The organism is Intrasporangium chromatireducens Q5-1, from assembly GCF_000576575.1.
Taxonomy (GTDB): domain Bacteria; phylum Actinomycetota; class Actinomycetes; order Actinomycetales; family Dermatophilaceae; genus Intrasporangium_A; species Intrasporangium_A chromatireducens.
The window spans coordinates 1-50,135 of the sequence record NZ_AWQS01000008.1 but is presented as its reverse complement, the minus strand read 5'-3'; the positions used below and the strand labels follow the sequence as shown (position 1 = coordinate 50,135).

42 protein-coding genes are annotated in these 50,135 nt (G+C 71.4%); 35 read left to right on the top strand and 7 right to left on the bottom strand.

Going from position 1 to position 50,135, the window contains the following annotated elements:
- Positions 1 to 175 precede the first annotated feature (175 nt).
- Entirely contained in the window at positions 176 to 1,867 is a 1,692-nt protein-coding gene (locus N864_RS02235) for a CTP synthase (protein ID WP_420805198.1), read from the top strand.
- Positions 1,864 to 2,535 carry an NUDIX domain-containing protein gene (locus N864_RS02230; RefSeq protein WP_034712931.1) on the top strand — a complete coding sequence of 224 codons (672 nt, stop codon included), beginning with the start codon at positions 1,864 to 1,866 and terminating at the stop codon, positions 2,533 to 2,535. Before N864_RS02235 ends, N864_RS02230 begins: the two co-directional genes overlap by 4 nt.
- A gap of 112 nt (positions 2,536 to 2,647) precedes the next feature.
- On the opposite strand, the gene N864_RS23375 is transcribed toward N864_RS02230, so the two are convergent.
- Entirely contained in the window at positions 2,648 to 3,724 is a 1,077-nt protein-coding gene (locus N864_RS23375) for an acyltransferase family protein (RefSeq protein WP_081793294.1), read from the bottom strand.
- Between the two features lie 140 nt (positions 3,725 to 3,864).
- On the opposite strand from N864_RS23375, the gene aspS reads away from it, so the two are divergent.
- On the top strand, positions 3,865 to 5,664 hold the full coding sequence (gene aspS / locus N864_RS02220; protein WP_034712928.1) for an aspartate--tRNA ligase: 1,800 nt from the start codon (positions 3,865 to 3,867) through the stop codon (positions 5,662 to 5,664).
- A gap of 115 nt (positions 5,665 to 5,779) precedes the next feature.
- Here aspS and N864_RS23370 read toward each other — a convergent pair whose 3' ends face one another.
- Together N864_RS23370 and N864_RS02210 are read right to left on the bottom strand one after the other, a co-directional pair.
- A complete protein-coding gene (locus N864_RS23370; protein ID WP_051518075.1) occupies positions 5,780 to 6,547 on the bottom strand; it encodes a GNAT family N-acetyltransferase in 768 nt (255 codons plus the stop codon).
- A complete protein-coding gene (locus tag N864_RS02210; protein WP_240474171.1) occupies positions 6,544 to 8,751 on the bottom strand; it encodes an MMPL family transporter in 2,208 nt (735 codons plus the stop codon). Before N864_RS02210 ends, N864_RS23370 begins: the two co-directional genes overlap by 4 nt.
- A 17-nt stretch (positions 8,752 to 8,768) precedes the next feature.
- Here N864_RS02210 and N864_RS02205 point away from each other — a divergent pair, with 17 nt between their 5' ends.
- The 16 genes from N864_RS02205 (at position 8,769) to aroQ (ending at position 26,670) form a co-directional block, all read left to right on the top strand.
- Positions 8,769 to 10,163: a replication-associated recombination protein A gene (locus N864_RS02205; protein WP_034712926.1), complete on the top strand. Its 1,395-nt coding sequence runs from the start codon at positions 8,769 to 8,771 to the stop codon at positions 10,161 to 10,163.
- A gap of 234 nt (positions 10,164 to 10,397) precedes the next feature.
- A complete protein-coding gene (locus N864_RS02200) occupies positions 10,398 to 11,429 on the top strand; it encodes an ABC transporter permease (protein ID WP_081793292.1) in 1,032 nt (343 codons plus the stop codon).
- 71 nt (positions 11,430 to 11,500) lie between these two features.
- Positions 11,501 to 13,267: an ABC transporter substrate-binding protein gene (locus tag N864_RS02195; protein ID WP_034712924.1), complete on the top strand. Its 1,767-nt coding sequence runs from the start codon at positions 11,501 to 11,503 to the stop codon at positions 13,265 to 13,267.
- Positions 13,268 to 13,365: 98 nt separating this feature from the next.
- Entirely contained in the window at positions 13,366 to 14,352 is a 987-nt protein-coding gene (locus tag N864_RS02190) for an ABC transporter permease (RefSeq protein ID WP_034712922.1), read from the top strand.
- Positions 14,349 to 15,422: an ABC transporter ATP-binding protein gene (locus N864_RS02185; protein ID WP_155892784.1), complete on the top strand. Its 1,074-nt coding sequence runs from the start codon at positions 14,349 to 14,351 to the stop codon at positions 15,420 to 15,422. Before N864_RS02190 ends, N864_RS02185 begins: the two co-directional genes overlap by 4 nt.
- Positions 15,419 to 16,465, top strand: a complete 1,047-nt coding sequence (locus N864_RS02180; protein WP_034712920.1) for an ABC transporter ATP-binding protein — start codon at positions 15,419 to 15,421, stop codon at positions 16,463 to 16,465. The genes N864_RS02185 and N864_RS02180 overlap by 4 nt, the downstream gene beginning before the upstream one ends.
- Before the next feature lie 171 nt (positions 16,466 to 16,636).
- Positions 16,637 to 19,342 carry an alanine--tRNA ligase gene (gene alaS / locus N864_RS02175; protein WP_034712917.1) on the top strand — a complete coding sequence of 902 codons (2,706 nt, stop codon included), beginning with the start codon at positions 16,637 to 16,639 and terminating at the stop codon, positions 19,340 to 19,342.
- 5 nt (positions 19,343 to 19,347) lie between these two features.
- The gene (ruvX, locus tag N864_RS02170; protein ID WP_034712914.1) at positions 19,348 to 19,842 is read left to right on the top strand and encodes a Holliday junction resolvase RuvX; all 495 of its coding nucleotides are present in this window, start codon (positions 19,348 to 19,350) and stop codon (positions 19,840 to 19,842) included.
- Entirely contained in the window at positions 19,839 to 21,053 is a 1,215-nt protein-coding gene (gene mltG, locus N864_RS02165) for an endolytic transglycosylase MltG (protein ID WP_034712911.1), read from the top strand. The genes ruvX and mltG overlap by 4 nt, the downstream gene beginning before the upstream one ends.
- Before the next feature lie 13 nt (positions 21,054 to 21,066).
- Complete coding sequence (locus N864_RS02160; RefSeq protein ID WP_034712909.1) at positions 21,067 to 21,861, top strand: shikimate dehydrogenase; 795 nt, start codon at positions 21,067 to 21,069, stop codon at positions 21,859 to 21,861.
- On the top strand, positions 21,858 to 22,559 hold the full coding sequence (locus N864_RS02155; RefSeq protein WP_034712908.1) for a prepilin peptidase: 702 nt from the start codon (positions 21,858 to 21,860) through the stop codon (positions 22,557 to 22,559). Before N864_RS02160 ends, N864_RS02155 begins: the two co-directional genes overlap by 4 nt.
- Before the next feature lie 149 nt (positions 22,560 to 22,708).
- Positions 22,709 to 23,284: an NADPH-dependent FMN reductase gene (locus N864_RS02150; protein ID WP_034712906.1), complete on the top strand. Its 576-nt coding sequence runs from the start codon at positions 22,709 to 22,711 to the stop codon at positions 23,282 to 23,284.
- Between the two features lie 79 nt (positions 23,285 to 23,363).
- Positions 23,364 to 24,584, top strand: coding sequence for a chorismate synthase (aroC, locus tag N864_RS02145; RefSeq protein WP_034712905.1), 1,221 nt, complete (start codon positions 23,364 to 23,366; stop codon positions 24,582 to 24,584).
- Positions 24,578 to 25,105 carry a shikimate kinase gene (locus N864_RS02140; RefSeq protein ID WP_034712902.1) on the top strand — a complete coding sequence of 176 codons (528 nt, stop codon included), beginning with the start codon at positions 24,578 to 24,580 and terminating at the stop codon, positions 25,103 to 25,105. The genes aroC and N864_RS02140 overlap by 7 nt, the downstream gene beginning before the upstream one ends.
- Positions 25,102 to 26,178, top strand: coding sequence for a 3-dehydroquinate synthase (gene aroB / locus N864_RS02135; protein WP_034712900.1), 1,077 nt, complete (start codon positions 25,102 to 25,104; stop codon positions 26,176 to 26,178). Before N864_RS02140 ends, aroB begins: the two co-directional genes overlap by 4 nt.
- A 54-nt stretch (positions 26,179 to 26,232) precedes the next feature.
- The gene (aroQ, locus tag N864_RS02130) at positions 26,233 to 26,670 is read left to right on the top strand and encodes a type II 3-dehydroquinate dehydratase (protein WP_034712898.1); all 438 of its coding nucleotides are present in this window, start codon (positions 26,233 to 26,235) and stop codon (positions 26,668 to 26,670) included.
- Between the two features lie 143 nt (positions 26,671 to 26,813).
- On the opposite strand, the gene N864_RS02125 is transcribed toward aroQ, so the two are convergent.
- Positions 26,814 to 28,907: a HelD family protein gene (locus N864_RS02125; RefSeq protein ID WP_051518077.1), complete on the bottom strand. Its 2,094-nt coding sequence runs from the start codon at positions 28,905 to 28,907 to the stop codon at positions 26,814 to 26,816.
- Positions 28,908 to 29,097: 190 nt separating this feature from the next.
- On the opposite strand from N864_RS02125, the gene efp reads away from it, so the two are divergent.
- From efp to N864_RS02105, 4 genes are all read left to right on the top strand, one after another.
- Positions 29,098 to 29,658: an elongation factor P gene (efp, locus tag N864_RS02120; protein ID WP_034712895.1), complete on the top strand. Its 561-nt coding sequence runs from the start codon at positions 29,098 to 29,100 to the stop codon at positions 29,656 to 29,658.
- Position 29,659: 1 nt separating this feature from the next.
- Positions 29,660 to 30,073 (top strand): transcription antitermination factor NusB, encoded by a 414-nt coding sequence (gene nusB, locus N864_RS02115; RefSeq protein ID WP_034712892.1) that lies wholly within the window; start codon positions 29,660 to 29,662, stop codon positions 30,071 to 30,073.
- Positions 30,074 to 30,189: 116 nt separating this feature from the next.
- The gene (mgtA, locus tag N864_RS02110; protein WP_034712889.1) at positions 30,190 to 32,799 is read left to right on the top strand and encodes a magnesium-translocating P-type ATPase; all 2,610 of its coding nucleotides are present in this window, start codon (positions 30,190 to 30,192) and stop codon (positions 32,797 to 32,799) included.
- 24 nt (positions 32,800 to 32,823) lie between these two features.
- A complete protein-coding gene (locus tag N864_RS02105; protein ID WP_034712886.1) occupies positions 32,824 to 33,282 on the top strand; it encodes an NAD(P)H-dependent oxidoreductase in 459 nt (152 codons plus the stop codon).
- 38 nt (positions 33,283 to 33,320) lie between these two features.
- Here the strand turns inward: N864_RS02105 and N864_RS02100 are convergent, their stop codons facing one another.
- The 3 genes from N864_RS02100 to N864_RS02090 form a co-directional block, all read right to left on the bottom strand.
- Entirely contained in the window at positions 33,321 to 34,163 is an 843-nt protein-coding gene (locus N864_RS02100; protein WP_034712884.1) for a MetQ/NlpA family ABC transporter substrate-binding protein, read from the bottom strand.
- 94 nt (positions 34,164 to 34,257) lie between these two features.
- A complete protein-coding gene (locus tag N864_RS02095) occupies positions 34,258 to 34,941 on the bottom strand; it encodes a methionine ABC transporter permease (protein WP_205620841.1) in 684 nt (227 codons plus the stop codon).
- Positions 34,938 to 35,930 (bottom strand): methionine ABC transporter ATP-binding protein, encoded by a 993-nt coding sequence (locus tag N864_RS02090; protein ID WP_034712883.1) that lies wholly within the window; start codon positions 35,928 to 35,930, stop codon positions 34,938 to 34,940. The genes N864_RS02095 and N864_RS02090 overlap by 4 nt, the downstream gene beginning before the upstream one ends.
- A 416-nt stretch (positions 35,931 to 36,346) precedes the next feature.
- Between N864_RS02090 and pyrR the strand changes: the two genes are divergently transcribed.
- From pyrR to N864_RS02030, 12 genes are all read left to right on the top strand, one after another.
- Positions 36,347 to 36,937, top strand: a complete 591-nt coding sequence (gene pyrR, locus N864_RS02085) for a bifunctional pyr operon transcriptional regulator/uracil phosphoribosyltransferase PyrR (protein WP_081793290.1) — start codon at positions 36,347 to 36,349, stop codon at positions 36,935 to 36,937.
- The gene (locus N864_RS02080; RefSeq protein WP_034712879.1) at positions 36,934 to 37,908 is read left to right on the top strand and encodes an aspartate carbamoyltransferase catalytic subunit; all 975 of its coding nucleotides are present in this window, start codon (positions 36,934 to 36,936) and stop codon (positions 37,906 to 37,908) included. The genes pyrR and N864_RS02080 overlap by 4 nt, the downstream gene beginning before the upstream one ends.
- A gap of 50 nt (positions 37,909 to 37,958) precedes the next feature.
- On the top strand, positions 37,959 to 39,275 hold the full coding sequence (locus N864_RS02075) for a dihydroorotase (protein ID WP_051518074.1): 1,317 nt from the start codon (positions 37,959 to 37,961) through the stop codon (positions 39,273 to 39,275).
- Entirely contained in the window at positions 39,272 to 40,453 is a 1,182-nt protein-coding gene (carA, locus tag N864_RS02070) for a glutamine-hydrolyzing carbamoyl-phosphate synthase small subunit (RefSeq protein WP_034712877.1), read from the top strand. The genes N864_RS02075 and carA overlap by 4 nt, the downstream gene beginning before the upstream one ends.
- Positions 40,453 to 43,767, top strand: coding sequence for a carbamoyl-phosphate synthase large subunit (gene carB, locus N864_RS02065; protein ID WP_034712875.1), 3,315 nt, complete (start codon positions 40,453 to 40,455; stop codon positions 43,765 to 43,767). Before carA ends, carB begins: the two co-directional genes overlap by 1 nt.
- A 37-nt stretch (positions 43,768 to 43,804) precedes the next feature.
- On the top strand, positions 43,805 to 44,647 hold the full coding sequence (gene pyrF, locus N864_RS02060; RefSeq protein WP_034712872.1) for an orotidine-5'-phosphate decarboxylase: 843 nt from the start codon (positions 43,805 to 43,807) through the stop codon (positions 44,645 to 44,647).
- Positions 44,648 to 44,771: 124 nt separating this feature from the next.
- Positions 44,772 to 45,089 carry an integration host factor, actinobacterial type gene (gene mihF, locus N864_RS02055; protein WP_034712870.1) on the top strand — a complete coding sequence of 106 codons (318 nt, stop codon included), beginning with the start codon at positions 44,772 to 44,774 and terminating at the stop codon, positions 45,087 to 45,089.
- Positions 45,090 to 45,166: 77 nt separating this feature from the next.
- A complete protein-coding gene (gmk, locus tag N864_RS02050; RefSeq protein WP_034712868.1) occupies positions 45,167 to 45,751 on the top strand; it encodes a guanylate kinase in 585 nt (194 codons plus the stop codon).
- Positions 45,752 to 45,829: 78 nt separating this feature from the next.
- Positions 45,830 to 46,093 (top strand): DNA-directed RNA polymerase subunit omega, encoded by a 264-nt coding sequence (gene rpoZ / locus N864_RS02045; protein WP_034712866.1) that lies wholly within the window; start codon positions 45,830 to 45,832, stop codon positions 46,091 to 46,093.
- Positions 46,094 to 46,101: 8 nt separating this feature from the next.
- Positions 46,102 to 47,385, top strand: a complete 1,284-nt coding sequence (locus N864_RS02040; protein ID WP_034712864.1) for a bifunctional phosphopantothenoylcysteine decarboxylase/phosphopantothenate synthase — start codon at positions 46,102 to 46,104, stop codon at positions 47,383 to 47,385.
- 46 nt (positions 47,386 to 47,431) lie between these two features.
- Positions 47,432 to 48,655, top strand: a complete 1,224-nt coding sequence (gene metK, locus N864_RS02035; protein ID WP_034712862.1) for a methionine adenosyltransferase — start codon at positions 47,432 to 47,434, stop codon at positions 48,653 to 48,655.
- An 88-nt stretch (positions 48,656 to 48,743) separates the two neighbouring features.
- Positions 48,744 to 50,135, top strand: a 1,392-nt coding sequence (locus N864_RS02030; protein WP_476702739.1) for a primosomal protein N' family DNA-binding protein, incomplete at its 3' end; no start/stop codon positions are given.

Below are 50,135 nucleotides of genomic sequence, written 5' to 3'. Positions count from 1 at the left end.
CTGCTGCGCGACCCCGCCCGGCGGGCCGCCCTGTCGGCCGCCGGCCGGGAACGCGCCCGGTCGTGGGAGGCCCCGGAGGGCGAGGCGCGCCAGTGGGTGGCCCGCTACCAGTCCCTCGTCGGGTCATGACGTAGACTCGAAGCCCGTGGTGGAAACGACGACAAAGCACATCTTTGTGACCGGGGGCGTTGCCTCCTCGCTCGGCAAGGGACTCACGGCTTCCAGCCTCGGACGGCTGCTCCGCTCACGCGGACTCAAGGTCACGATGCAGAAGCTCGACCCCTACATCAACGTCGACCCGGGCACGATGAACCCGTTCCAGCACGGGGAGGTGTTCGTCACCAACGACGGGGCCGAGACCGATCTCGACATCGGCCACTACGAGCGGTTCCTCGACGTGAACCTCGTCGGCTCGGCCAACGTGACGACCGGCCAGATCTACAACACCGTCATCGCCCGGGAGCGGCGCGGCGAGTACCTCGGCGACACCGTCCAGGTCATCCCGCACATCACCAACGAGATCGTCGCCAGGATGCGCGCGCTCGCGACCGGTGGCCCGGACGCGCCGGACCTGATCATCACCGAGATCGGCGGCACCGTCGGCGACATCGAGTCGCTGCCGTTCCTCGAGGCGGCCCGCCAGGTGCGCCACCTCATCGGCCGCGACAACTCGTTCTTCCTCCACGTCTCGCTCGTGCCCTACCTCGCCCCGAGCGGCGAGCTGAAGACCAAGCCGACCCAGCACTCGGTGGCCGCGCTGCGCCAGGTCGGGATCCAGCCGGACGGGCTCGTGCTGCGCGCCGACCGCGACATCCCCGACGGCATCAAGCGCAAGATCTCGCTCATGTGCGACGTCGACGTCGAGGCGGTCGCCGCCTGCGTCGACGCCCCGAGCATCTACGACATCCCGCGCGTCCTCCACTCCGAGGGGATCGACGCCCACGTCATCCGTCGCCTCGGTCTCGCCTTCCGCGACGTCGACTGGACCGAGTGGGACCGGCTCCTGCAGCGGGTCCACGACCCCGAGCACGAGGTCGAGGTCGCCCTCGTCGGCAAGTACGTCGACCTGCCCGACGCCTACCTGTCGGTCACCGAGGCGTTGCGCGCCGGCGGCTTCCACCACGACGCGCGGGTGCAGATCCGCTGGGTCGCCAGCGACGAGTGCCAGACCCCGGCCGGAGCCCAGCGGGCGCTGTCCGGCGTCGACGCGGTCCTCGTGCCCGGGGGCTTCGGCGTGCGCGGCATCGAGGGCAAGCTCGGCGCCCTTACCTGGGCGCGGGAGCGCCAGGTGCCGACGCTCGGGATCTGCCTCGGCCTGCAGTGCATGGTGATCGAGTACGCCCGCAGCGTCCTCGGCGAGCAGGACGCGTCGTCGACGGAGTTCGACCCGGACACCGCCACCCCCGTCATCGCGACGATGGAGGAGCAGAAGGCGTACGTCGAGGGAGCCGGCGACCTCGGTGGCACGATGCGTCTCGGGCTCTACCCGGCCCGGCTCAAGGCGGGCAGCGTCATCGAGGAGACCTACGGCGCGCCGCTCGTCGAGGAGCGGCACCGGCACCGCTACGAGGTCAACAACGCCTACCGGGACCGGCTCGAGCAGGCCGGGCTCGTCTTCTCCGGGACCTCGCCCGACGGGATGCTCGTCGAGTTCGCCGAGCTGCCCCGCGAGGTGCACCCCTACTACGTCTCGACCCAGGCCCACCCCGAGTTCCTGTCCCGACCGAACCGGGCCCACCCGCTCTTCGCCGGGCTCATCGGCGCGGCGCTCGAGCAGCAGCGCGCCCAGCGGCTCGTCGAGGTCGAGCGGGCCGGTCGCGGCGAGGCGGCCCCGGTCGGCGTCGGCGCGGCAGCCGAGGCCGAGTGACCCTCTCGGCGCCGCTCGGGCGCGGGAGCGACCTGCACGACGACTACGGCCGCAAGCCGGTCCTCGACTCGAAGGTCCTCTTCGAGGGCATGATCTTCGACGTGCGCCGTGACACCGTCGACCTCGGCGAAGGGGGCGGGGTCGTCGAGCGTGACTACATCGAGCACCCGGGGGCCGTCGTCATCGTCGCGCTCCGGCCGGTCGACGGCGTCGACCACGTCATGATGATCCGGCAGTACCGGCACGCCGCCGGGGCGCACCTGTGGGAGCTGCCCGCCGGCATCCTCGACGTCGACGACGAGCCGCCCTGGCAGGCCGCCGCGCGCGAGCTCGCCGAGGAGGTCGACCTGCGCGCCGGTCGGTGGGACGTGCTCGCCGACAGCTTTGCCTCACCGGGGGCCTTCCCCGAGGCCGTGCGCGTCTTCCTCGCCCGCGACCTCAGCGATGTGCCCGACGGCACGGGCCACGAGCGCACCGGCGAGGAGGCCGACCTGCGCCCTCTCTGGGTGCCGCTCGACGAGGCGGTCGGCGCCGTCCTCGCCGGCGAGGTGCACAACTCCGCGGCCGTGATCGGCGTGCTCGCGGCGGCGACCTCCCGCTCGCTCGGGTGGGAGACGCTGCGCCCGCACGACGCGCCCTGGCCCGCGCACCCCTCCCAGCGCGCCTGACGGACCCACCACGAGGTATGCCGCTCAGCCCGGTCGGGCGAGCGGCATACCTCTCGTGGGCGGCTGGCCGCCCGCCGAGGATCATTGGTCCGGAGGCCTCCCCGCGCCGTGCTCAGGACGACGGTTCGGCTGCGCCCTGCGTGACCAAGGGTCGTTCGTCGGCAGCAGCCGGTGCCGGCTCGCGCCGGCGGTCGAGGTGCAGCCTGCCCCGGAGCCGACCGATCGGTCGCTCGACGGCGACCCACGAGATCCAGGCCAGCGCGATCGCCACCGCGACGAGCACGAGGTTGCGGGGGATCGCGTGCGGGCCGAGCAGGTGCGAGTTGATGAGCGTCTGGTGCCAGAGGTAGAGCGCGTAGCTGATCGTGCCGAAGAAGACCATGAACCGGGACCCGACGACCCGTGAGTGCCCAAGAGCCGCAGACGCCACGAGCCAGACGCTGATGAACGCGTAGAGGGCACCGAGCGGCTCGAAGAGGCTGACATCGGTCGCCAGGCCGTGGCTCGGGAAGGCGGAGACAGCGACGAGCACGGCGAACGGCACGGCGGGCGAGGCCGCCGGCAGCCGCCAGCCGCGCCGGTGGATCCCGGCGAGCGCGAGGGCGAGGCTCACGCCCAGCAGGAGGGCGAAGGCGTTGGACTCGGTGGAGATGTAGGACCCCCGCGACCACACGCTGTAGCAGGTGGCGATCGCGGCGAGGGTCACGACGACCGTGACGACGTGCCGCCGCCACCACCGCAGCAACGCGATGAAGAGGAGCGGCCACACGACGTAGAACTGCTCCTCCACCGAGAGGGACCACAGGTGGTTCAGCACCCCGAGGTCGGTGCCGTGCACCCGGACCCAGTTGCCGACGTAGAGCAGCGAGGCGACGGCCGCTGTGGGGTAGGTGCGGAGGCGGTCGTCGTGCGTGACGAGCAGGAGCACGGGCACGAGCGCGAGCAGCAGCACCAGGGCGGGCAGCAGGCGCAACGCGCGGCGGCCCCAGAAGCGCCACAGGCTGACCGACCCGAAGGTGTCCCACTCGCGGATCAGCAACGTGGTGATGAGATAGCCGGACAGGACGAAGAAGAGGGTGACGCCGGACAGGCCGCCCCAACGGACGGGCAGCCCGACGTGCGCGGCGATGACGAGCAGGATGGCCAGGCCGCGGACCCCGTCGAGGTCTTGGTTCCGGGAGTGCTGCACCATCTCCACGCTACCCAGCGGGGGCCGGCCGCATGCAGCCGGACCAGAGGGTGAGCAGCACACCGTAGGATGAGGGGCTGTGCCCGCTCGCCGGGCTCAGCGGCATACGCCACCATCGTCACCACCTCGGAAGGATCCCCGTGCTCCGCACTCACGAGGCCGGCACCCTGCGTGCCGACCACGCTGGAACGACCGTCACGCTGACCGGCTGGGTGGCGCGGCGGCGAGATCACGGTGGGGTGGCCTTCCTTGACCTCCGTGACGCGTCGGGCATCGTCCAGGTCGTGGCCCGCGACGAGGTGCTGGCCGAGGGCGGCGCTCACGACGTGCGCAACGAGTACTGCATCCGGGTCACCGGTGAGGTGCGCGTCCGTCCGGAGGGCAACGCCAACCCGGACCTGCCGACCGGTGACGTCGAGGTCGTCGCGAGTGAGCTCGAGGTGCTCGGCGCGAGTGCGCCCCTGCCGTTCCAGATCGACGAGCGGGTCAGCGTCGGCGAGGAGGCGCGGCTCAAGCACCGCTACCTCGACCTTCGTCGCCCGGGTGCCCACTCCGCCGGCGCGGCGATCCGCTTGCGCAGCAAGGTGAACGCCGCGGCCCGTGTGGTCCTGGGCGAGCGCGACTTCGTCGAGATCGAGACCCCGACCCTGACCCGCTCGACCCCCGAGGGCGCGCGCGACTTCCTCGTGCCCGCCCGGCTCGCGCCCGGCAGCTGGTACGCGCTGCCGCAGAGCCCGCAGCTGTTCAAGCAGCTGCTCATGGTCGCCGGGATGGAGCGCTACTACCAGATCGCCCGCTGCTACCGCGACGAGGACTTCCGCGCCGACCGTCAGCCGGAGTTCACCCAGCTCGACATCGAGATGTCGTTCGTCGAGCAGGACGACGTGATCGAGCTCGGCGAGGCGATCGTCACCGAGATCTGGAAGCTCATCGGGGTGGACCTGCAGACCCCGTTCCCGCGCATGACGTACGCGGACGCGATGGCCCGCTACGGCACGGACAAGCCCGACCTGCGGTTCGGCAACGAGATCACGGAGTGCACCGAGTTCTTCGCCGACACGACCTTCCGGGTCTTCCAGGCCTCCTACGTCGGCGCCGTCGTCATGCCCGGTGGCGCCTCGCAGCCGCGCAAGCAGCTCGACGCGTGGCAGGACTGGGCCAAGCAGCGCGGGGCCAAGGGGCTGGCCTACGTCCTCGTCCAGGAGGACGGCACGCTCGGCGGGCCCGTGGCCAAGAACCTCACCGACGCCGAGCGGGACGGCCTGGCCCACCACGTCGGCGCCCAGCCCGGCGACTGCATCTTCTTCGCCGCCGGCGGGGTCAAGGAGTCGCGCTCGCTGCTCGGGGCGGCCCGCCTCGAGATCGGCCACCGGTGCGGCCTCATCGACGAGACGGCATGGAGCTTCCTCTGGGTGCTCGACGCGCCACTGTTCGAGCCGTCCGCCGAGGCGACCGCCTCCGGCGACGTCGCCCTCGGCCACAGCGCGTGGACCGCGGTCCACCACGCCTTCACCTCGCCGAAGAAGGAGTTCGAGGACATCTTCGACACCGACCCGGGCTCGGCCCTCGCCTATGCCTACGACATGGTGTGCAACGGCAACGAGATCGGTGGCGGCTCCATCCGTATCCACCGCCGCGACGTGCAGGAGCGGGTCTTCAAGGTCATGGGCATCACCCCCGAGGAGGCCGACGAGAAGTTCGGCTTCCTGCTCGAGGCCTTCCAGTACGGCGCACCGCCGCACGGCGGCATCGCGTTCGGCTGGGACCGGATCGTCTCGCTCCTTGCCGGGACCGACTCGATCCGCGACGTCATCGCCTTCCCCAAGTCCGGCGGCGGCTACGACCCGCTGACCGGCGCGCCGGCCCCGATCACGCCGGGCCAGCGCAAGGAGGCCGGCGTCGACGCCAAGCCCGCCGTGGGGGAGCCGGCCACCGTCTGACAGTCGGCCCCGGGTCGGCGCCACGAGAAGTGGCGTCGACTCCAGTTGTCGTGGTCGGCACGGGCGAAGCGCCACGAGAAGTGGCGTCGACTCCCGTTGTCGTGGCTCGGGCGGCCTAGCTCAGCAGGGGCCGGCTCGACCAGCGGTGGTCATCGCCGTAGCCGAGGCCGTGGTAGAGCCGCCGGGCCACGTCGTTGTCGGAGTACAGCCCGAGGGTGCACACCCCGGACTCGCGCACGGCGTCGCGCGTGAGCCGCGCCGTGACGGCGAGCCCGAGCCCAGTGCCGCGGGCCACCTCGTCGACCGTGATGCCGGCGAGCACCGGGACACCGACGAGGTTCGGCTCGCGGACGCCGCACGCGACGAGCCGACCCGTGCGGTCGCGGACACCGACCCAGACCTGGCCGGCGTGCTCGAAGGGTCGGGCGTCGGTGCGCGCGTTCGCGACCGAGAGGAGGCCACGGATGTCGGGCAGGTCCTCCTCCGACAGCGGCACGAGGCGGTCCTCCTGGCTGACCGGCGCGGGCTCCGTTGTGGTGCAGAGCCATTCCCACTCTCCGCCGTCCTCGGCAAGGGACAGCTGAGACCGGAGCGCCGCGAACGACTCGCGGACGACCGTCACACCCTGCACCCCATGCCGCGGCAGGTCACCGCTCTCGGCCAGGCCGGCGGCGAGCGTCCCGACGTCCTCGGGCGGACCGAGCACGACGACGCCGAGTCGACGGATGTTCGAGTGGCGCAGCACGGCCACCGCCTCGCCGGCCGACCAGGCGGCCACCGCGAGCGGAGCCGGGATCTCGTAGCGGAGGAAGGCATCTGCGCCGGTGAGCTCGTCCAGCTCCTCGTGGGTCGCGACCCGTCGCAGCGACCGGACCGGACTCACTCCGTGATCCCGAAGCGCTCGTGCAGCTGCCGGAGCGGCCGGGGGGACCACCAGTTCCACTGGCCGAGCAGGGTCATCGTGGCGGGCACGAGGAGCATGCGGACGAGGGTCGCGTCGATGAGGACCGCAGCGACGAGCGCGACGCCGATCTCCTTGATGATGAGGATGTCTCCGGCGATGAACCCGGCGAAGACGATGATGATGAGCAGGGCGGCGGACGTGATGATCCGGCCCGTGCGCTGCAGCCCGAGGGAGACGGACCGGTCGTTGTCGTGGCCGTGGTTGTGGAACTCCGTGATCCGCGACAGCAGGAAGACCTCGTAGTCCATCGAGAGCCCGAAGCCGAAGGCGAGTACGAGGAAGGGCACCATCGACTCGACCGCGCCGACGGACGAGAAGGCGAGCAGGCCCTCGAGGTGTCCCTTCTCGAAGACCCACACGACGACCCCGAGGGCGGCGCCCAGCGACAGGACGTTGAGCAGCAGCGCCTTGATCGGGACGACGACGGACCCCGTCATGAGGAAGAGCAGCAGGAACGTCCCGACGACGACGAGCAGGACGGCATACGGCGCCCCACGGGCCATGGACGACAGGAAGTCCATCTGACCGGCCGCCTGGCCCGTCGTCAGCGTCGGGAACGGCGCGCCGCCCTCGCGGACGTGGCTCACCACCGCCTGCGCGTCGTCGGAGGTGGGGGAGCCGGCCACCCGGACGGAGACGAGCTGGTGGTCGGTCCCGAGGGGCCTGACGGACACGGCCGTGACGCCCGGCTCGGACCTGAGTCCCTGGGCCCACGTCGTGACCGCGGCCGTGTCGGACGAGGTCGCGACGACCGTCACCTCGGGGGAGCTGAGGGTCGGGTAGTCGCGGGCGAGGTCCTCGAAGAAGACCCGCTGCGGCGCCGACTTGGGCAGCAGGTCGGTCCCGGAGGCGGTGAGCTTCACCGAGAACGTCGGGATGGCGAGCGCCACCAGGACGACGAGGACGCCGATGATGACGAGGATCGGTCGCCGCTGCACCGTGCGTGCGAGGGCGGAGAAGGCGCCTTCGTCGGACGCGGCGACGCGCGCCTTGCGCGCCAGCCGTCGCGCCCCCAGGACGGCGAGGGCCGGCACGAGGGTGACGGCCACGACGAGCGCGACGAGGACGACCGACACGCCCGCCAAGCCGATGGCCTTCATGATCTCGGCCTCGAAGACGAGCAGACCGGCCAGGGCGATCGCGACGGTCAGCCCCGAGAAGAGCACGGTCCGGCCGGCGGTCGCCACCGTGTGCCCGGTGGCCTGGACGATGTGCTCCTGGGTCAGCTCGGCCGCGTCGCCCCGGGCGACCGCGAGCTCCTCACGGAACCGGCTGACCGTGAGCAGGCCGTAGTCGATCGACAGGCCGAAGCCGAGCAGGGTCACGATGTTGACGACGGTCGCGTCGAGGTCGACGGCGTGTGAGAAGCCGAAGAGGGACAGCAGCGCCCCGCCGATCGCCGCGACGGCGCCGACGACGGGCATGCCGGCCGCCACGAAACCGCCGAAGACGAAGAACATCACGATGAACGTCAAGGGCAGGGCAATTCCCTCACCACGCAACAGATCTCGCTCGACAGTGGACGTGATCGCGTCGATGACCGGCTGCACGCCACCCACTTCGCCGGTCGCTCCCGGGAAGGCGCTCGTGACCGTGCCGAGCGCGGTCGTGACCTGCTGCTCGGCCGCCTTCTGGTCGGCCTTGGTCAGGCCGGCCTTGAAGTCGACGACCGTGATGAAGCCGCCGGAGCTGGCCGTCCCGCCGGCCAAGAGGGGAGCCACCGAGGGGACGGCAACGCCCTTGGGGGACAGCAGCGGTGAGCGGACCTCGTGGACGCCGGCGATGTCCCGGATCTGCGCCGTCCGAGCCGCCGCCTGCCGCACGGCCGCGGCGTCCCTGAGGTCGGCACCTCGGACCTGGAGCATGAGGTTGTCGAACGACGGCTCGATCCGCTCGATGACGGTGCGGGCCTGCTGGGCCTCCCCACCGACACTGGGGTCGCCCGAGTGGAGCCGGTTGAAGAGCGACTGGCCGGTGACGCCACCGACCGCGACGGCGAAGCACGCGATCGTGATGAGGACCCAGGCGACGAGCCACCGGACGGGGTGGTGGGCCACGAGCCGGCCGAGCCGAGCGAGCGGACCGGTGCGGACCCGGTCCACCGGGGAGGACTGCTGGAGCACGGGGATAGCCTTCCACAGTGACCTCAGACGACCTCTTCGGCGCCGCGGGAGCGGCAGCGCGTGAGGAGTATGCCGCTCAGCGGGGCTCCGCTCCGCTCGCCGCCCGGATGCGTCCCCGGTCACTCGACGAGTTCCGGGGGCAGGCGGACGTCCTGCGCACGGGCAGTCCCCTCCGCCGCCTCATCGAGGGGTCCGGCGGCTCGGCGGGGCCGCTGTCGGCCATCATCTGGGGACCGCCGGGCACGGGCAAGACGACGCTCGCCCACCTCGTGGCCACGGCGGCCGACCGCCGGTTCGTCGAGCTGTCCGCGGTCACGGCGGGCGTCAAGGACGTCCGGTCCGTCATGGAGGCGGCGGTGCGCGAGCGCGACCTGTACGGGCGAGAGACGGTCCTGTTCCTCGACGAGATCCACCGCTTCACGAAGGCGCAGCAGGACGCGCTGCTGCCCGGCGTCGAGAACCGGACGGTCATCCTCGTCGCCGCGACGACCGAGAACCCGTCGTTCAGCATCATCTCCCCGCTGCTGTCCCGGTCCGTCTTGGTGACGTTGACTTCCTTGTCGGACAAGGATATTCGCGAGGTGGTCGAGTCGGCCCTCGCCGATGAGCGCGGGCTCGCGGGGGAGTACGCGCTCGGCGAGGACGCCCTCGAGCACCTGGTGCGGATCGCCGGCGGCGACGCCCGCAGGGCGCTCACGTCTCTCGAGGCGGCAGCGGGCGTGGCCCTCGACGCGCAGCCCGCCGGGCGGCATACGGACGAGCCCGTCAGCATCTCGCTCGGGCACGTGGAGCAGGCCGTGGCCCACGCGGCGGTCCGCTACGACCGCGCCGGTGACCAGCACTACGACGTCGCGAGCGCACTCATCAAGTCGATGCGCGGCAGTGACGTCAACGCGGCACTGCACTACCTCGCCCGGATGCTCGAGGCCGGTGAGGACCCGCGGTTCATCGCCCGCCGGATCGTCATCGCGGCGAGCGAGGACGTGGGCATGGCCGACCCCAGCGCCCTGCAGACCGCCGTCGCCGCCATGCACGCGGTGGCGCAGATCGGCATGCCGGAGGCGCGGATCATCCTCGCGCAGGCCGTCGTCCACATCGCGCTGGCGCCGAAGTCCAACGCCGCCTACGCCGGGATCAACGCCGCCATCGCGGACGTCCGGGCCGGCCGAGGCGGCCCGGTGCCGGCGCACCTGCGGGGGAGCGGGTATGCCGGTGCCGATCGGCTCGGCCACGGCGAGGGCTACGTCTACTCGCACGACGAACCGGATGCCGTGGCGCGCCAGGCGTACCTCCCCGACGACCTGGCCGACGCGACCTACTACCATCCGACCGATCGTGGCTTCGAGGAGCGGCTCCGTGCCCGGCTCGAGTGGTTGGAGGGGCGCCTCGGGCGCACGTCCGGCTCTCGGTGACGGCGCAGCGCCGAAACTCGGTGCCGACCGGAGATCTTCTCGTACCGTTCCGACTCTCGGTAACGATTTGTCATCCATGACCGTCTCGACGCTTGGACTCGCGCGATCGGTGTGGCAGGGTGACGTCGTCCCGAGGGGTGGGTGCTGGATGGCCGTGACCCCAACAGGGCCGGTCCACCACACCACCGGGCCGTGACGAGATCCCACAAGGATGGAGACATCGCTTTGAGCACAATGCCCGGCGCCGCCGCCGAGACAGACGAACTGGCTCGTGAGGTGGCCGAGGCGGAGTCCGGTCCGCAGCTGGAGGACAAGCGGACCGGCCGATCGCCCGGACAGATCGCCTGGCACCGGCTCAAGCAGGACAAGGTCGCGATCGTCTGCACGATGGTCGTTCTCTTCTTCGTCCTCGTCGCCATCTTCGCCCCGCTCCTGACCAGCCTGCAGGCCGTCGACCCCGTCACCGGCGCGAAGGCCGATCCGGGCACGATCCACACCGAGCTCGTCGACCTCAACGGCTTCCCGAAGCAGGGCATCACCTCCGCCCACTGGCTGGGCGTCGAGAAGGGCATCGGCCGTGACCTGTTCGCGCGCTGGGTCTACGGTGCTCGCCCGTCCCTCGTCATCGGGTTCGTCGCCGCTGCGCTCTCCACGATCATCGGCGTGACGATGGGGCTGCTCGCCGGCTACCTCGGCGGTGTCGTCGACCGGATCATCTCGTGGGTCATCGACTTCTTCCTCAGCCTGCCCTTCCTGCTGATCGTCATCGCAGCCACCCCGATCATCGAGCTGCGCTTCGGCGCGCGGGGCACGCTGACGGCCGAGCAGACGTCCAACATCCGGTTCTGGCTCATCATCGCCCTGCTCGTCCTCTTCGGCTGGATGGGGCTGGCGCGTCTGGTGCGTGGCGAGGTCGTGAGCCTCCGAGAGCGCGAGTTCGTCCAAGCCGCACGCGCCATCGGGGTGCCGACCCGGCACATCCTGTTCAAGGAGATCCTGCCCAACCTCGTCGGCCCGATCATCGTGTCGGCGTCGATCGCCGTGCCCGCCTACATCACCGCCGAGGCGACCCTGTCGTTCCTCGGTGCCGGGCTCGTCGAGCCCACCGCGTCCTGGGGCCGCACCATCGCGGACGCCCAGAACTCGTTCCAGAGCTACCCCCTCTGGCTCTGGCCACCGGTCATCGGCATCTCGGCCCTCGTGCTCGCCCTCAGCCTGTTGGGCGACTCGATCCGCGACGCCTTCGACCCCACCACCCGCCGTTGACCCGACCAGTCCTCGGCCCACAGATGTTCCCGGCGCAAAGGCCCGGGACACGCACAAAGGGAGCACAACAAATGCGCTGGACCAAAGTCCTGACCGTGGGAGCGGCCGTCTCCCTCGGGTTCGTCGCGGCCTGCGGCGCGCCCAACCCGTCGGCGGACAACAACGCCAAGCCGGGGCAGACCGGTGGCGGCAAGCTCGAGCAGGCCTCTTCGGGCCTCATGCCTGACGCCAAGGGCCCGGCGCCCGAGGTTCCCGGGGCCAAGAAGGGCGGCATCCTGACCGTCCCCTACGCCTCGACGCCCGCCAACTTCGACCCGAGCGACCAGTACTACACCGACACCATCGCGATCCTCGGCATCACGCACCGCACGCTGACGTCGTACTCCTACCGCGACGGCAAGTCGGTCCTCGTCCCCGACCTCGCCACCGACCTCGGCAAGGTCTCCGACGACGGCCTGACCTGGACCTTCACCCTCAAGGACGGCATCAAGTACGAGGACGGCTCGCCCGTCACCGCCAAGGATGTCGTCTTCGCGATCAAGCGGTCCTTCGACCCCGACCTCGCGGCGAACGGCCCGACCTACCAGCGTGACTTCTTCAAGGGTGGCAAGGACTACAAGGGCCCCTACCAGGGCGACAAGAACTGGAACGGCGTCGAGGCCACCGACGACAAGACGGTCGTCATCCACCTCGAGAAGCCCTTCGAGTCGCTGTCCTACTTCGCGTCCTACCCGCAGTTCTCGCCGATCCCCGAGGCCAAGGACAAGAAGCAGGACTACACCCTGCACCCGCTCGCCACCGGCCCGTACAAGTTCGACAAGTACACCCCGGGCTCGGAGCTCACCCTGGTCCGCAACGACCAGTGGGATCCCGCCACGGACCCGGCGCGCAACAACTACCTCGACGGCTACGACTTCAAGTTCGGCGTCGACAGCACCAAGGTCCAGCAGGCCATCCTCGCCAGTAACGGTGTCGACGCCACGTCGATGAACTGGGACCCGATCGACTCGTCGCTCATCGACCAGATCGAGGGCCCGAAGAAGGACCAGTTCGTCGAGGGTCCGTCCTCGTGCGTCTACACGGTCAACCTCGTCACGAGCAAGATCCCGATGGAGGTCCGCAAGGCCGTCGCGGTGGCGTACCCGTTCGACTCCCTCCGCAAGGCTGGTGGCGAGACGACGCACTCCTTCACGCCCGGCACGACCTTCATCCCGCCGCAGATCCCGGGCTGGGTCGACTACAAGGGCGTCAACGGCTTCGACGGCACCGGCGACGGCGACCCGGCCAAGGCCAAGGAGATGCTGGCCGCGGCCGGCTACGGGCCCGACAAGCCGTTCGAGCTCGTGTACTACTACACGAACGACGTCCCGACCGCCCAGAAGGTCAACCAGGTCCGCAAGCAGAAGCTCGAGGCCGCAGGCTTCAAGGTCAAGGACATGGGCGTCCCCGGCAAGGACCGGCGCAAGCTCTACGCCGACCCGAAGGGCCCGCAGAACATCCTCCAGGCGCCTGCTGGCTGGTGCTTCGACTGGCCGGCCGCCGACTCGATCTTCCCGCCCATGGTCACCTCGGTGTCCATGGCCCAGGGCAGCACCAACTGGGGCAACCTGCAGGACGCGAAGGTCGACGCTGAGGTCGCCCGCATCCAGAAGCTCAAGATCGAGGAGCAGGGCCCGGAGTGGGGCAAGTTCGACAAGTGGCTCTTCGAGAACTACCTGCCGGCGATCCCCTACCAGTACGACAAGGGCAACTACGTCTTCGGCACCAAGGTCAAGAACGTCCTGAACGACCCGAACCACGGTATGCCGGTCATGACGCAGATCTGGATCGAGCAGTAAGGAGCCCGCTGCTGTCCTAGGACAGCCGGACTCACCCCGGTGGGGGCACGAGCGACCCTCGTGCCCCCACCTCCACACGACCACCGGAAGGCACCTTCGTGCTGACGTACATCCTGCGGCGTCTCGGGCTGGCGTTCACCGTCCTCATGGCCACGCTCGTCTCCGCGTTCCTTCTGTTCTTCGCCGGTCCGGCCGACCCGGCCCAGGCCATGTGCCCCGAGCAGCGCTGCAGCCCGGCCCGCCTCGCGCAGATCCGCGAGAGCCTGGGACTCGACCGACCGCTGCCCGTCCAGTTCACCGAGTACTTCTCGGGCCTCTTCGTCGGGCGCGACATCCCCTACGCCGGCGACACCATCCACTGCAGCGCACCATGCCTCGGCATGTCGTTCCTGACCAAGCGCCCGGTGTCCGAGGAGATCTTCTCGCGGTTCCCGGCGACGGTGCTGCTCACGGCGGGCGTCGTGGTCATCATGGTCATCGTCGGCGTCCTCATCGGCGTGCTCGCCTCGACGGTGCGCGGCACCGCCCTCGACCGGATCCTCATCGGTGGTTCGCAGGTCTTCGGCGCCATCCCGTACTACGTCATGGCGCTGATCTTCGCGCTCTACACGACGCGCTTCCACAGCATCTTCCCGCAGGCCGGATCGATGTCCGAGGGACTGCTCAACTTCCTGCCCGGACTGATCGCCCCCTGGCTGATCCTCGGCCTCGTGTCCGCGACCGGCTACACCCGCTACACCCGCAACTCGATGCTCGACAGCCTGTCCATGGACTACGTCCGCACAGCGCGCTCGAAGGGCATCACCGAGCGCAAGGTCGTCGGCAAGCATGCGCTGCGTGCGGCGCTCAGCCCCGTGGTGACGATCCTCGGCCTCGACATCGCCGCGCTCCTGTCCGGCACGCTCGTCACCGAGCGGATCTTCGAGATCGACGGCATCGGCAAGCTGTCGCTCGACGCCCTCGGCCGTGACGACCTGCCGATCATCCTCGGCACGGTCCTCGTGACGGCCGTGATCGTCGTGACGATGAACCTCATCGTCGATATCGCCTACTCCTTCGTCGACCCCCGAGTGAGGCTCTCGTGAGCGCCGCCATCGCCGACCAGATCCCCAACACCGCGGGCGAGGCCCACAACAACGGTGACGTCGTCCTCGACGTCAAGGACCTCACCGTCTCCTTCCCGACCGAGGAGGGCCTGGTCCGGGCGGTCTCCAACCTCACCTACCAGGCGCGGCTCGGCCGGACGCTGGCCATCGTCGGTGAGTCCGGCTCCGGCAAGTCCGTCTCGAGCATGGCCGTCCTCGGGCTGCACAACATGAAGCGCACGCGCATCACCGGCAGCATCATGCTCGACGGCGAGCAGCTCGTCGGCGCCTCGCGCTCCACGTTCCAGCGGATCCGCAGCGACAAGGTCGCGATGGTGTTCCAGGACCCGCAGAGCTCGCTGCACCCGTTCTACAAGATCGGGGACCAGATCGCGGAGGCCTACCGCACGCACCACAAGGTGTCCCGGGCGGTGGCGAGCAAGCGTGCCGTCGAGATGCTCGACCTCGTCGGCATCCCGAACCCGCAGCGGCGCGCCAAGCAGTACCCCCACGAGTTCTCCGGCGGCATGCGCCAGCGCGCCATGATCGCCCTCGGCCTCGTCAACAACCCGAAGCTGCTCATCGCCGACGAGCCGACGACCGCGCTCGACGTGACCGTCCAGGCGCAGATCCTCGACCTCATCAACGACCTGCGCAAGGAGTTCGGCTCCGCCGTCGTCCTCATCACCCACGACCTCGCTGTCGTCGCGGAGACCGCCGACGACATCGTCGTGATGTATGCCGGACGCGGTGTCGAGAAGGGTGATGCCAAGGAGGTGCTGGCCCGGCCGGCGCACCCCTACACCTACGGTCTGCTCCAGTCGCTGCCCTCGCACTCCGAGGAGCTGGAGGAGCTCAAGGCGATCAAGGGCGCTCCGCCCAGCCTGCTCAACCTGCCGCCCGGCTGCTCGTTCCACCCGCGATGCGCGTTCAAGGACCTCGTGGGCGAGCGCTGCTGGACCGAGCTGCCGGAGTGGCGCCCGGCCCCCGGCATCAACAACCGCCTCATCCGGTGCCATCTGGAGGACCCGGTGGGCACCATCGCCGCGGACGAGGAGGCCAGCCGATGAGCGACAAGACCCTGCTCGAGGTCACCGACCTGGTGCGCTACTTCCCGTTCCGTGAGATCCAGGGCCTGCGCATGGTCAAGGCCAGCGTCCGGGCCGTCGACGGGATCAGCTTCTCCGTCCAGGAGGGCCAGACGCTCGGTCTGGTGGGCGAGTCCGGCTGTGGCAAGTCGACGACGTCACGGCTGGTGACCCGGCTCGACACGCCGACGTCGGGCAAGATCGTCTTCGAGGGCCGCGACATCACGACTCTCAAGGAGTCGCAGCTGCGGGACATCCGCCGCGACATCCAGATGATCTTCCAGGACCCCTACTCGTCGCTGAACCCACGCCACACCATCGGCTCGATCCTCACGACGCCGCTGAAGGTGCACGGCCTGCACAAGGGCCGGGAGAAGCAGCGGGTCAAGGAGCTGCTCGAGCTCGTCGGCCTCAACCCGGAGCACATCAACCGCTACCCGTCGGAGTTCTCCGGCGGACAGCGCCAGCGCATCGGGATCGCCCGCGCCCTCGCCGTGGAGCCGAAGCTGATCATCGCCGACGAGCCGGTCTCGGCCCTCGACGTGTCGATCCAGGCGCAGGTGATGAACCTGCTCGCGAAGCTGCGTGACGAGCTCGGTCTCGCGTTCATCTTCGTGGCGCACGACCTCGGCGTGGTCCGGCACTTCTGTGACCAGGTCGCGGTCATGTACCTCGGCAAGATCGTCGAGTACGGCGACAAGCGCAACATCTACGAGCGGCCCGAGCACCCCTACACGCAGGCGCTCCTGTCGGCGGCACCGGACATCAACGTCGCCCGCGGCGTGCCCCCGCGTGAGCGGATCCGCCTGGTGGGTGACGTGCCGAGCCCGATCGACCCGCCGAGCGGGTGTCGGTTCCGGACGCGGTGCTGGAAGGCGCAGGAGCTGTGTGCCACCGAGGAGCCGCCGCTCGTCGAGTCGACGAACGCGCACCTGCCGATCCAGGGCCGGGAGAACGGGCTGCACCTGCAGGCGTGCCACTTCCCGGAGATCAAGCCGGCCCTGGTCGCCGAGGTCCCTGCGTGAGGGGCTGAGGCCAGAAGCCCGCTCACAGCAGTCGTATGCCGCTCAGCTCAGCGAGCTGAGCGGCATACCGCTGTCGTGGGGCCGGCAACGCGTGTCGGATAGGGTTGAGCATTGCCCGCGCGCCAACCGCACGGGTCATCCCTGCCGCCCACACACAAGGACCGCCACCGCATGGAAACCGCCGAGATCAGGCGTCGCTGGCTCTCGTTCTTCGAGAGCCGCGGTCACACCGTCGTCCCGAGTGCACCGCTGCCCTTCGACGACCCGAACCTGCTCTTCGTCAATGCCGGCATGGTGCCCTTCAAGCCGTACTTCCTGGGCCAGGAGACGCCCGACTACCCCCGGGCCACCTCGGTGCAGAAGTGTGTCCGCACCCCCGACCTGGAGGAGGTCGGCAGGACGAGCCGGCACGGCACCTTCTTCCAGATGAACGGCAACTTCTCCTTCGGCGACTACTTCAAGGAAGGCGCCATCGCGTTCGCGTGGGAGCTGCTGACCAAGCCGCAGCAGGAGGGCGGCTACGGCCTCGACCCCGAGCGGCTCTGGGCGACGGTCTACGAGGACGACGACGAGGCCGCCGAGCTGTGGCTCGAGCTGACCGACATCCCGCCGGCGCGCATCGTCAAGCGCGGCAAGGCCGACAACTACTGGCACATGGGGGTGCCGGGCCCCGGCGGCCCGTGCAGCGAGATCTTCGTCGACCGCGGCGCCGAGTACGGCCGCGAGGGCGGCCCGGCCGTCGACGAGGACCGCTACATGGAGATCTGGAACCTCGTCTTCATGCAGTACGACCTGTCCGCGGTGCGCAGCAAGGTCGACTTCGACGTCGCGGGGCCGCTGCCCGCGCGCAACGTCGACACCGGGATGGGGCTCGAGCGGATGGCGAGCATCCTGCAGGGCGTCGACAACCTCTACGAGATCGACGAGGTGTTCCCGGTCCTCGACAAGGCGGCCGAGATGGCGGGCAAGGCCTATGGCGCGGCCCCGAGCCACATCGCCTCCGAGAGCCACCCCGACGACGTGCGCCTGCGCGTCGTGGCGGACCACGTCCGCACCTGCTTGATGCTCATCGGCGACGGCGTCACCCCGAGCAACGAGGGACGTGGCTACGTCCTGCGCCGCATGCTCCGTCGGGCGGTCCGTTCGATGGTGCTCCTCGGGGTCGACGAGCCGGCGATGCCGCATCTGCTGCCCGTCAGCATGGAGCAGATGAGCAAGTCCTACCCGCAGCTGCGCAGCGACTTCGACCGGATCAGCCAGGTGGCCTATGCCGAGGAGGACGCGTTCCGCCGCACCCTCTCGTCCGGCACGACGATCCTCGACACGGCGGTGGGCCGGATCAAGGCGTGGCCCCAGGCGCCGCAGCAGCTGAGCGGCGAGCAGGCCTTCACCCTCCACGACACCTACGGGTTCCCGATCGACCTGACCCTCGAGATGGCGGCCGAGCAGGGCGTCGAGGTCGACGAGGCGGGCTTCCGCCGGCTGATGGCCGAGCAGCGCGACCGCGCGAAGGCGGACGCCCGCGCCAAGAAGACCGCCCACGGCGACATGCACGTCTACCGGCAGATCGCCGACGGGCTCGGCCGCGACGTCGAGTTCACCGGCTACGACGAGGTCGTCTCGGAGGGCCGTGTCGCGGGCATCATCCGCGGCGGCGAGAACGTCGATGCGGCGAGCGTCGGCGACGAGATCGAGATCGTCCTCGACCGGACTCCGTTCTATGCCGAGGGCGGCGGCCAGCTCGCCGACGGCGGCCTCATCGAGCTCGAGAACGGCGCCATCATCGACGTGCGCGACGTCCAGAAGCCGATCAACGGGCTCATCGTGCACCGCGCCTCGGTCGTCCAGGGGGAGGTCAACCCGGGCGAGCTCGGGTTCGCCAAGGTCGACATCGACCGCCGCCGGTCGATCTCGCGCGCCCACACCGCAACTCACATGGTGCACAAAGCGATTCGCGAGGCCGTCGGCGACACCGCCACGCAGGCCGGGTCCGAGAACGCGCCCGGCCGGTTCCGCTTCGACTTCAAGGCACAGCACGCGGTGCCCGGCTCCGTCCTGTCCGACGTCGAGGCCAAGGTCAACGCGCTGCTGCTCGAGGACCTGCCGGTCCACGCCGAGATCATGACGCAGCAGGAGGCGCACGACATCGGTGCGATGGCCCTGTTCGGGGAGAAGTACGGCAACGAGGTGCGGGTCGTCTCGGTCGGCGACTGGGCGCGTGAGCTGTGCGGTGGCACGCACGCCCAGCGCTCCGGGCAGCTCGGTGTCGTCAAGCTCCTCGGTGAGTCGTCCATCGGCTCCGGCGTGCGCCGCGTCGAGGCGCTCGTCGGCGCCGACGCCTACTCCTTCCTCGCCCGCGAGGCGGCGATCGTCGGCCAGCTCGCCGAGATCGTCAAGGCCCGGCCCGAGGAGCTGCCCGAACGGATCTCCGGCATCCTCGGCAAGCTCAAGGACGCGGAGAAGGAGATCGCCGCGGTGCGCCAGGCGCAGGTCCTCGGTGCCGCAGCGGGCCTGGTCACCACCGCCCGCGACATCGGCGGTGTGAGCTTCGTCAGCCACGACGCGGGCACCGACGTCACCGCCGACGACCTGCGCGCCCTCGTGCTCGACGTGCGCCACCGGCTGGGCAACGACCGGCCGGCGCTCGTCTCGATGGCCGCCGTCAACCAGGGCCGGCCGATCACCATCGTCGCGACGAACGAGCGCGCCCGGCAGGCCGGCCTTCGGGCTGGTGCCTTCGTGCGCACCGCGGCGCAGCAGCTCGGCGGCGGCGGTGGCGGCAAGGACGACATCGCCCAGGGCGGCGGCTCCGACGCGAGCAAGGTCTCTGCCGCGCTCGGTGCGGTCGAGGACCAGCTGCGCGCGCTGGGTACGTGACGGGGATGCTTCCCGGGGTCCGGATCGGCGTCGACGTCGGCAACGCCCGCGTCGGGATCGCAGCGTCGGACCCCACCGGCAGCTTTGCGCTGCCGGTCGCCACCCTGCCGCGCGACGCGGAGGGCGGCAGCGACCTCGACGAGGTGACGGCGCTCGTGTCCGACCGGCAGGCGGTCGGCGTCGTCGTCGGCCTGCCGCTCCTGCTCTCCGGCGCGGAGGGCGCGGCGGCCCAGATCGCCCGGTCGTATGCCGCCGAGCTGGCGAAGCGGGTCCGCCCGGTCCCCGTGCGCCTCCTCGACGAACGCTTGACGACGGTCGACGCGCACCGCAGACTACGCGACAGCGGTGTGCCGGGCCGGGGGCAGCGGGCCGTCGTCGACCAGGCTGCAGCTGTGCTTATCCTGCAGGTGGCCCTCGACGCCGAGACGCAGTCCGGTGTGCCGGCCGGCGAGACCGTCTCGTCGGCGCGCAAGCCACGGAAGAAGGCCCCACGTCGATGAATGAGCATCTCGAGTCGTCGATCTTCGGCGACCACGACGAGCACGTCGATGCGCCCGTGCCCTCTGACGACCCCGACTCCGGCCGTGCGTCGGCCCCGCTGACCCGTCGCGAGCTGCGGGAGGCCGAGCAGCGCTCCCGCCGCGTGCCCGGCCGCCGGTCGCACAAGCCGCCGGCCTGGCGGCGCTTCGCCGTCATCCTGCTGGCCCTCGTCGTCGTCGGCGGCGGAGTGGCGGTCGCCTACACCTATCTGCGCCCGGTCGTCTCGGGGTTCCTCGAGTCCAACGACTACCCGGGGCCCGGCTCGGGGCAGGTCGAGGTCAAGGTCGAGCAGGGCGACACGGGGGCCGCGATCGCCAAGACGCTCGTCGAGGCGGACGTCGTCAAGTCGAGCAAGGCCTACATCGAGGCAGCCAAGGCCAACCCCAAGAGTGCGGCCATCCAGCCCGGCGCCTACCGGCTCAAGAAGCAGATGTCGGCAGCCGAGGCGGTCGCCATCCTCGTCGACCCCAAGAACCGGATCACCAGCTCGGTGACGATCCGTGAGGGCCTGTGGGCCAAGGAGATCTACGCGGAGCTGTCGAAGCAGACCGGTACGCCGGTCGCCGAGTACACGGCGGCCGCCAAGGACGGTGCGGCGCTCGGCCTGCCGGCTGCGGCCAAGGGAAATGTCGAGGGCTACCTCTTCCCGGCGAGCTACTCCTTCGACCCCGGCACGAGCGCCAAGGACCAGCTCGCGCAGCTGGTCGGCCAGTCCGTCAAGCGCCTCAACGCGCTCGGCGTCCCCGAGGACAAGATGGAGCACGTCGTCACCGTCGCCAGCCTCGTCGAGGCGGAGGCCCGACACCCGGAGGACCGGCCCAAGGTGGCTCGGGTCATCGAGAACCGGCTCGCCAAGAACATGCCGCTGCAGTTCGACTCGACCGTCAACTACGCCGTGGGGAAGCACGGCATCACCACGACGGACGCCGACCGGCAGAGCAAGAACCCGTACAACACCTACGGGCACCCGGGGCTGCCACCGGGACCGATCGGCAACCCGGGCGAGAGCGCCATCAAGGCGGCCGCCGAGCCGGCGCAGGGCCCGTGGCTCTTCTTCGTCACCGTCAACCCCGAGACCGGGGAGACGAAGTTCGCGGCGACCTACGCGGAGCACCAGAAGTACGTCGCGCAGTTCCAGGGCTGGTGCCAGGCCCACAAGGGCACCTGCTGACCCGGCGTCGACGATGAAGTGCGCCGTCTGGGGCTCGCCGATCGAGCACTCGCTCTCGCCCGTCCTGCACCGGGCCGCGTATGCGGCACTCGGTCTGTCGGACTGGACGTACGACCGTCGGAATGTCACGGTCGAGCGCTTCGAGGCGGCCCTGCGCGAGCTCGGCGAAGGATGGCGCGGGCTCTCCCTGACGATGCCGCTCAAGGAGGCCGCCCTGGCCGCCGCCCACGACGCAAGTGTGCAAGCCCGCCAGACGGGCGCGGCCAACACCCTCGTCCGGTCCGACGCGGGATGGGGCGCCGACAACACCGACGTGCACGGCCTGGCCACCGCGCTGCGCGAGTCGGGCCTCGAGCGGGCCGAGAGCCTCGTCATCGTCGGCTCCGGGGCCACGGCGCGCTCCGCCGTCGCGGCGGCGGCGCTCCTGGGGGTACGACGCGTCGCCTTCATGGTCCGTGGGCAGCCGCGGCCCCAGACCCTGCATCAGGCGACCGCGGCCGGGCTCGACGTGACGGCAACGCCGATGGGACGGTGGCCCAGCACCACAGCGGTCATCAGCACGGTGCCGCCCGCCTCGCTCGACGGGCTCACCGACCTGCCCGAGGAACGCGGCGTGGTGCTCGACGTCGTCTACGGGGAGGGGGAGACGCCCCTCCAGCGAGCGGCCCGAGCCCAAGGCTGGACCGTCGTCGAGGGGACGGAGATGCTGCTGCACCAAGCGGCCGAGCAGGTCCGGCTGATGACCGGGCTGCCGGCGCCGGTCCCCGAGATGCGCCACGCCCTCGCCGGCGCGCTTGCCCGCCGGTGAGCTGGGCGCCGGCTGCCGGCACGCCCCTGTGGGTGGTGCTCGCTGCCGCCGTGGCGGGGACGCTCGTGGGCCATCTGCTCGGGGCGCGCCTGCAGACCCGCGGCTACCGCCTCGACGCCGAGGCACAGCGGCCACGGCGGATCCCGGGCTGGGCGGTCGCGCTCGTGCTGGGCCCGGTGTGGGCCGCCCTCGCCTGGCGCTTCGGGCCGGCCGCGCACTGGGCGCTGCTGCCGGCCCTGCTCTGCTTCACGGCCGTCGCGGTGGCCCTCGTCTGGGTCGATCTCGACGTCCACCGGCTGCCCGAAGGCCTCACCCTGCCGGCCTTTCCGATCCTCTTCGTGCAACTCGGGCTCGCCGCATGGGCCGGCGCCGACTGGGGCCTGCTGCTGCGCTCGGTCGTCGGAGCCGTCGCTCTCGGCGCGATCGCCCTGGCGCTCGCCCTCCTCGCCGCGGCGCTGAGGAGCGGCTTCGGGCTCGGCGACGTCGTGCTGTGCGGCCTCGTCGGTCTCGTCACCGGAGCCGTCGGCTGGTGGCACCCGCTCGTCGCGCTCTACAGTGCCTTCCTGCTCGGTGGCGCCTACGCGCTCGTCCACGTTGTGGTGCTGCGCCGGTCGGGGCGCGAGGCCGTCCCGTTCGGGCCGTTCCTCGTCGCGGGGAGCGTGCTCACCCTGTTCGTCGACGTGCCGCCCCTGCTGTGAGCTCACCGGCCCGTCGCACCCGCCGCACCGGCGTGGCGCGGTAGCCCGAGCCGATGCGCCCGTCGAGCACAGCTGAGCGCGGTTGTGACCCGCTGCGGGAGCGAGGACAGTGAAGGGGGTCCCCTCCGCCCCGCAGAAAGGGTCCCATCATGGCCACCCAGCACGTCGGCTACTTCGTCGGAAGCCTCGCCAAGGGCTCGATCAACCGCATCCTGTCGAGGTCGCTGATCCGCCTCGCTCCGGAGCACATGGAGTTCACCGAGATCCCGATCGGCAACCTCCCGCTCTACAGCTACGACTACGACGCGGACTACCCACCGGAGGGCCGGGCCCTGAAGGACGCGATCGCGAAGGTCGACGCGGTCCTGTTCGTCACCCCCGAGTACAACCGGTCGATCCCCGGAGCCCTCAAGAACGCGATCGACTGGGCGAGCCGGCCCTGGGGTGAGAACTCCTTCGCCCGCAAGCCGTCGGCGGTCATCGGTGCCTCACCCGGCCCGATCGGCACGGCCGTCGGGCAACAGAGCCTCAAGCAGGTGCTCGCGTTCTGCAACAGCCCCCTGATGAACGCCGTGGAGGCCTACATCCAGTTCCGGCCGGAGGTCTTCGGCGCGGACGGCGAGGTGAACGACCCGGCCACCGAGGCTTTCCTGCGGGACTACATGCTGGCCTTCCACGAGTTCATCGCGCGCGTCCTGACCGTCCTGCCCAAGGACGAGCTCTGACCCGCTGACTCACGCCGGCCCGCGTCCGCGTGCCGGGCGGCATCCGGCCGACCGGCACGTGCGTGGCAGGATCACGACCATGTTGCGTTGGTTGACCGCCGGTGAGTCCCATGGCCCGGCGCTCGTTGCGGTCCTGGAGGGCCTGCCGACCGGCGTCGAGGTGTCCGCAGACGACCTGCGCCGGGCCCTCGCGCGGCGCCGGCTCGGCTACGGCCGTGGCGCGCGGATGAAGTTCGAGCAGGACGAGGTCGAGTTCCTCGGCGGCGTGCGCCACGGCGTCACCCTCGGCAGCCCGGTCGCCGTCCGGATCGGCAACACCGAGTGGCCGAAGTGGGAGACGGTGATGAGCCCCGAGCCGGTCACGGACGCGGCCTACGCGGCGGCCAGTGACGTCGGCGCGGACAAGGAGGTCGCCCGCAACAAGCCCCTCACCCGCCCACGGCCGGGTCACGCGGACCTCGTCGGCATGCAGAAGTACGGCCACGCCGACGCGCGTCCGGTCCTCGAGCGCGCCTCGGCCCGCGAGACCGCTGCCCGGGTCGCGCTGGGCGAGGTCGCTGGCCGGTTCCTCGAGCAGGCCTACGGCATCCGGCTCGTCTCGCACACCGTCGCGATCGGCCGGGCGGCGGTGGCCCACGGCACGACCCTGCCGGGACCCGACGACGTCGCGGCCCTCGACGCCGACCCCGTCCGCGCCCTCGACCCGACCGGCTCGGCGGCGATGGTCGCCGAGGTCGACGCGGCCCGGAAGGACGGCGACACCCTCGGCGGTGTCGTCGAGGTCCTCGCCTACGACCTGCCGCCGGGACTCGGCTCACACGTGCACTGGGACCGCAAGCTCGACGCCCGCCTGGCCGCCGCGCTCATGAGCATCCAGGCGATCAAGGGCGTCGAGCTCGGCGACGGCTTCGAGACCGCACGCCGGCGCGGGTCGGAGGCGCACGACGAGATGGACCTCGTCGACGGCACGATCCGCCGCCGCACCGGCCGGGCCGGCGGCACCGAGGGCGGCATGTCGACCGGTCAGGTGCTGCGGGTGCGGGCGGCGATGAAACCGATCAGCACCGTCCCGCGAGCGCTCGCCACCGTCGACGTCGCGACGGGCGAGGCAGCCACCGCCATCCACCAGCGCTCGGACGTCTGCGCGGTCCCCGCCGCAGGTGTCGTGGCTGAGGCCATGGTCGCCCTCGTCCTTGCCGAGGCCTGCCTCGAGAAGTTCGGCGGTGACTCGGTGGCGGAGACGCGGCGCAACATGAAGGCCTACCTGGCGGCGATCCCCGAGGGGATGCGCACATGGTGAGCGACCCCGCCACCCGACCCCTTGCCGTCCTCGTCGGGCCGCCGGGCTCCGGCAAGACGACGGTCGGGCGTGCCCTCGCTGCTCGGCTCGGGGTCGACCTGCACGACACCGACCTCGCCATCGAGGCGTCCACGGGTCGCACCATCGCGGACATCTTCATCGAGGAGGGGGAGCCGGTCTTCCGCGACCTCGAGCGGGCGGAGGTCGCCCGTGCCCTCGCGGAGACAACCGGTGTCCTGGCCCTCGGTGGTGGCGCGGTCATGGACGCAGAGACCCGCGCGGCCCTCGAGGGCCACACCGTCGTGTTCCTCGACGTGGCGATCGCGGACGCCAGCAAGCGAATCGGCTTCGACCAGTCGAGGCCGCTGCTCGCGGTGAACCCTCGGGCCGGCTGGGTCGCGCTCATGAAGCAGCGACGCCCGGTCTACGAGGCGGTCGCCAGCCACACGGTCGACACGGCGGGGCGCGCGCCCGAGGACATCGCCGCCGAGATCGCCGGCCTGTTGGGGGAGCGCAGGTGAGCGACGCGACGACGATCCGGGTCGGCGACGACTACGACGTCGTGATCGGTCGCGACCTGCTCTCCGAGGTCGGCGGGTTGCTCGGTGACGGGGTCGAGCGCGTGCTCGTCGTCCACTCGGCCGCGCTGAGCGGGTTCGCCGAGTCCGTCGCGGACTCCCTGCTGCGACAGGGGTATGCCGCTTCGCTGGCAGCGGTGCCCGACGCGGAGGCCGCGAAGACGGCGGGCGTCGCCAGCCGCCTCTGGGCCCAGCTGGGCCAGGCCGGCTTCACCCGTTCGGACGCGATCGTCGGGGTCGGTGGCGGCGCCGTCACCGACCTCGCCGGCTTCGTCGCAGCCACCTGGCTGCGCGGCGTCAGGGTGGTGCACGTGCCCACGACGCTGCTCGGCATGGTGGATGCGGCGGTCGGTGGCAAGACCGGCATCAACACGTCGGAGGGCAAGAACCTCGTCGGGGCCTTCCACGCCCCGGCGGGCGTGCTCTGTGACCTCGACGTCCTCGCGACCCTGCCCCATGCCGACCTCGTCGCCGGTCTCGCCGAGGTGATCAAGGCAGGGTTCATCGCCGACCCCGAGATCCTCGAGCTCGTCGAGGCCGACCCGGTCGGCGCACGCCGCGCCGACAACCGGCACCTGCGGGAGCTGGTCGAGCGGGCCGTGCGGGTCAAGGCGGACGTGGTCTCGGCCGACCTCAAGGAGGCCTCGCTGCGCGAGATCCTCAACTACGGGCACACCTTCGGCCACGCCATCGAGCAGGTCGAGCACTTCTCGTGGCGGCACGGCGAGGCGGTCAGTGTCGGCATGGTCTACGTCGCCGAGCTGGCTCGACTGTCCGGGCACGCCGACGACGGGCTGGTGGCTCGGCACCGGGACGTGCTGACCTCGGTCGGTCTGCCCACCACCTACCGGGGCGACCGATGGGAGGACCTGCTGACCGCGATGCGCCGCGACAAGAAGTCACGCGGGTCGACCCTGCGCTTCGTCGTGCTGGACGGCCTGGCTCGTCCGAACCGCCTCGTCGGGCCGAGCGACGACCTGCTCCGCGGGGCTTACACGCTCGTCGCGGGTGGCTGAGCCGTCCGCGTGGAGCAGGCACAACGGCATACGGCCTCTTCTACACTCGCGGTCATGACGGCTCCCACGGTCTTCGTCCTGTCCGGTCCCAACCTGGGCCGGCTCGGCACGCGCGAGCCGGAGGTCTACGGCTCGGACACCCTCGCCGACGTGCACGACGCCGTCCGCCGCGAGGCGGAGCACCTGGGCCTCGTCGCCGACTGCCGGCAGACCAACCACGAGGGTGAGCTCATCGACTGGCTGCACGAGGCGGTCGACGCCGGCGCGGATGTCGTGCTCAACCCCGGGGCCTTCACGCACTACTCGTATGCCGTCCGCGACGCATGCGCGATCGTGACGACGAGCGGCCGGTCCCTCGTCGAGGTGCACCTGTCCAACCCCGCAGCCCGCGAGGAGTTCCGGCATACCTCCGTCGTCGCGCCGGTCGCGACCGGGTATGTCGCCGGCTTCGGGCTGCAGAGCTACCTGCTCGCCCTCCGTGCACTCGTCTGAGCCAAGCGGTGAGGACCCGACCGAGCGCCAGCGAGGGAGGCCCGGAGCCGCGGTTCGGCTCAGGCGAGCGATGAACGCGTCTGAGCCAAGCGGTGAGGACCCGACCGAGCGCCAGCGAGGGAGGCCCGGAGCCGCGGTTCGGCTCAGGCCAGTGGCCCGGGGAGCGGCTGGGCGTGCACGACGGTCAGCTCTGAGACGGCTCGCGTGAGCACGACGTAGAGGCGTCGCAGGCCGGTCCGCTCGTCCGGCTCGGCCGCCGCGATCGCCGCGGGCTCGACGACGACGACCCGGTCGAACTCGAGTCCCTTGGCGACGCTGGCCGGCACGACCTCGACCTGGTGGTCCTCGTCGTCGCCGTGGTCCAGGTCGAGCCGGCCGAAGCCGAGCCCGGCGTGCTCCAGCTCCCTCCCGAGGGCGGGCACCATGGCGTCCGGTGCGATGACGCCGACCGAGCCGGCCGCGCCTGTCGCCTCGCGCACTGCTCGGCCCACCACGGTGAAGAGGTCTGCCGGCACCGCCGCGGTGATCCGCAACCGGCCCTGGTTGGAGCGGACGGACGTGGGTGCGCCGAGCCCGGGCGCCACGAGCGGCAGCAGCCGGGCGGCATACTCGATGACCGCGGCGGGCACACGGAAACCGCGGTCGAGCACGACGAGGTCGTGTGAGGGCTTGCCGAGGTGGTGCATCGCGTCCTGCCACGAGCTCGTCGCCCAGGGCGTCGTGCCCTGGGCGATGTCACCGAGGACGGTCACCGACCCGGTCGAGCAGCGCCGGCCGACGGCTCGCAGCTGCATGGGGGAGAGGTCCTGTGCCTCGTCGAGGACGACGTGGCCGAGGCTCGGCTCCCGCTCGAGCAGGTCGGCCAACTCGTCGAGCAGCGCCATGTCGGCCCGGCTCCAGCGAGCGGCTCCCTTGGTGCTGGCCGGCTTGTCCCAGAGGAGCATTCGTTGCTCGTCGGGGGAGAGGTCGTCGGCGGCGGCAGTGGCGAGCACCTGGGCGTCGGAGAACAGCCGGTACAGGACGGCCGCCGGGTCGAGCGCCGGCCAGAGGTCGGCAACGTAGGCGCGGACCGGCCCGGACCGCGCCACGGCGTCCTGCACGCGGTCGTCGGGGGCGTCACCCGCACGCTCCATCTCGAGGAGCACCTGATGGGCGAGCCGCATCGGGAGCAGGCTGCGGGCCGAGGAGTAGCGCACGCCGCGCGAGGCGAGCTCGTCGAGCACCTCCTGCGCCACGTAGGCCGGCACTCGCCAGCGACGCACGCCCCGGGGCACGACGAGGGCCTCTGTCGGACGCCGCACGTGTGACCACACGGCGCGCCGCAGCACGGCGGCCATCCGCGCCTCGCCCTTGAGCGCAGCGACGGCCGCCGGCTCGTCAGCCCGGACCCGGCCGTGGTCGAGCAGGGAGTCGATCGTGGCGTGCGAGACCCGGAGCTCGCCGAGCGAGGGCAGCACGGCCCCGATGTGGTCGAGGAAGGCACGGTTGGGCCCGACCACGAGCACGCCGGACCTCTCCAGCCGGTCCCGGAACGAGTAGAGCAGCCACGCGGCCCGATGCAGTCCCACCGCGGTCTTGCCGGTCCCGGGAGCGCCCTGCACGCAGATCGACTGGGCGAGGTCGCCCCGGACGATCTCGTCCTGCTCGGGCTGGATCGTCGAGACGATGTCGCGCATCGGGCCCGTCCGGGGGCGCTCGATCTCGGCCGCCAGCAGCGCGCCCGCCGACCCGTCTCGCCCGGTCCCACCGGCCGCCCGAAGGTACTCGTCCTCGAGCGCGGTGAGCCGCCCGTGCTCGACGCCGAAGCGCCGCCGGAGCACAACGTCCATGGGGTCCTGGCGCGACGCCCGGTAGAAGGCGGTCGAGAGGGGAGCGCGCCAGTCGACGACGACCGGGTCTCCTGCCTCGTCACTGACGTGGCGACGACCGATGTGGAAGCACTCCGGCGGCCCGTCCTGCGGTGCGACGTCGATGCGGCCGAAGAACAACGTGGTGCGCGGGTCGTCCTGCAGCGACGCGATGCGCCGGGCGAGGACCCGGGAGAGCACCTCGCCGCTGATCGCGTCGCTCGCCCGTGACGCGTCCAGCGCCTCAGCCGCGGCACGCATCCGGCCGAGCTGCGCCCGGGCACGGTCGAGGAAGGCCTGCTCACGGGCGAGCTCGAGCGTCGGGTCGTCACCCGCGGGGCCGGGATGCGACGCGGCCGTGGGGCCGGTCGGGGCATCGGACGCGCGCACGGCCACGGCACCTCTCGTGAACGGGGGGAAGGAGCGGACGGACGACGCTACACCCACGCGAGCAGCACCGACACCGACGATTCCGCGTTCGGTGGCGCCCACGGCTAGACTTACGCGGCAAACTTCCTTCGTCCGTGACTTCGCCATGCCTGCATGAGCGAGCTGAGCGGCATACGAGAGAGATTCCTTCGTGGCAACGACCAACGACCTGAAGAACGGCATGGTGCTCAACATCGACGGGCAGCTGTGGTCCGTCGTCGAGTTCCAGCACGTCAAGCCGGGCAAGGGCCCCGCGTTCGTGCGGACCAAGCTCAAGAACGTCGTCTCCGGCAAGACGCTCGACAAGACGTTCAACGCGGGCGTCAAGGTCGAGACGAGCAACGTCGACAAGCGCACGATGCAGTACCTCTACAAGGACGGCGCCGACTTCGTCTTCATGGACACCGACACCTACGACCAGCTCAACGTGTCGGAGGCGACGGTCGGCGACGCGGCGAACTACATGCTCGAGAACCAGAACGCGATCGTCGCCACGCACGAGGGCACGCCGCTCTACGTCGAGCTGCCGGCCTCCGTCGTCCTCGAGATCACCCACACCGAGCCGGGCCTGCAGGGCGACCGCTCCACCGGCGGCACCAAGCCGGCCACCCTCGAGACCGGCGCGCAGATCCAGGTGCCGCTCTTCCTCGAGACGGGCACGAAGGTCAAGGTCGACACCCGCGACGGGTCCTACCTGGGCCGCGTCAACTGACTTGGGCGCTCGTACCAAGGCCCGGGCCCGGGCCCTCGACATCCTCTTCGAGGCGGACCAGCGCGACGTCAACGCGCTCGGACTGCTCGAGGAGCGCCTCCGCGACCCCGAGTCGCGGGTCGGCAACAACCCCTACACGGCACAGCTGGTGCGCGGCGTCGTGGAGAAGTGGACCGACATCAACGCCGCGCTGACCGACTACAGCCAGGGCTGGACCCTCGAACGGATGCCGGCGGTCGACCGGGCCATCCTCCGGCTCGGCGCATGGGAGGTCCTGTTCAACGACGAGACCCCCGACGCGGTGGCGATCTCAGAGGCGGTCGCCCTCGCCACCGAGCTGTCGACCGACGAGTCGCCGGCCTTCGTCAACGGGTTGCTGGCGCGCCTCGCCGAGGTCAAGGAGACCATCCGCTAGCGCCATCCGGCCGTATGCCGCACAGCTGGCTCCAGCGTCGGCGCGGGCTCCCGGCCGGGTGAGGATGGGCCGAAGGTCCCACGCCGTGCCACCGGTCGGCGCGCGACGATGGGCTCGTGGCCCCCACTCAGTCCACCCAGGCGATCGGTCGTGCGCGCGGCCTGACGTCCGAGGAGGCCGCCCGGCGTCTCGCGGTGGTCGGCCCCAACGCGGTGCGCACGCACCGGGCGCAGTGGCTCCCGGTGCTGGTCGCACAGCTGCGCTCGCCGCTCCTCGTCCTGCTCGCCGGGGCCGCCGCCGTGTCGTTCTTCCTCGGCGAGCAGACCGACGCCGTCATCATCGGCGTCATCCTCGTCGTCTCGGTCGGCCTCGGGTTCACCAACGAGTACCGGGCCGCCCGGGCGGCCGAGGCGCTGCACTCCCGGATCCGGCACGAGGCGATGGTGGTGCGCGACGGCGTCCCGGTCCGGGTCGACGTCGTCGGCCTCGTGCCCGGTGACCTCGTGCAGCTGCAGCGGGGACAGGTCGTCCCGGCCGACCTGCTGCTCCTGTCGACCGCGACACTGCTGTGCGACGAGGGGATCCTCACCGGGGAGACGGCGCACGTGGAGAAGCAGGCGGCATCGGACGGGGCCGCTCAGGTGGCCGAGCTGGACGACCCCACCCGGGCGTGGATGGGCACCGTCGTCGTCGGCGGCTCGGGCCTCGGCGTCGTCACCGCGACCGGGGGCCGGACCGAGTTCGGGCGGCTGGCCCTCGCCCTCGGGAGCCGCCACGGCGAGACGGAGTTCCAGGCCGGCCTGCGCCGGTTCTCGGGGCTGCTCGTCATCGTCGCCGGTGCCCTGACGACCTGCGTCTTCGTCGCCAACATGGTTTTGCACCGGCCCCTCATCGACGCGCTGCTGTTCTCGCTCGCGATCGCCGTCGGGATCACCCCGCAGCTGCTGCCGGCCATCGTCTCGATCAGCCTGGCCGTCGGCTCCCGCACCCTGGCCCGCCAGCGGGTCCTCGTCAAGCGGCTCGTCTGCATCGAGGACCTCGGCGACACCGAGATCCTCATGACGGACAAGACGGGCACCCTCACCGAGGGACGGATGGAGCTGATGCGGTCGCTCGGGCCGGACGGCGCCCCGTCCGACGAGCCGGTCACCATTGCGTTGCCCTGCACGAGTGCACCTGCCTCGGTGCTTCCCGTCGGGGAGGTGACACCGGCGGACCTCGACGTGCTCGACGCAGCCCTCTGGGCCTCACCGCTCGCCCGACGGCCGAGGTCGCTCGTGGCCCCGCTGCGGCGCGTCGCCGTGCTGCCCTTCGACCACGACCGGCAGCGTGCCTCGGTGGTCGTCGAGCACCCCGACGGCCGCCGCGAGCTGTGGGTCAAGGGCGCTCCCGAGCAGGTCCTCGCAGCCTGCGGCTTCGTCCCGCCCGGCACGCGCGACCTGCTCGACGCCGAGTTCTCGGCCGGTGGCCGCGTCGTCGCAGCAGCACGGCGAGTGCTCGGGGCCGGCGTGGGCGACGAGCTCGACGTGAGGCAGGAGCGCGACCTCGACCTCGTCGGGTTCCTCGTCTTCAGCGACCCGCCCAAGGCATCCGCGCGCGTGGCCCTCGTCCGGCTCCGCTCCCTCGGGATCGACGTCAAGCTCATCACCGGCGACAACCCGCTCGTCGCGCAGCGGGTCTGCGCGGAGCTCGGCCTCGAGGTCCGGGCCGTGGCGACCGGCGCCGAGCTGCGCGGGCTCGACGACTCCGCCCTGCGCGACCTCGTCGCCGGCACGACGATCTTCGCCCGCGTCACCCCCGAGGACAAGCAGCGCATCGTGCGGGCGCAGCGGGCGAGCGGCTTCGACGTCGCGTTCCTCGGTGACGGCGTCAACGACGCGAGCGCGATCCACGCCGCAGACATCGGCATCTCGGTCGACACGGCGACCGACGTCGCCAAGGACGCCGCCGACATCGTCCTGCTCGAGAAGGACCTCGGGGTCCTCGCCGACGGGGTCGTCGAGGGCAGGCGCATCTTCGCCAACACGATCAAGTACGTCCTGATGGGGACGTCGAGCAACTTCGGCAACATGTTCTCGGCCGCGATCGCCTCGGCGATCCTGCCCTTCCTGCCGATGCTGCCGCCGCAGATCCTGCTCGGCAACCTGCTCTACGACACGAGCCAGCTCGCGATCCCGGGCGACACCGTCGACGCCGAACAGCTGCGCCGCCCATCGCACTGGGACCTGCGCCTCGTCCGCCGCTGGATGGTGCTGTTCGGTCCGGTGAGCTCCGCCTTCGACCTCGGCACGTTCGCGGTGCTGCTGTGGGTCTTCCATGCCGACGCCGCGCTGTTCCACGCCGGCTGGTTCGTCGAGTCGCTCGCGACCCAGGCGCTCGTGATCTTCGTGATCCGCACCCGGCGCTCGCCGTTCTACCGAAGTCGCCCGAGCGTGGGGCTCGTCGTGGCCGTGCTGGCCGCTGTGCTGGGCGGGGTCGCGCTGCCCTTCACGCCCCTGGGGCCGCCGCTCGGCTTCGTCCCGCTCCCGGGCTCGCTGCTGGCCGTCATCGTCGCCATGGTCGCGGCCTACCTGGTCCTCGTCGAGGTGGCCAAGCGCCGCTTCTTCCGGCTGGCCCGGTCCGGGCTGCCGGACAGCCGGCCGCGACGCCGTCCCCCGCACGAGCGTCGGGTGCGCCGCAGGGCCGCGCGGTTCAGCTCACCGCACCTCGACGCGCGAGGTGGGTGAGCGGCATACGGCTAGGTTGGGGGCGTGAGCGCCCGCCTCCTCGTCGTCCACCACACGCCCTCGCCGGCCGTCCAGGAGATCCTCGAGTCCGTGCTCGCCGGCACACATGCCGACGGCATCGACGGGGTCGAGGTCGAGGCACGGCCCGCGCTGTCGGCGAGCGTGAGCGACCTGCTCGCGGCCGACGGCCTGCTGCTCGGCACGCCGGCGAACATCGGCTACATGAGCGGTGCGCTCAAGCACTTCTTCGACACGGTCTACTACCCGACCCTCGAGGCCAAGCCGGGCCTGCCGTACGGCTACTGGGTGCACGGCAACAACGACACGGAAGGGGCGCGACGGGCGATCGAGTCCATCGCCGGCGCCCTCGGCTGGGTCATCGCGGCCGAGCCGCTGCTCGTGACCGGCGCGGTCGACAAAGCGGTTCGCGAGGCGGCGTTCGAGCTCGGCGGCACCCTCGCGGCAACCCTGATGGGGGACTGAGGGCCCCGGCCAGCCGACCGGGGCCCTGTCACGGTGCGTCAGAACGCGGGCAGCACCGCGCCGTCGTTCCACGTCTTCTCGATGTACTGCTTGACCTCGGGGGAGTGCAGCAGGCCGTCGAGCTTCTTCAGGGCGGCGTTGTTCTCCTCGTCCTTGCGGATCGCGACGATGTTGGCGTAGGGGTTGTCCTGGCCGGACTCGACGAGGATCGCGTCCTTCGCCGGGCTGAGGCCCGCCTCGATCGCATAGTTGCCGTTGATGACCGCAGCGTCGAAGTCGTCGAGCGACCGGACGAGCTGAGCCGGGTCGGTCTCCTTGAACGTGAGGTGCTTCGGATTGCTCGCGATGTCGAACAGCGTCGCGTTCGTCGCGTTCTTGCCGTCCTTGAGCGTGATGAGCCCGGCCTTGACGAGCAGCTCGAGCGCCCGGCCCTGGTTGGAGGGGTCGTTGTTGATCCCGACCTGCGCGCCGTCCTTGAGCTCGTTCGGCGCCGTGACCTTCTTGGAGTAGAGGCCGAAGGGCTCGATGTGCACGCCTGCGAAGTGGGCGAACTCGTAGCCCTTCTCCTGCACCTGGGCGTCGAAGTACGGCACGTGCTGGAAGTAGTTCGCGTCGAGCGTGCCCTCGGCGAGCTGGACGTTGGGCTGGACGTAGTCGTCATAGAGCTTGATGTCGAGCTTGAGGCCTGCCTTCGCGGCCAGGTTGTCCTGGACGAACTGGAGGATCTTCGCGTGCGGGGTCGGGCTCGCGCCGATGGTGATCGTCGTGACGCCCCCCTCGGTCTTCGGGCCGGTCGGGGCGGCGTTCGAGGTCGCGCCGCAGGCGCTGAGTGCGAGCGCGCCGACAGCGATGGTTGCGGCGATGGGCAGGGCACGGGACATGGGAGTTTCCTTTCGGGTCAAACAGATCGGGCGGTATGCCGCTGAGCTGGGTTGCGTGCGTAGGTGCGGTGGGCGCGCCTCCGGGGGATGCGCTTCAGCGGTGGTCGATGCGGCGGACGACGAGGTCGCCGACCACCTGCACGAGCTGGACGATGACGACGAGCAGGACGACGGCGGCGATCATCACGTCGCTCTGGAACCGGTTGTAGCCGTAGGACATCGCCGTCGCGCCGAGCCCGCCGCCGCCGACGGCGCCGGCCATCGCGGTGTACGACACGAGGGCGATGACCGTGGTGGTCAGGCCGGCCACCAGTCCGGGCGCGGCCTCGGCGAGCAGGACCTGCCGGACGATCTGGCCGTCGCTCGCCCCCATCATCTGTGCGGCCTCGACCTTGCCGCCCGGCACCTCGCGCAGCGACGTCTCGACGAGGCGGGCGTAGAAGGGGATCGCCCCGACCGTGAGTGGCACGACGGCGGCCTGCCAGCCCGCGCTCGTGCCCACGACGAAGCGCGTGAACGGGATGATGGCGATCATCAGGATGAGGAACGGCAGCGACCGACCGACGTTGACGACCGCTCCGAGCGCGCGGTTGAGGGCGGGTGCCGGCCGCAGGCCGTTGGGGCCGGTCACGTGCAGGAGAACGCCGAGGGGGAGGCCGCCGAGGAGGGTGAAGACGGAGGCCAGGAGGGTCATCAGCAGCGTCTCCTGGGTCGCCGGCCACATGCCCTCGGTGATGACCGGGTTGTCGAGCCAGGTGCCGTCGGCCAGGTGCGTCATGCCGCCACCTCCGCGGCGAGGCCCTGCCCGCTGAGCAGGTCCGTGACGCGCTCTGCCGCGTCGCTGTCGGCGACCTCGAGCTGGAGGCGCCCGACGCGGTGGCCGTCGATCGTCTCGAGGGTCGCCGCGGCGATCTCGGCGGGGATGCCGGCAGCGTCGAGGACCGCGAGGACGTCGCGCGCGCTGCGGACCTGCGCCGAGCCGCCCAGGGAGACGGCGACCAGCCGCCCGGCGCGGTCGGGGTCGCTGGGTGGCAGTGGCACGAGGGCCCGCGCCAGCGGGGTGTCGCCCGAGGTCACGACGTCGAGGAGGCCGCCGGACTGGGCGACACGGCCCCGGTCGAGCAGGGTGACCGAGTCGCACGCCTCGCGCACGACGGAGGGCTCGTGGGTGATGACGACGACCGTGATGCCGAGCCGGTCGCGCAGGCGACGGAGCAGGTCGAGGATCTGTCGGGTCGTCTCGGCGTCGAGGGCCGAGGTGGGCTCGTCGCAGAGCAGCACGGGCGGACGCGTCGCGAGGGCGCGGGCGATGCCGACCCGCTGCTGCTGCCCGCCGGAGAGCTGGGCCGGGTAGCTGTCGGCCCGGTCCGCGAGTCCGACGAGCTCGAGCAGCTCGGCGACGCGGCCCTCGCGCTCCGCCCGGCCGGCACCGGCCACCTCGAGCGGGTGCGAGACGTTGCCCGCGGCGGTGCGGGAGGAGAGCAGGTGGACGTCCTGGAAGACCATGCCGATCGAGCGTCGGGCCCGGCGCAGCGCCGCGCCACGCAGCCCGTCGATGCGCGTGCCGGCGATCTGCACCTCGCCGCTCGTCGGCGGCTCGAGACCGGTCAGGCACCGGATGAGGGTCGACTTGCCGGCACCCGACGGCCCGACGATGCCGTGGATCTCACCGGCCGGGATCTCGAGGGAGATGTCCTCGAGGGCGCGGACGCTGCCGAACTGCTTGCTGACGCCGGAGAGGCGGATGAGTGGGGGACGGGCGGGCACGGTGGCTCCTGGTGGGCACAGGTGGTCGATGGGCAGGACGAAGGGAGCGCGAGGCGCTCGGGAGCGCGGCGTGCAGCGCTGCGGGGCGGCGGGCTGCCCCGGGGTGGTGATCGGTGCCGAGGAGGAGTCAGCAGGCGAACGCCGAGCCGCACGCACGGCGACACATTCGGCCGGTGCGGCCAGTGTCGGTGCGGGGCATCAGCACGGCGGGAATCACAGGGTCAGATAACACGAAATTATGAATGGCTGTCAAAACGGGGCGACCCGCGTCCCGGATGACGGACCACGAGGGTGCGGTCGATGGGGCTTCGCGATGTGGACGCGGTCGGGAGCACTCCTGTCCGGCCGGTATGCTCGCTCGCGATCGACATCCTTTAACCACCGTCCTGTGAGGCGGGGAAGGAGGTCAGGCCGCTGTGACCTGCCCTGAGCCCACTGCACCGGCCACCGTTCCGCAGATTCCGCCCGATGCCCGCGACGTCATGGTCGCGGACGACATCTCCCGGGCGCTGCGTCGCATCGGTCACGAGATCATCGAGCGCAACAAGGGCGCCGCCGACCTCGTCGTGCTCGGCATCCCGTCCCGCGGTGTGCCGCTCGCCGAGCGCCTCGCCGCCGCCATCAGCCAGGTGGAGGGCATCGACGTGCCGGTCGGCCAGCTCGACGTGACCCTCTATCGCGACGACCTGCGGCGCCAGCCGACCCGAGCCGCCGGCCGCACCGACATTCCCGCCGGCGGAATCGACGACAAGGTCGTGGTCCTGGTCGACGACGTCCTCTACTCGGGTCGGACCATCCGGGCGGCCCTCGACGCGCTCGCCGAGCTGGGCCGGCCCCGGGCGGTCCGCCTCGCGGTCCTCGTCGACCGCGGGCACCGTGAGCTGCCGATCCGCGCGGACCACGTCGGCAAGAACCTGCCGACCTCGCGCGAGGAGCGTGTCCACGTGCGCCTGGCCGAGGTCGACGGCGCGGACGCCGTCCGGATCAGCGGCGGTGAGCGCCGATGACCCGCCACCTCATCTCGTCGGCCGACCTCACCCGGCACGACGTCGAGTCGATCCTGGCGACCGCCGAGTCGATGCACGACGTGCAGCGGCGCGAGGTCAAGAAGGTCCCCACCCTGCGCGGACGCACGGTCATCAACTTCTTCTTTGAGGACTCGACGCGGACCCGGTCGTCCTTCGAGATCGCCGGCAAGTGGATGTCGGCCGACACGATCAACCTCTCGGCCAAGGGCTCCTCCACCTCGAAGGGCGAGAGCCTGCGGGACACGGCGATGACCGTCGACGCCATGGCGGTCGACGCCCTCGTCATCCGGCACAACGCGTCCGGGGCGGCACGCCAGGTGTCGCAGTGGGTCCGGTGCAGCGTCATCAACGCCGGGGACGGCACCCACGAGCACCCCACCCAGGCCCTGCTCGACGCGTACACGCTGCGGAGCCGGATGGGCCGGCTCGACGGCAAGCACGTCGTCATCGTCGGGGACCTGACGCACTCCCGGGTCTTCCGCAGCAACGTCATCACCCTGAAGACGCTCGGCGCCCGCGTCACGGTCGTCGCCCCTCCGACGTTGATGCCGGCCGGGGTCACCGCCTGGAGCGAGACCGACGGCTTCGCGACGAGCTGGGACCTCGACGCCGTCATCGACGGGGACGATGCGGTCGACGCGATGATGATGCTCCGCGTCCAGCGCGAGCGGATGAGCGGCGGCTACTTCCCGACAGCGCGCGAGTACACGGTCGGGTATGGCCTGACCCGTGAGCGGCTCGAGCGACTGGTCCGGCGCAACCCCGACGTCCTCGTCATGCACCCCGGACCGATGAACCGCGGCCTCGAGATCGCTGCCGAGGTGGCCGACGCGCCGCAGTCCGTCGTGCTCGACCAGGTATCGGCCGGCGTCGCCGTGCGCATGGCGGTGCTCTACCACCTGCTGGCCGGCGAGAGCGCCGAGCAGCTGCCCGAGGGAGCCCAGGCATGACGGCGGCCAGGGGAGACCACCTGACAGAGGGACAAGGGACCACGAACGGCATGAATGCACTGCTGATCACCGGCGCGCGGCTGCTCGGTCGGGACGCGGCCGACATCCTCGTCGCGGACGGCCGGATCGTCGAGGTCGGCTCGCTGGAGGCACCGCAGGGTGCGAGGGTCATCGATGCGGACGGCCTCGTCGCCCTGCCCGGCCTGGTCGACCTCCACACCCACCTGCGCGAGCCGGGCCGGGAGGACGCCGAGACCATCGCGAGTGGTTCGGAGGCCGCCGCGGCCGGCGGGTTCACCGCGGTCTTCGCGATGGCCAACACGAGCCCCGTCACCGACACGGCCGAGGCAGCCGAGCGCGTGCTCGACCTCGGCCGGGCCTGCGGCCTCGTCGACGTCGTGCCGGTCGGCGCGGTCACGGCCGGCCTCGGCGGCGAGCGGCTCGCCGAGCTCGGCCTCATGGCCCGCTCCCGCGCCGGGGTGCGGGTCTTCTCGGACGACGGCCGCTGTGTCGCCGACGGCCGGATCATGCGTCGGGCGCTGGAGTACATCAAGCCCTTCGGGGGCGTCATCTCCCAGCACGCCCAGGACCCCCGGCTCGCCGACTCGTCAGCGTGCTGCCACGAGGGCGAGGTCTCCGGTCGCCTGGGCCTGCCCGGCTGGCCCGGCGTCGCGGAGGAGGCGATCGTCGCCCGCGACGTCATGCTCGCGCGGCACACCGGCTCACGGGTCCACGTGGCCCACGTGTCGACGGCCGGCACGGTCGAGGTCATCAGGTGGGCCAAGGCCCAGGGCATCGCGGTGACCGCGGAGGTGACCCCGCACCACCTGGCCCTCACGACCGACCTGCTCGTCGGCTATGACCCGGTCTACAAGGTCAACCCGCCGCTGCGCCCCAGCGACGACGTGGAGGCGCTCCGGGAGGCGCTCGTGGACGGCACGATCGACGTCGTCGCGACGGACCACGCGCCTCACGCCCGGCACGACAAGGAGCACGCCTTCGTCGACGCCGCGTTCGGCATGGTCGGGCTCGAGACGGCGCTGCCCGTCGTCAGCGAGCTGCTCGTGCGCAGCGGCCGGCTCGACTGGGCCGACGTCGCGCGGATCATGTCGGTGGGCCCGGCACGGATCGGGGGTCTCACCGACCACGGCCGGCCGCTCGCCGTGGGGGAGCCGGCCAACCTCACCCTCGTCGACCCCGACCGCGCCCTCACCGTGGACGCGGCAGCGAGCCGGAGCCGCTCACGCAACAACCCCTGGCACGGGCGGACCTTCACCGGTGCCGTCCACACGACCATCCACCGCGGCCGCGTCAGCCACACCGTCGACGCGACCACCCGGACCGCAGAGGCGGAGTACGCACAGTGACCCTCACCCTCCCCAGCCACCAGCGCCAGCCCGCCGTCCTCGTGCTCGAGGACGGACGAGCCTTCCGCGGGTCGTCCTACGGCGCCGTCGGAGAGACGGTCGGCGAGGCGGTGTTCTCGACCGGCATGACCGGCTACCAGGAGACCCTGACCGACCCGAGCTACCACCGGCAGGTCGTCGTCATGACGGCGCCCCACGTCGGCAACACCGGCGTCAACAGGGACGACATGGAGTCGAGCCGCATCTGGGTCGCCGGTTTCGTCGTCCGCGAGCCGGCGATCCGCTCCTCGAACTGGCGGGCCACCCGCGACCTCGAGGACGAGCTGCGCGACCAGGGCGTCGTCGGTATCTGTGAGATCGACACCCGTGCCCTGACGCGGCACCTGCGCGAGCGTGGTGCGATGCGGGTCGGGATCTTCACCGGGCCGGCGGCCCAGCGGCCCGTGGACGACCTCGCCCAGGTCGTGCGCGATGCGCCAAAGATGGCGGGTGCAGCGCTCGCTGCCGAGGTCACGACAGCGGAGCCGTATGTCGTGCCGGCCCAGGGGGAGCGCCGGTTCACCGTCGCGGCGGTCGACCTCGGGATCAAGGCGATGACCCCGCAGCTGATGGCCCAGCGCGGCATCGAGGTGCACGTGCTGCCGAGCACGACGACGATCGACGAGGTGCTCGCCGTAGGCGGCGACCGTGGCCCCGACGGCGTCTTCTTCTCCAACGGTCCCGGCGACCCCGCGACCGCCGACCGCGAGGTGGAGCTGCTCCGGGAGGTGCTCGACCGTCGGATCCCCTTCTTCGGCATCTGCTTCGGCAACCAGCTGCTCGGGCGGGCCCTCGGCTTCGGCACCTACAAGCTCAAGTACGGCCACCGGGGGATCAACCAGCCCGTGCTGGACCGGGCCACCGGCAAGGTCGAGGTCACGGCGCACAACCACGGCTTCGCGGTCGCCGCGCCGCTCGACACCGAGTCAGAGACGCCCTACGGACGGGTCCGCGTCTCGCACGTCTGCCTCAACGACGACGTCGTCGAGGGCCTCGAGTGCCTCGACGCGCCCGCCTACTCCGTCCAGTACCACCCCGAGGCGGCAGCGGGTCCGCACGACGCGGCATACCTCTTCGACAGGTTCACACACCTGATGCAGGAACAGAACGACAAGAAGAAGCAGGAGGCGGGCGCCTGATGCCCAAGCGCACCGACATCAAGAACGTCCTCGTCATCGGCTCCGGCCCCATCGTCATCGGGCAGGCCTGTGAGTTCGACTACTCCGGCACGCAGGCGTGCCGCGTCCTGCGCGAGGAGGGCATCCGCGTCGTCCTCGTCAACAGCAACCCCGCGACGATCATGACCGACCCGGAGATGGCCGACGCCACCTACGTCGAGCCGATCACCCCCGAGGTCGTCGAGGCGATCATCGCCAAGGAGCGCCCCGACGCGGTGCTCGCGACCCTGGGTGGGCAGACCGCGCTCAACTGTGCCGTGGCGCTGCACGACGCGGGCATCCTCGAGAAGTACGACTGCCCCCTCATCGGCGCCAACGTCGAGGCCATCCAGCTCGGCGAGGACCGGGAAGCGTTCAAGGGCGTCGTCGCACGGTGCGGGGCCGAGTCGGCACGCTCGATGATCTGCCACACGATGGACGAGTGCCTCGCGGCGGCCGAGGAGCTCCGCTACCCGGTCGTCGTCCGGCCCTCGTTCACGATGGGCGGTCTCGGCTCCGGCTTCGCCTACGACGAGACGGACCTGCGCCGGATCGCCGGGCAGGGGCTGCAGTACTCGCCGACGACCGAGGTCCTCCTCGAGGAGTCCATCCTCGGCTGGAAGGAGTACGAGCTCGAGCTGATGCGCGACAACGCCGACAACGTCGTGGTCGTCTGCTCCATCGAGAACCTCGACCCGATGGGCGTGCACACCGGTGACTCGATCACCGTCGCGCCGGCGCTGACGCTCACCGACCGCGAGTACCAGCAGATGCGCGACATCGGCATCGCGGTCATCCGCGAGGTCGGCGTCGACACCGGCGGCTGCAACATCCAGTTCGCCGTCAACCCGGAGAACGGGCGAATCATCGTCATCGAGATGAACCCGCGGGTGTCCCGGTCGAGCGCCCTCGCATCGAAGGCGACCGGCTTCCCGATCGCCAAGATCGCCGCGAAGATGGCGATCGGCTACACCCTCGACGAGGTGCCCAACGACATCACGCGGGAGACCCCGGCGAGCTTCGAGCCGACGCTCGACTACGTCGTCGTCAAGGTGCCCCGCTTCGCGTTCGAGAAGTTCCCGGCCGCGGACCCGACGCTGACGACGACGATGAAGTCGGTCGGCGAGGCGATGGCGATCGGCCGCAACTTCACCGAGGCGCTGCAGAAGGCGCTTCGCTCGCTGGAGAAGAAGGACGCCTCGTTCCACTGGAATGGCGAGCTCACCCCGGCGGCCGCCCGCCGGGAGCTCTCGCGCTCGACGGTGCCGACCGACGGCCGGATCGTTCACGTCCAGCAGGCGCTGCGCGGTGGCTGCACCGTCGAGGAGGTCCACGAGGCCACCGGCATCGACCCGTGGTTCCTCGACCAGATCGCGGTGCTCAACGAGGTGGCCGGGCTGCTGCGTGACGCGGACCAGCTCACGCCCGACCTGCTCCGGCTCGTCAAGCGGCACGGGTTCAGCGACGCCCAGGTCGCCGCGATCCGGCACATGCCCGAGAGCGTCGTACGCGGCGTGCGGCAGGCCCTCGGCGTGCGCCCGATCTACAAGACCGTCGACACCTGCGCGGCCGAGTTCGCGGCCCTGACGCCCTACCACTACTCGTCCTACGACGAGGAGACCGAGGTGGCGCCCCGCGAACGGCCGGCCGTCATCATCCTCGGCTCCGGTCCGAACCGGATCGGGCAGGGCGTCGAGTTCGACTACTCGTGCGTGCACGCGTCGTTCGCGCTCCGTCGGCAGGGCTTCGACACCGTCATGGTCAACTGCAACCCGGAGACGGTCTCGACCGACTACGACACGAGCAGCCGGCTCTACTTCGAGCCGCTCACCCTCGAGGACGTCCTCGAGGTGATCCACGCCGAGGAGCAGGCCGGCCCCATCGCCGGCGTCGTCGTCCAGCTCGGCGGCCAGACCCCGCTCGGTCTGGCCCAGGCCCTCGCCGACGAGGGGGTGCCGATCGTCGGCACGTCGCCGACGGCGATCAACCTCGCCGAGGACCGAGGCGCGTTCGGCCAGGTGCTGCACCGCGCCGGCCTCGTCGCCCCGAAGCACGGCACCGCCTTCAGCCCGGACGAGGCGCTCGAGGTGGCCCGCGAGATCGGCTACCCGGTCCTCGTGCGCCCCTCCTACGTCCTCGGCGGACGGGGCATGGTCATCGTCTACGACGACGACGCGCTCGTCACGTACGTCGAGAAGGCGGCCCTCGCCTCGCCGGAGCACCCCATCCTCATCGACCGGTTCCTCGACGACGCGATCGAGATCGACGTCGACGCGATCTTCGACGGCACGGACCTCTACGTCGGCGGGATCATGGAGCACGTCGAGGAGGCCGGCATCCACTCGGGTGACAGCGCGTGCACCCTGCCGCCGGCGACCCTCGGCGACGCCGAGCTCGAGAAGGTGCGGGTCGCGACCCGCAAGCTCGCCGAGGGCATCGGGGTTCGCGGCCTGATGAACGTCCAGTTCGCCATCGCCCAGGACATCCTCTACGTCATCGAGGCCAACCCGCGGGCGTCGCGGACCGTCCCGTTCGTCTCCAAGGCGACAGGGGTGCCGCTCGCGAGCGCTGCATCCCGCGTCATGCTCGGCGCGACGATCCAGCAGCTGCGCGACGAGGGCCTGCTCCCGGCGTCGACCGACGGCGGCCGGCTGCCCGACGGGGCACCGATCTCGTGCAAGGAGGCGGTCCTGCCCTTCAAGCGGTTCCGCACCAAGGAGGGTCTCGCGGTCGACTCCCTCCTCGGCCCCGAGATGCGCTCGACCGGCGAGGTGATGGGCATCGACCGCGACTTCGGGTCGGCCTTCTCGAAGTCGCAGCAGGGGATCGGCGGCGGCCTGCCAAGCTCCGGCGCGGTCCTCGTCACCGTCGCGAACCGCGACAAGCGCGCGATGCTCTTCCCGGTGAAGCGGCTCGTCGACCTCGGTTTCACGATCCTCGCCACCCGGGGCACGGCCGCGGTGCTGCACCGCAACGGCATCCCGGCCACCGTCGTGCGCAAGCTCTCCGAGCGTCCGCACGCCGGCGACCCGACGGAGAAGAGCATCGTCGAGCTGATCGAGGACGGCACCGTCCAGATGGTCGTCAACACCCCGTCGGGCCAGGACGCCCGGGCGGACGGCTATGCCATCCGGGCGGCGACGACGAGCGCGGACAAGCCGATCATCACGACGATCGCGACGCTCGCCGCGGCGGTGCTCGGCATCGAGGCACAGCTGACCGAGCCGGTCCGGGTGACCTCGCTGCAGGACCATGCCCGCAACCTCGACCTCTACAGCGTCGGCGCGCCGCGCTGAGGGCGAAGGTGGAGCGACCCGACGCGAAGGAGCGCCCGTGACCACTCCGTTCGGCACCCGGCTGCGCCGGGCCATGGACCAGCACGGGCCGCTCTGCGTCGGCATCGACCCGCACCGGGCCCTCGTCGAGGCGTGGGGGCTGCCGTATGACGTCTCCGGCCTCGAGCGGTTCGCCCTGACCTGCGTCGAGGCGTTCGCGGGGAGGGTCGCCGCGGCGAAGCCGCAGTCGGCGTTCTTCGAGGTGTTCGGCAGCCGCGGGGTCGCCGTCCTCGAACGGGTGCTCGCCGAGCTGCACGAGGCGGGGACGCTGACGATCCTCGACGCCAAGCGGGGCGACATCGGCTCGACGATGGCCGGCTATGCGGCGGCCTATCTCGGGTCGGAGGCCGTCTCGCCGGCGGACGCGCTCACCGTCAGTCCGTTCCTCGGCTACGGGTCGCTGCGCCCCGCCGTCGACGTCGCTGCCCAGAACGGCCGGGGCCTGTTCGTGCTCGCGCTGACCTCCAACCCGGAGGGAGCCTCCGTCCAGCACGCCGTCGCCGGGGGGCGCAGCGTCGCCGCCTCCGTGGTCGAGGGCGCCACGGTCGACAACAGCCTCGCCCGCGAGCGCGGTGAGCTCGGCAGCATCGGGCTCGTCATCGGGGCGACCGTCGGCGACGCGGTGGCGCGCCTCGGACTCGACCTCGTCACCGCGGCCACCCCGGTGCTGGCACCCGGCCTCGGCGCGCAGGGCGGCACGGCCGCAGCGCTCGAGGAGGTCTTCGGGGCGGCGCGTCCCCAGGTGCTCGCCTCGTCGAGCCGGGAGGTGCTCCAGACGGGCCCGGACGCCACGCGGCTCGGCGACGCCGCCCGCCGTGTCGCGGAGGAACTGCGACCCTGAGCGCCCGCTGAGCGGCATACTCCTCGTTCTCGGCGCGTCCCCAGCGGGGGCCGCGTTGCCACCCGCTCGACCGAATCGCTAGGTTCGGCAACAACGTCCGTCCACCCACGAGGAGAGAACCGCTGTGGCCCTTCCCCCGCTCACGCCCGAGCAACGGGCAGCCGCCCTCGAGAAGGCCGCTGCCGCCCGTCGGGAGCGCGCGGCGGTCAAGAACAAGCTCAAGTACTCGAGCGGGTCGCTCGCCGAGGTGCTCGAGGACGGCCGCACCGACCCGATCATCGGCAAGATGAAGGTCACCGAGCTGCTCGAGTCGATGCCCGGGGTGGGCCGGGTGCGGGCCAAGGCGATCATGGAGGAGGTCGGCATCGCCGAGTCCCGGCGGGTGCGCGGCCTCGGCGCCAACCAGGTGGCCGCCCTGCTGCGCCGGTTCGAGCGGTCATGAGCGCCGACCGACGCGAGGACCCGACCGAGCGCCAGCGAGGGAGGCCCGCAGCGGAGGGCAGAGGCGCGACAGAAGGCATGAGCGCCGACCGACGTGGGCGTGGGCGCCTCGTCGTCCTCGCCGGCCCCACGGCGGTCGGCAAGGGGACGATCGCCGCCTACGTGCGCACCCACTTCCCCGACGTCTTCTTCTCCGTCTCGATGACGACCCGCAAGCCGCGGCCCGACGAGGTCGACGGCGTCCAGTACCACTTCGTCGACGAGGGCGAGTTCGACCGGCTCGTCACGGCGGGGGAGTTCCTCGAGTACGCGCTCGTTCACGGGCTGGCGAAGTACGGCACGCCGCGCGGCCCGGTCGAGCGGGCCCTCGCCGAGGGCCGGGACGCACTCCTCGAGATCGACCTGCAGGGGGCGCGGCAGGTCCGGGCCACCATGCCGGACGCCTTCTTCGTCTTCCTCGAGCCGCCGAGCTGGGACGAGCTCGTGCGCCGGCTCGTCGGTCGGGGCACCGAGGACGAGGCCGAGCGGGAGCGCCGCCTCGACACGGCACGGCGCGAGCTCGCGGCCAAACCGGAGTTCGACGCGGTCATCGTCAACGACGACGTTCGGCGTGCGAGCGAAGAACTCGTATCATTGATGAGATCGGGACGCACCAACCGGTGAGTCCCGCTTCGGCGTGCCTGCGATCCTGCCGGTCCGGCCCGCCCGACACATCCGCCCCCGAACGAAACGAGACGCCCCGTGTCCGGAACCAAGGCTGACCCCATCGGCATCACCAACCCGCCGATCGACGACCTGCTGACGGCCGCCGACTCGAAGTACGCCCTCGTCATCTACGCCGCCAAGCGCGCGCGCCAGATCAACGCCTACTACTCGCAGCTGCAGGAGGGCCTGCTCGACTACGTCGGGCCGCTCGTCGAGGCCGAGGTCCACGAGAAGCCGCTCTCGATCGCGCTCCGCGAGATCAACGAGGGCCTGCTCACCTCGACGCCGACCGAGGCCTGACCGACGCGATGCACGTCGTCGTCGGCGTGAGCGGCGGCATCGCCGCCTACAAGGCCTGCTCGCTCGTGCGCCGGTTCACCGAGGGTGGGCACGACGTCACGGTCGTGCCCACGGCAGCGGCCCTCCGCTTCGTCGGCGCGCCCACGTGGGCCGCTCTCTCCGGCAAGCCCGTCAGCACCGAGGTCTGGACCGACGTCCACGAGGTCCCGCACGTGCGGATCGGCCAGAGCGCCGACCTCGTCGTCGTGGCCCCCGCCACGGCCGACATCATGGCCAAGGCCGCCGCCGGCATCGCCGACGACCTGCTCACCAACACCCTGCTCACGGCGCGCTGCCCCGTCGTGTTCGCCCCGGCCATGCACACCGAGATGTGGGAGCACCCGGCCACGCAGGGGAACGTCGAGACGCTGCGCCGACGCGGCGCCCACGTCATCGAGCCGGCCGAGGGCCGACTCACCGGGGCCGACTCGGGCAAGGGACGTTTCCCCGAGCCCGAGGACGTGTATGCCGCTGCGCTTGCCGCCGTCGACACGCGCGGTGCCGCCGGCGCCGGCTCACCCGACCCCGCACGCGCGGAGGGCGACCGCGAAGCCGGCTCAGCGGCATACGGCCCGATGGGGCTGCGCGGGCGCACGGTCGTCGTCTCGGCCGGCGGCACCCGCGAGCCGCTCGACCCGATCCGGTTCCTCGGCAACCGCTCGTCGGGCAAGCAGGGCCTGGCCATCGCGCACGCGGCCGCCCGCCGCGGTGCACGGGTTGTGCTTGTCGCCGCGAACGTCGATCTGCCCACGCCGCCCGGCGTCACCGTCGTCCCCGTGGAGACGACCCTCGAGCTGAAGGACGCCGTCGAGACGGCCGCCCGTGAGGCGGACGCCGTCATCATGGCGGCCGCCCCCGCCGACTTCCGGCCCGCGAGCGTCAGCGCGAGCAAGATCAAGAAGGGCACCGGCCCGGAGGCGGGGCTGCGGCTGGAGCTCGTCGAGAACCCCGACATCGTCAAGGGACTCGTCGCCTCGCGCGACGGCTCCCGGCGCCCCGTCATCGTCAGCTTCGCGGCCGAGACCGGCGACGCGAGCGGGTCGGTGATGGACCACGCCCGCGCCAAGTTCGCCAAGAAGGGCAGCGACCTGCAGGTCGTCAACGAGGTCGGGCGCGACCTGGCGTTCGGCCGCGACGACAACACCGTGCACCTGCTGCGCCGGGACGTGCCCGAGGTCGTCACGGTGGGCCCGGCCGGCAAGGACGTCATCGCGGGGGCGGTGCTGGACGTGGTCGAGGACCTGCTCGGCTGATCCCATAAACTCGCGCGGTAGCCACCGCCGGAACCGAGGAGACCCTGTGTCTGCACGCCTGTTCACGTCCGAGTCCGTCACCGAGGGACACCCGGACAAGATCTGTGACCAGATCAGCGACTCCATCCTCGACGCCATGCTCGCCGAGGACGCGCAGGCGCGCGTCGCGGTCGAGACGATGGTGACGACCGGGCTCGTGCACGTGGCCGGTGAGGTCTCGACGACGAGCTACGTCGAGATCCCGAAGATCGTGCGCGACACCATCCTCGAGGTCGGCTACGACGGCTCCGAGAAGGGCTTCGACGGACGCACGTGTGGCGTGTCGATCTCGATCGGCGCCCAGTCGCCCGACATCGCGCAGGGCGTCGACACGGCCCACGAGACCCGGCACGGCGGTGTCGACCCGCTCGACAAGCAGGGGGCCGGCGACCAGGGGCTGATGTTCGGCTACGCCTGCGACGACACAGCCGAGCTCATGCCGCTGCCGATCCACCTCGCGCACCGCCTCTCCGAGCGCCTCACCCAGGTCCGCAAGAACGAGCAGCTCGCCTACCTGCGGCCCGACGGCAAGACCCAGGTGACGATCTCCTACGAGGGCGACAAGGCCGTGCGGCTCGACACGATCGTCCTGTCGACGCAGCACGCCCCCGACGTCTCCCTCGAGGGCATGCTCGAGCCCGACATCAAGGCCTTCGTCATCGACCCCGTCCTCGCCGAGCTGCGGGACGAGGGCACCGACCTCGACGTGTCGTCGTACCGGTCGCTGATCAACCCCACCGGCCGGTTCGAGATCGGCGGCCCCATGGGCGACGCCGGCCTGACCGGCCGCAAGATCATCGTCGACACCTACGGCGGCATGGCCCGCCACGGGGGCGGCGCCTTTTCGGGTAAGGACCCGAGCAAGGTCGACCGGTCCGGGGCCTACGCGATGCGCTGGGTCGCCAAGAACGTCGTCGCGGCGGGTCTCGCCCGGCGGTGCGAGGTGCAGGTCGCGTATGCGATCGGCAAGGCGCAGCCGGTCGGGCTCTACGTCGAGACGTTCGGCACCGAGACGGTCCCCGTCGACAAGATCCAGGACGCCATCGGCATGGTCTTCGACCTGCGCCCGCGCGCGATCGTCGACGCCCTCGACCTGCTCCGGCCGATCTACCGGCCGACCGCCGCGTACGGCCACTTCGGGCGCACCAAGGCCGACGGTGTCGAGAATGCCTTCCCGTGGGAGCGCACCGACCGCGTCGAGGCCCTGCAGCAGGCCGTCACCCAGGCCTGAACGCGGGCCGGCCCACGGTGCTCGGCCGGGGCTGCTGCGCCGTCACGGCGGAGCAGGGCTGTCTGCGGGCGACGCTAGATTGCCTCGCGTGAGCGAGCAGACGGAGCCGACGGACAGCGGGACGGGCCCGTCGCTGCCCGTCGCGGCTGTCGTCGTCGACACCCCGCTCGCCCACCTCGACCGGGTCTTCGAGTACACCGTTCCTGAGGAGCTGCGCGACGCCGCGGTGCCGGGGGCGCGGGTGCGGGTGCGCTTCTCAGGGCGGGAGCTCGACGGCTTCGTCATCGAGCGGCGGGCTGAGCCGGAGCACGGCGGCCGTCTGTCCGCCCTGCGGCGGGTCGTGAGTCCCGAGCCGGTCCTCACACCCCAGCTGCTTGCCCTGTGCCGGGCCGTCGCCGACCGTTACGCCGGCACGCTGAGCGACGTGCTGCGGCTGGCCATTCCCAAGCGGCACGCGACGGCCGAGCGCAACCTGCCCCTCGACCCGGACTCGCCCGCGACCGCGGAGACGGGTGCGCCCGCGACCGCGGAGACGGGTGCGCCCGCGACCGCGGAGACGGGTGCGCCCGCGGAGTCGTCCGGGTCCGTGGAGTCGCCTGCGTCTGCGTATTCTGCGGATTCTGCGGTACGCCCCCGGGTCGAGGACCGGGACCTCGGGCCCTGGGCCGACTACCCCGCGGGTCCGGCGTGGCTGCGCCGCGTGACGGCGGGGGAGGGACCTGCGGCGGCCTGGCTCGCGCTGCCGAGCCGGCTGCCGGGCGACGACTGGCCCCACGCCTTCGCCCGCGCGGCCGCAGCGGCCCTCGATGGGGGACGCGGAGCGGTGCTCGTCGTGCCGGACCACCGCGACGTCGACCGGCTCGACACTGCGCTGACGGAGCTCCTCGGCCGGGGGCAACACGTGCGGCTCACCGCGGACCAGGGCCCGCAGGCGCGCTACACCGCCTGGCTCAAGGTGCTGCGAGGCCACGTGAGGGTCGCGATCGGCACCCGCGCCGCGGCCTTCGCGCCGGTCCGCGACCTCGGTCTGGTGGCATGGTGGGACGACGGCGACGACCTGCTGCTCGAGCCGCGGGCCCCCTATCCGCACACCGGTACCGTGCTGCAGCTGCGTGCGGCCCAGACCGGGGCTGCGGTCCTCGCCGGCGGCTACGCCAGGAGCCTCGCCGTGCAGCAGGCGATCGAACGCGGCGGGCTGGTGGCCGTCGAGGCCGAGCCTGCCCTGCTGCGCGCGGCCGCACCCCGGGTCACGATCGCGGGTGAGGGGGCCGACGAGGAGCGCGACGGGCCAGCCGCGCGGGCCCACCTGCCCTCTCGGGCTTGGCGGGTGGCCAAGGACGCCCTGCACGACGGTCCGGTCCTGGTGCAGGTGCCGCGACGCGGCTACCTGCCATCGCTCAGCTGCGCGGAGTGCCGGACCCCAGTGCGGTGCGTCCGGTGCCACGGCCCGGTGGCGGTCACGGCCGCCGGCTCGACGCCC

Excerpts from the sequence above, each read along its gene's own strand:
- N864_RS02200 (WP_081793292.1), top strand. The coding sequence starts at position 10,398 with ATGCCCGGCGCCGCCGCCGAGACAGACGAACTGGCTCGTGAGGTGGCC.
- N864_RS02195 (WP_034712924.1), top strand. The coding sequence starts at position 11,501 with ATGCGCTGGACCAAAGTCCTGACCGTGGGAGCGGCCGTCTCCCTCGGG.
- N864_RS02180 (WP_034712920.1), top strand. The coding sequence starts at position 15,419 with ATGAGCGACAAGACCCTGCTCGAGGTCACCGACCTGGTGCGCTACTTC.
- alaS (WP_034712917.1), top strand. The coding sequence starts at position 16,637 with ATGGAAACCGCCGAGATCAGGCGTCGCTGGCTCTCGTTCTTCGAGAGC.
- ruvX (WP_034712914.1), top strand. The coding sequence starts at position 19,348 with ATGCTTCCCGGGGTCCGGATCGGCGTCGACGTCGGCAACGCCCGCGTC.
- mltG (WP_034712911.1), top strand. The coding sequence starts at position 19,839 with ATGAATGAGCATCTCGAGTCGTCGATCTTCGGCGACCACGACGAGCAC.
- N864_RS02160 (WP_034712909.1), top strand. The coding sequence starts at position 21,067 with ATGAAGTGCGCCGTCTGGGGCTCGCCGATCGAGCACTCGCTCTCGCCC.
- N864_RS02150 (WP_034712906.1), top strand. The coding sequence starts at position 22,709 with ATGGCCACCCAGCACGTCGGCTACTTCGTCGGAAGCCTCGCCAAGGGC.
- aroC (WP_034712905.1), top strand. The coding sequence starts at position 23,364 with ATGTTGCGTTGGTTGACCGCCGGTGAGTCCCATGGCCCGGCGCTCGTT.
- N864_RS02140 (WP_034712902.1), top strand. The coding sequence starts at position 24,578 with ATGGTGAGCGACCCCGCCACCCGACCCCTTGCCGTCCTCGTCGGGCCG.
- aroQ (WP_034712898.1), top strand. The coding sequence starts at position 26,233 with ATGACGGCTCCCACGGTCTTCGTCCTGTCCGGTCCCAACCTGGGCCGG.
- N864_RS02100 (WP_034712884.1), bottom strand. The coding sequence starts at position 34,163 with ATGTCCCGTGCCCTGCCCATCGCCGCAACCATCGCTGTCGGCGCGCTC.
- N864_RS02095 (WP_205620841.1), bottom strand. The coding sequence starts at position 34,941 with ATGACGCACCTGGCCGACGGCACCTGGCTCGACAACCCGGTCATCACC.
- N864_RS02080 (WP_034712879.1), top strand. The coding sequence starts at position 36,934 with ATGACCCGCCACCTCATCTCGTCGGCCGACCTCACCCGGCACGACGTC.
- N864_RS02075 (WP_051518074.1), top strand. The coding sequence starts at position 37,959 with ATGAATGCACTGCTGATCACCGGCGCGCGGCTGCTCGGTCGGGACGCG.
- carB (WP_034712875.1), top strand. The coding sequence starts at position 40,453 with ATGCCCAAGCGCACCGACATCAAGAACGTCCTCGTCATCGGCTCCGGC.
- gmk (WP_034712868.1), top strand. The coding sequence starts at position 45,167 with ATGAGCGCCGACCGACGTGGGCGTGGGCGCCTCGTCGTCCTCGCCGGC.
- N864_RS02040 (WP_034712864.1), top strand. The coding sequence starts at position 46,102 with ATGCACGTCGTCGTCGGCGTGAGCGGCGGCATCGCCGCCTACAAGGCC.